Here is a 54,129-nt window from a genome sequence, read left to right as displayed (position 1 = left end):
GTCGGTCGGCGTCGGGTTCAGCTTCTGCTGCAGGAACATCGAGATGCCCAGCAGGATCGGCAGGATGCCGATGAACACCAGCGCCAGCGTCGTGCCTGCCTCGGGGGCTGCCCAGGGCAGCAAGCCGAAGAGGTTGAACAGCGAGGTGGGATCCGGCGCCGAGAGGTCTTGGAACGGGCCGAAGAAGGGCGCGTGCCGCAGCTCGAAGGCGACGAAGATCACCTTGTAGAGCGAGAAGAAGATCGGGATCTGCAGCAGGATCGGCAGGCAGCCCGAGGCCGGGTTGACCTTCTCGCGCTTGTAGAGCGCCATCATCTCCTGCTGAAGCTTCTGGCGGTCGTCGCCGGCCTTCTTCTTCATCTCCTCCATCTGCGGCTGCAGTTCCTTCATCTTCGCCATGGAGACGTAGGACTTGTAGGCCAGCGGGAAGAGCAGCGCCTTGAGGAAGATGGTCAGGGCGATGATCGACACGCCCATGTTGCCGATCCACTGGTGCAGGTGGTGCAGCAGCCAGAAGATGGGCTTGGTCAGGAAGAAGAACCAGCCCCAGTCGATGCTGTCGACGAAGCGGTCGACGCCCTGGTCCTGGTACTCGTTGATCACTTCCCAGACCTTGGCGCCCGAGAACATGCGGGTCGAGACCTCGGCGGTGGCGCCGGGGGCGATGGTCTGCGTCGGCAGAACGACCTCTGCCTGGTAGATGTCGCGGGCTTCGTTGTACTTGATCGCCTGGCGGTAGCTGGTGCCGCTGTCGGGGATCAGCACGGTTTCCCAGTAGTGCTCGGTGAAGCCGATCCAGCCGTTTTCCGACACCTGGTAGGTCTCGGCGCGGGTGCCGGCCTCGGCCGCGGGATCGAAATCGCGGATTTTCTTGTACTTGTTCTCGGCGAGCGTGCCGTCACTCATCGAGATGGCGCCCTCGTGCAGCACGAAGAAGTTCTTCAGGTCCGCCGGCTCGCCGTGGCGGGCGAGGATGCCGTAGGGGGCGGCGGAGACCTCGGCGCCCGAGGTGTTCTCGACCGACTGGGTGACGCGGAACATGAACTTCTCGTCGACCGAGAAGGTGCGGCGGAAGACCAGTCCGGCGGGGCTGTCCCAGCGCAGGGTGACCGGGCTGTCGACATCGAGGGTCTCGCCGCTCTCGACGGTCCACTCGGTGTTCGGGCCGGGCACGTCGGCGGCCTGCAGGCCATTGCCCGGAGCCCAGCCGTAGACGGCGTAATAGGGGTTCGCACCGCCCACGGGCTCGAGCAGCTGCACCACCGGCGAGCTCTCGTCATTGGTCTCGTGGTACTGGCTCAGCTTCAGATCGTCGATCCGGCCGCCGGTGAGGGCGATGGAGCCGATCAGGTTCGGCGCGGCGATCTCGACCCGCGCGGTGTCGAGCGTCGCCTCGGGGGCGGCGGTGCTGGCCGCGCCGGCCTCGGGCGCCTCGGTCGACGCGCTGGGGGCCGTGACGCCCGGCGCGGTCTCGAGCGTCTGCTCGGTGGTCTGGGCCGTCTCGTCCACCGTCGCTTCGGGCGGCGGGAAGAGGAGGAACCAGACGAGGATCACGACGAAGCTCAGCGCCGTGGCGATGAGCAGATTCTTGTTCTGATTGTCCATGCGAGAGACCGCCACCTGTCCTTGGAAAGTCAAAGCCGGGTTCAACAGGGCAGACCCCCAAAGGTCAAGCCGAATCATGCGTGGCAACGGGTTTGTCAGCGTTCCGGGGCTGTGAGCGTGGCGTTAGTACGGGGTGCGGCGGGGCCAGCGCGGGGGCTTGGTCCGACAAGACAGCGGATCTTTTCGGCGCGTGGCCACGGCGGCGCGCACGGATTTTCCGGACGGTGGCCCTGCCTGCGCGCAATCGGCATGGCCGGTGCCGGGCGTCTTTGCCGGGGCCGCATTGGCCGTGGCTGCCGGAAGAGTTGAGGTGGCCGGGGGCGGCGAAGCTTTCCCAGGGCCCCGCAGCTCAGCCGTTGCTGCGGCCCAGTTTCTGAGCCTCGGCGATGCGCAGCGCGTGGGCGCGCGCCCATTCGGCGAGTTGCGGGGCCGGCATCGGACGGGCGATGCCGAACCCCTGGGCGTGATCGCAGCCGAGCTGGGCCAGCAGGGCGTGTTCGCCGCCACTTTCCACCCCTTCGGCGACGGTTTCCAGCCCCAGCCGGTCCGCAAGGCCCAGGATGGCCGCCAGCATGCGGCGTTGGTCCTCGCTCCGGTCGATGCGGGTGACGAAACTGCGGTCGATCTTGAGCCGGTGCACGGTGACCCGGCGCAGCGCACCGATCGAGGCGTGGCCGGTGCCGAAGTCGTCGAGGTCGATGCGGCAGCCGAGCCGCGCCAGCGCCGAGATGTTGCGGGCGATGATCCCCTCGGGGCTTTCGGCGATCACCGTTTCGAGCACCTCCACGCCGAGGCGGCTAGCAGGCATGCCGAAGCGGTCGAGATCCCATTTCAGCCGGTCGACCAAGCGCGGGTTGCGCAGTTCCATTTCCGAGAAGTTGATGCTGACGCGGGGGATGTGCAGCCCTGCCTGATCCCAGTTGCGCAGGGCGGTGAGGCTGTGATGAAGCACCGCGTCGCCAAGCTGCTCCATGCGCCCGGCCTCTTGCAGGGCGCCGAGGAAGCGGGCGGGCGGCACCAGCCCCTGCTGTGGGTGCATCCAGCGCACGAGAGCCTCGACGCCGCTGATCTCGCCGGTCGAGGTGCAGAGCTGCGGCTGGTACCAGGGCTGGATCTGGCCCTTGGCAAGCGCGGTCTCGACCTCGGAGAGCAGGGCATTGCGCGCGCGGCGTTCGGCCCGCATCCCCTCGCTCCAGGGGCGGATCGCGGAGGGGGCGTTTTCGATGGCCTCGCGCAGCGCGGCCTGCGCGCAGTCGAGCATGTCCGCGCCATCCGATCCCGCGCGCAGCCGGGACGAGCCGCAGAACCCCACCGCGACCGAGAGGTAGTGCACGCCGGTATCGGTGGCGGCGGGCTCCTCGAGGCCGCGCTGCACCCGGTCGGCGAGGGCGAGAAGCGCCTCGAGATCGAGCCGGAGACCCGGGGCGATGAGCGCCATGAAGCGGGAATCGCCGATGCGCATCGCGCTGTCCTCGGGGCGCAGCAGCTCGCGCAGGCGGTGGAGGAAGAGCACGCGCAGGGTCTCGGCCACGTCTTCGCCCATGCGGCGGGAGATGGCGTCGAGCCCCTCGGCCTCGAGCAGCAGGCAGGCGGTGTGCATTTCCGCATCGCGGGCATGTTCAAAGCTCTGTTCGGCCAGGTCCTGCGCGGTGGCCATGCTGACGAGATCCTGCCCGCTGCGCGCCCTGCGGAGCGCTGCCGGGGAGTCGCTGGTGAGCAGCAGGCCGTAGATCAGCGGAATCGTCAGGGAAATCGCCAGCAGCACAAGCTCCCCCCCCAGCCAGAAGCCGGCGAGGGAAATCGCCGGGAGAAAGGCCAGCATGTGCGGCCCGAGCATCCAGCGCTCGAGCATCGCCCGCGCTCGCGCGGCCCTGCGTCGGAGAGGGCTGTATGGAGCTGGCTTCGGTGCGAGATTCGGCGGCATGGCCCGCCCCCTGCATCTTCAGAGACGGGGCCAGCCTAGCGCAAAGGCGTAAGGCGACGCTTAACGCAGGTCGGGAACCCCGTCGTCGGCGTCCGGCGCGCGCTTGCTCATGTCGCGCATCAGCCCGGCGAAGTCGAAGAGCTTGGGATCCATCATGTGCGACGGGCGGATGTTGGTCAGCGCCTTGAACATCACCTGCCGGCGTCCGGGGGAGTTTTTCTCCCAGCCGTCGAGGATCTGCTTCACCTGCTGGCGTTGCAGCCCGTCCTGCGAGCCGCAGAGGTCGCAGGGGATGATCGGGTAGTTCATCGAGCGGGCGAATTTCTCGCAATCGACCTCGGCCACATGGGCGAGGGGGCGGTAGACGAAGAGATCGCCCTCTTCGTTGACCAGCTTCGGCGGCATGGTCGCGAGGCGCCCGCCATGGAAGAGGTTCATGAAGAAGGTCTCGAGGATGTCGTCGCGGTGGTGGCCGAGCACGACTGCAGAACAGCCTTCCTCGCGGGCGATGCGATAGAGGTTGCCGCGGCGCAGGCGCGAGCAGAGCGCGCAGTAGGTGCGGCCCTGCGGGACCTTGTTCATGACGACCGAATAGGTGTCCTGGTACTCGATCCGGTGCGGTACGCCCATCTTCTCGAGGAACTCGGGCAGGACAGTCGCGGGAAAGCCCGGCTGGCCCTGGTCGAGGTTGCAGGCGAGAATCTCCACCGGCAGCAGGCCGCGCCACTTCAGCTCGTGCAGCACCGCCAGCAGCGTGTAGCTGTCCTTGCCGCCCGAGAGGCAGACCAGCCACTTCGGCAGGGCGCCATCCTCGCGGCGCTCGATCATGCCGTACTGTTCCACCGCCTCGCGGGTGTTCTGCACGATGCGCTTGCGCAGCTTCTTGAACTCGGTGCTCTTGGGGGCACCGTAGAACAGCGGGTGGATGTCGTCGGCGTCGTCGTCGAACATGGGCGGCCTCAATCGGGGACGTTGTCGATGCCGGACCCGCCGAGCGGGTGGCAGCGCAAGATGCGGCGGATCGTCAGGTAGGAGCCCTTGAGCGCCCCGTGCTTCTCCAGCGCCTCCAGCGCATAGGCGGAACAGGTCGGCTGGAAGCGGCAGCCATGGCCGACCCAGGGCGAGAAGATCAGGCGATAGGCGCGTACGGGCAGGGCGGCGATATGCGCGAGCGGGCTCACGACTGCGGTTTCCGGGGTTTCCGGGGCGAGTGGATCTGCCGGATCGCCTGCGCGAGGTCGCCCTGCAGCGCGGTGAATTCGCGCTCGGCGGTGGCGCCGGCGCGGCCGATCAGCACGTAGTCCCAGCCCGGCTTGCCCAGGTCCGGCAGGCCGAGGCGCGCGATCTCGCGCAGCCGGCGCTTGGCGCGGTTGCGGGCGACGGCATTGCCGACCTTCTTCGAGCAGGTGAAGCCGACGCGGATCAGGTCGGAGCCGTCATCGCGGTAGCGCGCCTGCAGCAGGAATGACGGCACCGGCTGTCGCCGGGCACGCGCCGCCGCGAGGAAATCGCTGCGCTTGCGCAGCACCTCGAGCATAGGGCTGTCCTTTGCCATCAGGGCATCGCCTTGGGCAGGTCTGAGGTCCGCATCCGCACGCACGCCAAGCGCAAAGGCCGCTTCGGTCTGTCCCGAAGCGGCCTTGGCCGGTGTCTTGTGCACACGCTCCGCCATCGGCAGAGCGCGCGGCTCAGGCGCTGAGCTTCTTGCGGCCGCGTGCGCGGCGCGCATTCAGAACCGCGCGGCCGGCTTTGGTGGCCATCCGGGCACGGAAGCCGTGGCGGCGCTTGCGAACGAGGTTCGAAGGCTGAAAGGTGCGTTTCATCGCGCTCTTCTCCGTCTGATCAGGCCTCCGGAGAGGCCGGTCTGTCTACATGGTCTCATTGCTGCCTGCGGCGTCCGCCCGGTGCGCCAGTGGATTGGCAGCAAGAGCTTACATCACAGACGGCCCTAAGCGGATTCGCCGGGCCGGGTCATTCGAGGCCCGTGCTATAGGCAGGAGTGGCCTCCGTGTCAAACCTCTAACCGGGCCCGCGGGGAAGATTTCCGGCGACGCTCGTGGGGGCCAGTATCACATGGCGCTGGCGCGGCGCAAAGCGGTGGCCCGGGCTGACCTTCGATCAAGGCCGCGTGATAGGGCTGTGCGCAGGCGATTCCGCGCGCCATTCTAGGAGGATGACGGATCAGGACCCCACTCCTTCGCCCGCACGTGCGCGGCTCTTGCGGCACCTGCCGCTGGCGCTGATCGCGCTGGTTGCTGTGATCGGCGCGGTCACGCTGCGCGACTACATCAGTTTCGACACGCTGCGCGAGAATCGGGTGGCGCTGTTGGATCTGCGCGACAGCCACTATGTGCTGATGGCCGGGGGATTCGTCGCGGCCTATGTCGCCATCGTCGCCTTCTCGCTGCCCGGGGCCGCCGTCGCTTCGGTGACCGGCGGCTTTCTCTTCGGCCTCGGGCCGGGGACCGCGCTGAATGTGCTGGCGGCCAGCATCGGTGCCGTAGCCATCTTTCTCGCGGCGCGGGCCGGGCTGGGCCAGGTGCTCTCGGCCAAGCTCGACGCCTCCGAGGGCAAGCTCCGCAGGCTCCGCGACGGGCTGCGGCAAAACGAGGTGAGCGTGCTGCTGCTGCTGCGACTGGTGCCCGCGGTGCCCTTCTTCGTGGCGAACCTGCTGCCCGCGCTGGTGGGCGTACGGCTCTGGAACTTTGCCTGGACGACCGCATTGGGCATCATACCGGGCGCGCTGGTCTTCACCTCGATCGGGGTGGGGGTCGGCTCGGTCTTCGACCGGGGCGAGACGCCGGACCTGAGCCTGCTCTGGGCGCCGCAGGTCATCGGCCCGCTGCTGGGGCTCGCCGCGCTGGCGGCGCTGCCGATCGCGCTGCGCGCCTGGCGCGGGCGAAAGGGTGTCTGAGATCAGGAGTGTGAGTACAATGGAAACCATCAAGACCGACCTTCTGATCATCGGGGCTGGCTCCGGCGGGCTCTCGGTCGCGGCGGGTGCCGTGCAGATGGGCGCCAGCGTGGTGCTGGTCGAGCGCGGCGAGATGGGCGGCGACTGCCTGAACTACGGCTGCGTGCCCTCCAAGGCGCTGATCGCCGCCGCCTCGCGGGCCCATGCGCCGGACGTCTCCGGTGCCTTCGGCGTCGATCTGGCCGGGGCAAGGGTCGACTGGCCCCGGGTGCGCGCCCATGTGCAGGAAACCATCGCCCGCATCGCCCCGGTGGATTCTCAGGAACGGTTCGAGGGGCTGGGTGTGCGGGTGATCCGTGCGCAGGCGCGTTTCGTCTCGGAACGCGAGGTGGAGGCGGGCAGCCACCGCATCCTTGCGCGTCGCATCGTGCTGGCCACGGGGTCGGCCCCCGCCGTGCCGCCGGTCGCGGGGCTGTCCGACGTGAGTTACCTGACCAACGAGACCCTCTGGGAGCTGCAGGAACTGCCCGCGCATCTGCTGATCCTCGGTGGCGGGCCGATCGGCATGGAGATGGCGCAGGCCTTCCGCCGCCTCGGGGCGCAGGTCACCGTGGTCGAGGGCGCGCGCGCCCTCGGGCGCGAGGACCCGGAAATGGCGGAGATCGTGCTCGACCATCTGCGCGGCGAGGGGGTGACCATTCTCGAGGGCGAGACCGTGACGGCGGCCAGCCAGCAGGGCAGCGCCATAGAGCTGCGGCTGGACAGCGGCAAAATCCTCACCGGCTCGCATTTGCTGGTGGCGGCGGGGCGGCGGGCGTATACCGAGGGGCTCGGGCTGGAGGCGGCCGGGATCGAGACCACGCAGACCGGGATCAAGGTGGACGCCGGTCTGCGCACGACGAATCGCAAGGTCTATGCCATCGGCGATGCCGCGGGCGGGCTGCAGTTCACGCATCTGGCAGGCTACCACGCGGGGATCGTGATCCGTTCGGCGCTCTTCGGCCTTCCGGTCAAGGCGTCGAGCCATCACATCCCCCGCGCCACCTACACGCGGCCCGAACTGGCGCATGTGGGGCTGACCGAGGTCGAGGCGCGGCAGCGCTACGGCGACCGGCTTGAGGTGCTGCGCGAGGCGCTGCAGCACAATGACCGCGCCATCGCCGAGCGCGAGACCGCCGGGCTGGCCAAGGTCATGGTGCACAAGGGGCGGCCCGTGGGGGCCACGATCGTCGGCGCGCAGGCCGGAGATCTCATCTCCACATGGGCGCTTGCGATCTCGGCAAAGATGAAGATCGGGCAGATCGCGGGCATGGTCGCGCCCTATCCGACGCTGGGGGAGCTTAACAAACGGGTTGCCGGATCCTATTTCACACCCAGATTGTTTGAAAACCGCACGGTCAAGGCTGTTACACGAACAGTTCAACGCCTGCTCCCCTGAAAGCTCAAGACCGCCCTATATGTTCAATTCGCTCTCAGGCCGCTTTCTGGTGCTCACGACCGTCTTCGTGATGCTGGCCGAAGTGCTGATCTTCGTGCCCTCGGTGGCGCGATTCCGGCAAGATTTCCTCAACGACCACCTCGAGCGCGCGCAGATCGCCTCGCTGGCGCTGCTTGCCGACGACGTGCTGGCACCCGAGCTCGAGGCCGAGCTGCTGGACAACGCCGGTGTCTACAACGTCGTGCTGCAGCGCGACGAACGGCGCGAACTGGCGCTGTCTTCGCCCATGCCGGGCTCGGTCGACGAATCCTACGACCTCCGAGAGGCCGGCCCGCTGATCCTGATGAAGGACGCGATGAAGCGGCTCATCGATCCCAATCCGCGGCTGATCCGGGTGCTGGGCTATCCCAAGGACGATGGCGGCGAGCTGATCGAGGTCACCATGGACAGCCTGCCGCTGCGTACCGCGATGATCGACTTCGGTCTCGGGGTGCTGCTGGTCTCGGCGCTGCTCTCGCTGATCACCGCCTTCCTGCTGTTCCTTGCGGTGCGGGTGCTGCTGGTGAAGCCGATCAAGGGCGTGGTCGGCCATATGCAGCGCTACGCCGAAGATCCCGAGGACGCGCGTCGGATCATCAAGCCCATCGCCGGCGTGCGCGAGATTCGTGAGGCCGAGGAGGCGCTGAAATCGCTCGAGACCCAGCTGTCGCAATCGCTGCGGCAGAAGGAGCGGCTGGCGCAGCTCGGCGGGGCGGTGGCGCGGGTCAGCCACGACCTGCGCAACATCCTCAGCTCGGCGCAGCTCTTTACCGACCGCATCGAAATGTCCGAGGATCCGACGGTGAAGCGCATGGCCCCCAAGCTGGTCAGCTCGATCACCCGCGCCGTGTCGCTCTGCGAGACCACGCTGGCCTTCGGCAAGGCCGAGGAGCCGGCGCCGCTGCTGACCCAGTTCAACCTCGCCGAGCTGGTCAACGAGGTGCTCGAGGCCGAGCGGCTGGCGATCGGCGAGCATGAGGTGAGCCTGTCCGAGGACATTCCCGCCTCGATGCAGATTCGCGGCGACCCCGAGCAGATCTACCGCGCCATCGCGAATCTCGTGCGCAACGCCCGGCAGGCGATCACCGGCTCGGGCGAGGAGGGCGAGATCGCCGTCTCGGCCCGCGCCGAAGAGGACGCCTGGATCATCGAGGTCACGGACACCGGCCCCGGTCTGCCGCCCAAGGCGCGCGAACACCTGTTCCAGCCGTTCCAGGGCGGCGCGCGGAAGGGCGGGGCGGGACTCGGTCTCGCCATCGTTGCCGAGCTGGTGCGGAATCACGGTGGGAAACTGCAGCTCATGCGCTCGGACGAGCACGGCACCTGCTTCGAAATTCGCCTTCCGACCGGTGACTTAGGGTAAGGTTGGAAGTTTTTTCGAAATCTCTCTTGCGCATCCTTCGAACAAACTCTAAACCCCGCCCTCACGGACCGATAGCTCAGCTGGATAGAGTACTTGACTACGAATCAAGGGGTCGGGGGTTCGAATCCTCCTCGGTCCGCCACTCCCCACCGGGGGACGGCAAAAAAGAAGGCCACCGCAGTGCGGTGGCCTTCTTTTTTTGTGCTTTCGCCCTCTGCGAAAGGCCGAGGAGTCAGCCGGAGTCTGCCTGTGTTTCAAGGCTTTGCGCGATCAGCTCGGGGGTTTCCGGCCAGTCGATAAAGGCTGGCAGCACGGGGCCGGCGAAACCCGCCTCGGCCAGAGCCTGCGGCACGTCCTCGAGCATGTGGCCCGCGTTGAGCGCGAATTGCGGCAGGCAGATTGCCTGGCCGAGCCCCCGGGCCGACTCGTTCAGGAAGGGCGGCTCTTCCACGTAGCCCGCGCGGGCCTCGGCGAATCCCATCTCGGCCTTCAGGGCGGCGGCAAAATCGCGGGCGCTTTCGGCACTGGTGCGGGACACGGCGCTGCCATGGGCCGCGACGAGCAAGGCGGTGTCTGCCGGCTGCCAGCCCTTGGCATCAAGTTCGCGCTGCAGCGCATGCGCGGCGCTGGTCACCAGGGCGGGTTCGGTGCCGAATGGTTCCAGCACCCGCAGGCCGGCCGGGTCGGCACGCTCGGCGAGCACCTTCTTGGTGAAATAGCCGCGCGCCATGAAATAGGGGTAGACCCAGGGCGTGCCCAGATCCGCCACTGCGGCATCGAACGCCCCCTCCTTGGCCAGCGTGGCGCCGCCGATGCGCCAGCCGGGCAGCAACGCCCCGACGCGCGCCGCGAGGTCCTTCAGGGCCGTTTCCTGCGGATCGGGGTCGGAGGGGCTGCCATGGGCGACGATGAGGGCGGATCGGGTCATGTTCTCAGGTCTCGATAGTCTGTGGTGCGGCGCAACCTAGCGCCGCAAGAGCGTCCGAAAACACTTGCAGGCTGCGTCGAAGGCGCAGGGGATCAGTCGCGGAAGGCTTCGGCAAGGGGATCGGGCAGGTCGAACTCCTGCAGCACCCGCGCGCGGCCCGCGGGCGACATCTTCAGCGCGGTCTTCTCGACGATGCGCTGCAGACCGTCGGCGTCGCGGCCCTCGGCGAAGGGCGAGAAGTACCACTTGAGGAAGGTGAAGCAGATCACGTCCTCCAGTGCCTGCACCTCGGCGTCGCGCTTGATTCCCTCCTTGCGCAGCAGCACGCCCACGCGCTCCTGCGCGGCGGCATCATAGCCCGCCTTTGCCATCATCCCGGCAAGCCGCGCGCCGTGGCGGCGGCCCTGCTCCTTGCGCCAGGCAAAATAGCCGGGGCGGTCCATGGGATAGGAATCGCGCGGCAGCAGCCAGCGCTCGACGTGCTGGCCGCGCGCGGCGATCTGCAGCACCTCGGAGGCCTCGGGGAAGAGCCGGGCCAGTTCCGAACTCATGCGCTCGCCGTAGAGCAGCGCGGCGGGCTGGCCCTCTTCGCGGTTGGGATCCTGGGCATTGGCGGAATCGATCTGCGACAGGACGTCGGCAAGCGCGCTCATGTCCGGGCTCCCTTGCGGGTATGGGGCTGGGGCATCGGGAAAATCTCCTGTCGGTCTGATGCGGGCAGCGTGGCACGGGCGGTGGCGCCGCGCAATCTCCGGTGCCGCGCTTTCGACCGCCTTTCTCCGGGCCGCCACGCCAGTGGGCGCCGCGGCGCGGCGGCAGAGTGACGCGCGGCGCGGCTGGGGCTTGCAACTTGCGGTCATCCCCTATCTCATTGAGCGAGAAACGGATTTTCTCGTGGAGCCGCCATGTCTTCCGCCCCCGAGCCGACGCGGACCCGGGCCGAGAGCCTGCTTGGCCCCGGCGCGCAGCGCCAGTTGCGCCAGTCCTCGCGCCTCTCTGCCCTCGCCGCCGCGCTCTGGTTGCCGCAGGCCGCCGCGCTCGCCTGGGGCATCGCCGGATGGGTCGAGGGGGCGCCGCTGTCGCGCACGCTCTCGATGGCGCTGGCTTTCGCGCTGCTCGGGCTGCTGCGCGGCTGGGGCGAGCGCCGTGCGGCCCGGCTCGCCTATCGCGCCGCGGACGAGACCTTGCACGCCCGCAGGCAGGCGCTGCTGGACCGCGAGTCGCTGCGCATGGGCGGCACTTCCTCGGCGGCGCTCGCCGCTCTGCTGACCGAGAAACTGGCGGCGCTGGGCCCGTGGATCACCCGCTTCCGCCCGGCCATGGCGCGGGCGCGGCTGCTGCCCGTCCTCTATCTTGCCGTGATCCTGCCGATCTCCTGGGCGGCGGGGCTGGTGCTGCTGGTGGCCGGGCCACTGATCCCGCTCTTCATGGCGCTGGTCGGCATGGCCGCGCAGGAGGCGAGCCGCAAGCAGATGGTCGAGGTCGGGGCGATGAACACGCTGCTGATCGACCGCATCTCGGCGCTGCCGGACCTGCTGCTTTTGAATGCTGCCGAAGCGTCGCGCGCCGAGTTCACGGCCCGCGCCGAGGGGCTGCGGGAGCGCACCATGGCAGTGCTGCGGGTGGCCTTCCTGTCCTCGACGGTGCTCGAGCTTTTCTCCGCGCTGGGGGTGGCCATGGTGGCGGTCTATGTCGGCTTCTCGCTGCTCGGAGAGATCACCATCGGCACCTGGGGCCTCTTCGGGCCGGGGCTGACGCTGTTCCAGGGTCTGTTCCTGCTGCTGCTGGCGCCGGACTTCTTCCAGCCGCTGCGCGACCTCGCCGCGGCCTGGCATGACAAGGCTGCGGCCGAGGCGGTGGCGGAGGACCTCGCCGCGATCGACGCGTCGGAGAGGGCGCCGGTGCTGGGGCAGGGGGCCGAAGTCGCGCCCTTGCCCGGCCCGGCCTCGGTGGCACTGGCCGGGGTGCAGGTCCTGCGCGGGTCGCAGCGCGTGGCGCTGCCGGATGTCCACGTGGCCCCGGGCGAGTCGTTGGCGCTGCGCGGGCCGAGCGGGGTGGGCAAATCCACCGCGTTCGACCTGATCGCCGGGCTGCTGGTGCCGGACCAGGGGCAGGTGCGGGTCGCGGGGCAGGTGCTGGACCACGACAATGCCGACGCCTGGCGTGCCCGCATCGCCTATGTCCCGCAGCAGGTGCATATCCCGGACATGACCCTTCGCGCTTTCCTGACCGGCGACCCGGCGGGCGATGTCCCGCCCGAGTCGCTGCGCCGCGCCCGGGCCGAGCGCATCGTCGCGGCGCTGCCGGAGGGACTGGAGACCGTGCTCGGCGAAAGCGGGGCAGGGGTCTCTGGCGGCGAGGCGCGGCGGCTGCTGCTGGCCCGCGCCCTGATCCGGGGCGCCGAGGTGATCCTCGCCGACGAGCCCACCGCCGATCTCGACATCACCACCGGCGCCGCGATCATCGAGGTGCTGCAGGGGCTCGCCGCGGAAGGGCGCACGGTGATCGTCGCCACTCATGACGCGGCGTTGGCCGGGGCCATGGGCCGCATCGTCGATCTGGAGGCCGCCCCATGCTGAAGCTCTGGCAGGTTCTGCGCCTGCTGTGGCGTGCGCATCCTTTTGCCATGTGGCGCGGTGCGCTGCTTGCGGTCCTCGTGCTGCTGATGGGGGCGGCGCTGCTCGGCCTCTCTGGCTGGTTCATCACCGCCACCGGCATGGCGGGCATCGCCGGGATCGGCATCGCCTTCGATGTCTTCCGCCCCAGCGCCGGGGTGCGCGGGCTGGCACTCGGCCGGGCGGCGGCGCGCTACGGGGAACGTCTGCTGACCCATGACGCCACGCTGCGCGCCCTTGCGGCGCTGCGGGTCACGCTGCTGCAGCGCCTCGAGCGCTTTCCCGTGGCCGACCTGCGGCGGGTGCGCGGTGCCTCGGCGCTGACCCGGATCACCGCCGACGTGGATGCGCTCGACGGGGTCGTTCTGCGGCTCGCCCTGCCGATCGCCGCGGCGCTGCTGACCCATGCGGCGGTTTTCCTCGGACTCTGGGCACTGACCTCGCATGCGGTCGCGCTCTCGGTCGCGGCGGGCTACCTGCTTGGCGGCGGCGTGATGCTCTGGCGGGTGGCGCGCGCCACCCTGGGCCCGTCAGCGCAGGCCGAGGCGGCCTCGCAGGACCTGCGCCGCCGCGCCATTGGCCTGTTCCGGGGCCGCCGCGAGGCGATCCTGCAGGGCGCGCTGCCGCGCTGGCGTGAGGGGCTGGACCGCTCCGAGGCCGAGGCCCGCGGCGCGATGGACCGGCTCGATCGCATAGACACCGGGGCAGGGCAGGGGCTCTCGGCGATCGTCACGCTGATCGCGGCGGGGGTCTTCGCGCTGGCCGGCTGGCTGGTGGCCGAGACAGACCTCGACCCGGCGCGCGCCGCCATCGGCATTTTCGTGGCGCTGGCGCTTGGCGAGACGCTGCTGCCGCTGCGCCGGGGCATGGCCGAGATCGGGCGCATGCGCGATGCCGCGAGCCGGGTCCTGGCCGAGCCGCCCGCGGCTGCCGCGGCGCCTCTCAGGGGCGCGTTCGAGTCGGAGCGCGAGACGACCGGCAAGGTGCTCGAGCTGCGCCACCTCTCGCTGGCCCGTCCCGGCTGGACGCGGCTGTTGCTGCACGACCTCTCGCTGTCGGTGACGCCGGGCGAGACGCTCGCCCTGCGCGGTGCCTCGGGACTCGGCAAATCAACGCTGCTGGACGTCATAGCCGGGCTGGAGCCGGTGACGGCGGGCGAGATCCTCCTGCTGGGCCGTCCTCTGGGCGCCTGGCCCGAGGGTGAGTTGCGCAAGGTGCTGACCCTCGTGCCGCAGCGTTCGGCGCTGGTGTCGGGCACGGTGCTGGAGAATCTCTCGCTGGCCCGGCCCGGGCTGACCGAGGCCGAGGCGATGGCAGCGTTGGAGGCGGTACACCTGGCGCAGACCGTCGCGGAGCGCGGCGGCCTGAGTTCACCTTTAGGTGAGGGTGGGGCTGGTCTGTCCGGTGGTCAGGCTCGCAGACTGGTGCTGGCGCGGGCGCTGCTGCGCCGCCCCAAGCTGCTTCTGCTGGACGAGCCGACCGAGGGGCTGGACCCCGAGACCGCAAGGCAAGTACTTGCAGGTGTGAGGAAATTTCTGCCGGACGCGGCGATCGTAACGGCGTCGCATCGTGCGGCGGAGCTGGAGGCTGCCGATCAGGTAATCGACCTCAAAAGCTATATCGCAGAATCATGATGAACTTGATGCAGATCAAACCGCTGTCACAATGGCCGGGTGTAGCAGGGCATCTGAAAGGTGTCGTTCGGTAAATAGTTCCGCCCACCTCGATTTTTACTTTGTGGGCCAAGGAGCTGGGATCACGCGCGTGATCGCGCGCTGCCGGGGCCACATGCACTGAGGAGTACTGACATGGAGCTCGATGTTGTCGAGCTGTCGCGTCTGCAATTTGCGATGACGGCGCTCTACCACTTCCTCTTCGTGCCGCTGACGCTGGGTCTGTCGATCCTCGTCGCGATCATGGAGACGGTCTACGTGATGACGGGGCGTCCGATCTGGCGACAGATGACGAAATTCTGGGGCACGCTGTTCGGAATCAACTTCGTTCTGGGCGTGGCCACGGGGATCACCATGGAATTCCAGTTCGGCATGAACTGGAGCTACTACAGCCACTACGTCGGCGACATCTTCGGCGCGCCGCTGGCGGTCGAGGGGCTGATGGCCTTCTTCCTCGAGGCGACCTTCGTCGGGCTGTTCTTCTTCGGCTGGGACAAGCTCTCGCGCGTGGCGCATTGCATCGTCGCCTGGCTGGTGGCGATCGGCTCGAACTTCTCGGCGCTGTGGATCCTCATCGCCAACGGCTGGATGGTCAATCCGGTCGGTGCCGAGTTCAACCCCGAGACCATGCGGATGGAGATGACCAACTTCTTCGACGTGGTCTTCAACGAGGTGGCGCAGGCAAAGTTCGTGCACACCGTCTCGGCGGGCTACATCACCGCCTCGATCTTCGTGCTCGGCGTCTCGGCCTGGTACATGCTGAAGGGCCGCCACGTCGAACTGGCGCGCCGGTCGATCTCGGTCGCCGCCTCCTTCGGCCTCGCGGCCTCGCTGTCGGTGGTCGTGCTGGGGGACGAGTCGGGCTACTCGGCCAGCCACACCCAGAAGATGAAGCTCGCCGCCATCGAGGCCATGTGGGAAACCGAACCGGCCCCCGCCCATTTCACCCTGATCGGCTTCCCCGACCAAGAGGCCCGCGAGACCCACTACGCGGTGCATATCCCCTGGGTCATGGGCCTGATCGGCACCCGCTCGCTGACCCAGGAAATCCCCGGGATCGCCGAACTGGTCGAGGAATCCGAGGCCCGCATCCGCTCCGGCATGCTTGCCTATGACGACCTGATGACCATCCGCGAACAGCGCGACGCCACGCCCGAGGCGGTGCGCGCGAGCTTCGAGGCACGCTCTTCCGACCTCGGCTACGCGATGCTGCTGAAACGCTACGTGGACGACCCGCGCGAGGCCACGGAAGAGCAGATCAAGATGGCCGCCGATGACACCGTGCCGGGCGTGGCGCCGCTGTTCTGGTCGTTCCGCATCATGGTCGGCCTCGGCTTCTCCTTCATCGCGCTCACCGGGCTGTTCTTCGTGCTCAGCAACTTCCGTCGCGGCGACTATCCGCGCTGGGCGCTGACGCTGGCCGTGGCCTGGATCCCGCTGCCCTGGATCGCCGCCGAGATGGGCTGGATCGTCGCCGAATACGGCCGCCAGCCCTGGACCGTGGACGGCATCCTGCCGACGGCGCTCTCGGCCTCGCACCTGAGCGTGGGCGACCTGCTGTTCACCCTCGCGGGCTTCGCGCTCTTCTACACCGTGCTCTTCATCGTCGAGATGGGTCTCATGCTGAAATACATCCGCAAGGGCCCGCAGGAGGATGTCGAGGAAACCGAAACATGGATGCAGCGGCACGAGCACCGGCTGCGCACCCATGACGGCAAGGGTCCCTTTGCCGATGTGCCTGCGGAGTAACCATCATGATTTTACATGATCTCATCAGCTTTGAAGTCCTCCGCCTGATCTGGTGGGTGCTGCTCGGCGTGCTGCTGATCGGCTTTGCCCTCACCGATGGCTTCGACATGGGCGTCGGCGCGCTGCTGCCCTTCGTCGGGCAGACCGATGTCGAGCGCCGCGTGGTGATCAACACCATCGGCCCGGTCTGGGAGGGCAACCAGGTCTGGTTCATCCTCGGCGGCGGCGCGATCTTCGCGGCCTGGCCACCGCTCTACGCGGTCAGCTTCTCGGGCTTCTACCTCGCGATGTTCGCCATCCTCGCGGCGCTGATCCTGCGCCCGGTGGGCTTCAAGTACCGCTCCAAGCGTGACAGCGCCAAGTGGCGGAGCAGCTGGGACTGGGCGCTTTTTGTCGGCGGCGCCGCCCCGGCGCTGCTCTTCGGCGTGGCGGTGGGCAACGTGCTGCTGGGCGTGCCCTTCCACCTGACCGAGGACCTGATGCCGATGTATGACGGCACCTTCTACGGCAAGTTCCTCGGGCTGCTGCGCCCCTTCGCGCTGCTTTGCGGGGTAGTGTCGCTGTCGATGCTGATCATGCACGGCGCGGCCTGGCTGTCGGTGAAGACCAAGGGCATGGTTGCCTTCCGCGCGCAGCGCATCGGCACCGTGGCCGGAATGATCGCCGCGGCGGGCTATGCTCTCGCAGGGCTCTGGCTGGCCTTCGGCATCGACGGCTTCCACATCACCTCGGAGATCGTCACCGACGGCCCCTCCAACCCGCTTTTCAAGGAGGTGCTGCACGAGGGCTCCTGGCTGATCGCCTATACCGAGCGCCCGTGGATCCTGATCGCGCCGATCCTCGGCTTCGTGGGAATTTTCATGGCGGTGCGCGGCCTGCGCGAGGGCTTCGAGGTCTCGACCTTCCTGTGGTCGAAGCTGGCGATCCTCGGGGTCATCTCCAGCGTCGGGCTGACGATGTTCCCCTTCATCCTGCCGTCGACCGTCGACCCGCGCAGCTCGCTCACCGTCTGGGACAGCTCGTCGTCGCATCTGACCCTGTTTGTCATGCTGGTCGCGACGGTGATCTTCCTGCCGATCATCCTCGCCTACACGGCCTGGGTCTACAAAGTGCTCTGGGGCAAGGTCACCGAAGACGATGTGAACCGCTCGCACAGCGCCTACTGAGAAAAGGAGAGAACAGATGTGGTATTTTGCCTGGATCCTCGGCCTTCCGCTGGCGGCGCTCTTCGCGGTGATGAACGCCATGTGGCTCGAGCTGCGCGACGATGCGCGCATGGTCTCCGAGGCCGAACGCGAAAGCTGAGCGCGCCGGATGCGTGTATCGAAGGGCGGCCCTGCGGGGCCGCCCTCCATCGTTTCAGCGCAGGCATGGGGTGAAAGGCGCCTTCCGACAGGCGGGCCCTCTTGCCGGCGTTTATTGCCTGTTGTCACATCCGGGTTACATTCCTTCCGTACGAGGCACGAGTTTCCCCAACAGGTATCCCCTTCATGCCCTCACTCGGTGAGCAAATCGCGGCCCTTCCCATGCAATGGGACAAGTCAGGAAAGCTTCGGGTGCTCATGGTCACGTCGCGCGACACCGGGCGCTGGGTCATGCCCAAGGGCTGGGAAATGGATGGCAAGAAGCCCTGGGCCGCCGCCGAGATCGAGGCGCTCGAGGAAGCCGGCGCCAAGGGGCACATCGGCAAGAAAGAGATCGGCATCTATCACTACCACAAGCAGCTCGACGACGATGCAGAGCTGCACTGCCGGGTGCGTGTCTATCCGATGATCGTCGACAAGCTCTCGCGCGACTGGAAAGAGCGCAAGGAACGCAAGCGCAAGTGGTTCACCCCCAAGGCCGCGGCCAAGCGGGTCGATGAGCCAGAGCTTTCGGATCTGCTGCTGACGCTCTGCGACGCGCCGCACAAGATTCCCCTCATCTCCGCCCTGCTGAGCTGACTGTCGTCTCCGCGACCATGCGGCATTCTAGCAACGCCAGCTTCGCGATCTTGCATGCCCTGGCACCTTGGCCTCTGGGGAATGTGGCGAAAATAAGATAGGCTGATCGCCAGAGCGCGGCCGCCGGAGATTTTACGAGAGCGGCCCGTTTCAGGCAGAGCAGTGCGATCCTCGACAAGAGCGGCTTGCGCGCGTCCTGGCGGGCGCGCTGGGGCCTCTTTCCAGCGACCCGGGACATGTGGTGCCGGGCGCTCCGATGTCTCACCTCTGCCGGTCTGTACCGCGGCGCGTTGCCGCGATCTGTGAACGAGTGATTGAGTAGAAAGGGGAGAGATGAGCGGATCGTCTTTCCGTCTGGGCTGCGGTCTTGCGCTGGTCGCGCTGCTGCCCGGGTGCATGCAGGGATATGACGGGGCAGGACCGGCGCCCGCCAGCATCGCGGGACCGCAGGGCATGGCGCTGCGGGCCGCCGAAGACAGCGCCCCGGTGATCGAGACATTGGCACGGCGACCCGGGGCGATCGTTCCCGGCACGCCCTATGCCGCCATCGCCCGCGCGGTGCTGGAGGGCGGCAGCTTCCGGGCGTCGTCGGAACTGCGCGTGGCGCGGCTGCGCGGCGAGGCGGAGGAGCTTGCTTGGCTGCCCGAGCTTGGGCCGGTGCTGTCGCTGGCCGCGCTTCAGCGCATGTCCGAAGGGGTCCGGGCCCGTCCCGAAGGTTTCGACACGCTGCGCAAGCAGGCCGAACGTGACCTTGCGCTGGCGGGGATCGACAGCGCCGCGCTCGCGCTGGCCGAAGAGGCCAATGTGCAGGTTTTCGAGGCGATCGGACAGCACCTGAGCATCGAGGAGGCCCGGGCCCGTGCGGCTCTGTTCGCGGAGGTCTACCCGGATTTCGCCGCGCTGGACTGGCCGATGCACCGGGCGGTGGCGGGGGGCACCGAATCCACGCAAAGGCTGCAGGCGCTGCGCGCGCAGGTGGCGCGGGTGCGCGCCGGGCGGGTGGAGGCCCTGGAGCAGGCCGAGCGCGCACGCGGGGAACTTGCGGCAATGGGCGACAGTCGGCTGGGCGGCGTCGAGGGACTCGGCACGCTGCGCGAGCTTGTCACCCCAGTGCCGCTGCCGGACCTGCAGGCGCGCGTCGCGCGCGCCGCACAGGAGGCGCAGGAACTCCGCGCCGCGCATGTGCTGCTCGACGGCCTCGACCTGCGGCGCTCGCCGGAGGAACTGGCTGCGCTCGAAGAGGTGGCGGGCTACGCGGGAGAGGGCAGTGATGCCGCGGGCTGGACGCAGGAGGTGGGCGCGCCTGTCCTCTCGACGGTGCTGCCGGGCGATTTCGAGCTTGGGGTGGCGGCGCAAGAGCGCGCGACCCTGCAGGCACGCCTGCGCGAGGCGCAGATCCAGCACGCATCCGCCGCGGCCGAGGCGCAGCAGGCAAGGCAATTGCAGCGCGCCGGGCAGATGACTGCCGGACGGTTGCTGGAGCCGCTTTCGGCTGCGCTCGACGCGCGGGAGGCTCAGATCACCCTGCAGTTCGCGCTGGCCCGTGCCGAACTGCGGCTGGCCTATCTGCGCGGCACGCTGGTTGCCGGCTCGGCTTTGTGACGCGCGCCGACGGCGGGGGCGTCAGCCCTCGCTGTCCATCCAGATCGTCACCGGCCCGTCGTTGAGCAGCGCCACCTTCATGTCGGCGCCGAACCGTCCCGTGGCGGTGGCGATGCCCTGCGCGTCCATGCGTCCGGCGAAATACTCGTAGAGCCGCTCGCCCTCCGCCGGGTCGGCGGCAGTGGAAAAGCCGGGGCGGTTGCCGCGCTGGGTGTCGGCGGCGAGGGTGAACTGGCTGACCACCAGCGCCGCGCCGCCGGTGTCGAGCACCGAGCGGTTCATCCGCCCGGCGTCGTCGCGGAAGATGCGCAGCTTGGCGATCTTCGCGGCGAGCTTGTCCGCCTGCGCCTCGGTGTCGCCCTGCATGGCGCAAATCAGGATCAGCAGCCCGGGGCCGATCTCTCCGACCACGGCACCTTCGACCGTCACGCTGGCTTCCGAGACGCGCTGGACCAACGCTCTCATGCGCCGACCTCCAACTCGTGCGTCCACGGTGGGTTGGCGCCGGCACGGCTAACGGTCACCGCCGCCGCCTGCGCGCCGAGCGCGACCGCGGGGCGCAGCGCCTCCATGCCGGTCTCGCGCAGCGCGGCGCGGCTCAGCAGCCCGGCCCGCTCCAGCCCCGCGAGGAGCCCGGCGTTGAACGTGTCGCCCGCACCGACGGTGTCCACCACCGTCGCGCGGGTCGCGGGCACCTCCATGCTGCCGCGCGCGGTGACTGCCAGCACCCCCTCGGCACCACGGGTCTCGAGCACCAGCGCCGTGCCGCCGTCGAGCAGCGCCTCGGGCGTGGTACCGAGCCAGTCCATGTCCTCGTCCGAGATCTTCACGATGTCCGCCCGCGCCAGCATCCCGGCGAGCCGGGCCCGGTAGCGCGCCTCGTCCTTGATGAAGCCGGGGCGGATGTTGGGGTCGACCATCACCACCCGCTCGCCCGCCTGCGCGCAAAGCGCGGCGAAGGTGTCGGCGCAGGGCTCCGACACGAGGCTGATGCCACCGAAGAACAGCGCGGTGGTGTCATCGCCGAGCCCGGGCAGGTCGGCTTCAGCCAGCATCCGGCCGGCGGTGTTCTCGTCGTAGAAGGCGTAGCGTGCCTGTCCGTCGACCAGCGTGACGAAAGCGAGGGTCGTGGGGCGGTCCGAGCGCGGGCAGGCGGAGAAGTCGACCTGCGAGGCCGCCAGCGCCTCGGCCAGGATCGTGCCGAAGAGATCGGTCGAGAGGCCGCCGAAATAGCCTGCCGGGGCGCCCAGCCGTCCGAGCGCGATGGCGGTGTTGAACACCGCGCCTCCGGCCACCGGGGCAAAGGCGGGCTCTCCGCCGGTGCTCGTCCGGGGCAGCATGTCGATCAGCGATTCACCGCAGCACAGGATCATCTCTCGCTCCCTGTTCCCTCGAGATGTGTTAGCGCTATACCTAGCCCGCCGGGCCGGGGTCGCTCAATAGCCAATGGGCACCGTGAAGCCGCCGCCGCCCTGCGACTGCGACAGCATGTAGCCGATCAGCGCCGCGGCGATGGTGCCGAGGATGATCGCCATGGCGATCTTCCAGGCCGACCAGGGGCGCTCGCCCTGCACCCTCCCGGTGGTGCCATTGACCACGAAGCGGTAGGTCTGGCCGCGGAACTTGTAGGCGGCCAGCCAGACAGGCAGCAGCACGTGCTTGAAGGTGACCTCCGAGACCTGCGTGTCCACCGAGGTGATCCGCTGCTGGTCGCCGCCGATGTCGAACTTGATGTCGCGGGTGATCTGACGGTCCATGATGTGCCGCGCCTCGACGAAGCCGGCGTCGAGATCGACCTGGTAGCCCTCGGCCCGGAACCCGGCGAGGAACTCCGGCCGGTAGGGCTCCAGCCGGCTCAGGTCCCAGGGCTCGAGCGCGTCGGTGAACCGCTTGGGCAGCGACTTCGAGGCCAGCACAAGCACGTCGTCGAAGAAGCGCGCGACCCGCCCGCGGACCGGGGTCCAGCGCACCTTGGGCACCTGCACCTGCTGGCGCTTGCCGTCGCGCACGACGGTATGGGTCTCGTAGTAGACGGTGCCGCGCGCGCCGCTGTAGGCGCTGCGGGTCTTGGCGTCGAAGGTCCAGTAGGGCACGTAGATGCCCTGCATCTTGCGGCCCTTGCGCGAATATTCCTTGAGCCCGTTCGGCGCGAACCAGAGCCGCCCGAGCCAGTCGTTCATCGCCTTGTGCGCGCTCTTCTCGTCGAGCGCGAAGGGCAGCACGCCCTTGGGCTTGATCTGGCGGTGGGTGCCGGTATCGGCGACCACCGGCGTGGCGCAGAAGGGGCATTCGGTGGCGTGGGTGTCGGGATCGAACTCGACCTCGGCGCCGCAATTGGGGCACTTGGTGACCCGCAGATCCTCCATCTCCTGCAGCGGAAGCAGGTTGTCCATGGCGGCGCGGAAATCGAGCTCGCGGATGTCGCTTTCCCAGGGACCGGCGGATTCGACCGGCTGGCTGTGGCCGCAATGATCGCAGACCAGGGCTTCGGCGGCCGGGTCGAAGCGATAGTCGGCGCCGCATTGCTCGCAGGGAAAACGGTGGGTTTCGTTCATGCCCGAAGATCCTCCAGATCCGCCTTTTTCCGGCAGGGCCACCCTAGGCGGAGAGGCCGGGAGAGGGAACCGCCTTCTGCCGCGGACAGCCGCGCGCCACACGACAAGTTCAGGCACGCGCTTTTGCATTCCCGGCGTCAGCGACTAGGCTGCGGGCAAACGTGGGGAACAAGAGGGCGACGCATGCGGGTCCGGATGAAACACGCGGTGATCGCGGTACTGGCGCTGGTCGCCGGAACCAGCGCGGGGCGGGCGGCGGATCTCGCCTGGCGGTTCGAGTGGCAGGGCAATGGCGGCTACGAGATGCGCGGGGCAATCGCCATCGACGCGGCTCTGGCCGAGCGCGACTACGTCTACGCCGAGGACGTCGAGTGCTTTGTCGTCGAGGGCTACCATGATGACGAACCCATCGGTCGCTGGGCGCTCGGCATGAAGACCGACGAGACCAGCTGGGCGCTGACCTTCCGGCCCAGGCAAAGCGAATTCGCGGTCTTCGGCCCGGAAAGCCCGATGCCGCAGGCCTGGAACATGAACGGCTTCGGCACCGACTGCGGGCGCGAGGGCTTCGGCTTCAACATCGGCAACGCCGCGCAGGATCTGTGCCTGAACGGCCGTCTGCTGACCGCCTCGCAGGTGACGCCCTCGCGGCCCTTCCCGGCGACGCGTGACGACGCGGTGAGTTTTCCGGCGGATGCCTGCCTTGCCCCGGCGCTGCTGGGGCAGGCGGATGCGGAGGCGCTGCGGCCCGCCTCCTACGTCCCGCTCATGCGCCCGGAGGCGGCGGCGGCAGGACGGTGAAGAGCTGCGCCAGCTCGGTGACGTCCTCGGCGCGCATCCAGCCGTCCTGTCCTTGCGTCCAGACGTAGCTGTCGCGGATGAGCTGGCCTTCGGTCGCCATGCGGCCCATGCGCGCCTTGGAGTAGGGTCCCTGCGTCTGGCCGTTCACCGCCACGTGCCAGACGTGTTCGACCGGCGGCGGGGGAGGCGGCGGCGCGGCGGCGGCGGTCTGCTGCGGGCGCGTGCCCCAAGGTCCGGCCTGCGCACCTGTCATGGCGCCGCCCATGGCCATGCCCATGCCAGCGCCGAAGCCGGTGCCCATGGCCTGACCGGCGGCGGAGCCCTCGGCCCCCAGCGCCTCGGCGGCCTGGAAGCGGGTGTAGGCGTCGAGATCGCCCACCACCCCCATCGATGTGCGCTTGTCGAGCGCCTTCTCCACCGCGTCGGGCAGCGAGATGTTCTCGATGTAGAGCTCGGGCAGGGTCAGCCCGTATTCGGCGATGGTCGACGAGATGCCTTCGGCCAGCATCTTGCCCAGCTCCTGCGTATTGGCGGCCATGTCGAGCACCGGGATTCCCGACGAGGCGATGAGCCGCGAGAACTCCTGCACGATGATGTTGCGGATCTGGAAGCTGATCTCGCCCGAGGTAAACTCGCCGTCGGTGCCGACGATCTCGACGAGGAATTTCGCCGGGTCCGAGACGCGCACAGAATAGGTGCCATAGGCGCGCAGCCGCACCGGGCCGAACTCGGGGTCGCGGCAGATGATCGGGTTCTTGGTGCCCCACTTCAGCCCGTTGAACCGCGTCGTGTTGACGAAATAGACCTCGGACTTGAAGGGCGAGCGGAAGCCGTGATCCCAGTGCTGCAGCGTGGTCATGATCGGCATGTTGTTGGTCTCGAGCATGTAGAGACCGGGGGTGAAGACATCGGCGATCTGGCCCTCGTGGACGAAGACCGCCGCCTGTCCCTCGCGCACTGTCAGCTTGGCGCCGTACTTGATCTCGTGGCCCTCGCGCTCGAAGCGCCAGACCATCGTGTCGCGGGTGTCATCCGTCCAGTGGATGACGTCGATGAACTGTCCCGAGAGGAAATCCAGAATACCCATGATCGTCTCCTGTGTTGGTCAGACCCTGTCGGCCCGCCTTCAGCTTGGCCCGAGGCCTCCGGTGAGCTGTGCGGCGAGGTCCGCCACGATGGGCCGCGCGGCGGCCGCGTCCATGCCGGGCTTGAGCTGGGGGTCGTAGAGGATTTTCAGAAGCATTTCGTCCATGCTGGTGAGCAAGGCGAATTCGTCGTCGTCGTTGAAGATCGAGGGCCGCGCCTGCGGGCTGTCGTTGCCGAGACCCAGACCCTGCGCGACTTCCTCGTGGACGCAGGAACGGCGCAGCAGATCGGGATGCTCGGAACGGATCACCGCGATTGCCTCGCCGTAGGCGTAGCCGTCCGGCTTGTCGGAAAAGGCGATGACGAGGCAGTGGATCTCGCGGGGGAGGTGGTCGAAGACCGCCAGCGCGGTGGGATTCACGTCCGGCACCAGTTGCTTGATCCGTGGGGCAATCGCCGCCCTGTCGTCGAGCGACATGAACAAAACGTGGAAGTTCGCGTTGCTCGGGGACATGGAAATGGGGTGGCCGGTGATCCGCCCGAGCCGGTCAACATACTGGGTCAGCATGTTGCGGTCGGTCACCCTCTGGTCCTCGGGGACATGCGTGCCGAACTCGACCGCGACGCGCACCGGCTTTTCCCATTTCTTCACCCGGCCGAGCTCCCCGCGCGAGGGCTTCAGCCCCTGGCCGCGGGCGTATTCCTCGGCGAGGGCGATCCGTTCGAAGTTGCGCGCCAGCATGGTGTCGGTGATCGGCGTGTCGGGGCCACCGCCATCGGTGCGCAGCAGACCCTGCGAGAGCAGGTCGGCCTGCACCCGCGAGTAGTAGACCTCGAGATCGTAGCTCGCGAGGGATTGGCGCGGCGCCGAGGCTTCCGCCGGCGGTTCGGGTTTCAGGCCCGACGGGCGGGACTGCGGCAGCACCCCGGTGCTGCGCGGAGCAAGGGCGGAACTGTCGCAGGCCGCGAGGCCCGCGCAAACCAAGATACCCAGTAAAAAGCGACCCCAGCTCCGCATATGGTTACGACCCCGCCGGAACCGAGGTGGCGGCGTTGTCGCCGGTGCCCGTGGCGCGGGACTTGGCCAAGGCAAGCGTGTCGCGCAGCTCCGCTTCCATGGTCTTGAGGTCCTCCTCGGCCTTGGCGCGGCGCGCCTTGCCCTCGTCGGCGATGCGCAGGCTGTCCTCGATGGTGGCGATCAGGTCGGCGTTGGCCTGTTTGACCGATTCGATGTCGAAGACGCCGCGTTCCATCTCGGTGCGGATGGCGGCATTGCTCTCGCGCAGGTTCTTGGCGTTCGAGGTGAGCAGCTCGTTGGTCAGGTCGTTGGCATCGCGGACTGCGGCGGCGGCCTCGGACGAGCGCTGGATTGTCACCGCCTGCGCCAGCTGCGTCTCCCAGAGCGGCACGGTGTTGACCAGCGTCGAGTTGATCTTGGTGACGAGGCTCTTGTCGTTCTCCTGCACCAGCCGGATCGAGGGCAGCGACTGCATGGTCACCTGCCGCGTCAGCTTCAGGTCGTGCACCCGGCGCTCGAGATCGTCGCGGGCGGCGCGCAGGTCGCGCAGCTCCTGCGCCTTCATCACCTTGTCCTCTTCGGAGGCGGCCTCGACGGCGGCCTCGCGGGCGGGGATGTCGTTGGCGTCCAGTTCCTCGATCTTCTTCTGCCCGGCGGCGATGTAGAGCGCCAGCTCGTCGTAGAAGGTCAGCGTCTTGTCGTAGAGCAGGTCGAGCGACTTGATGTCCTTGAGCAGCGTGTGCTCGTGCTTGAGCAGGTTGTCGGTGATGCCGTCGATCTGGCCCTGCACCTGCTCGTAGCGGGCGGTGAACTTGGCGAAGGGCGCGGCCTTGCCGATCAGCTTCTCCCACCAGCTCCGCTTGCGGCGCACATCCAGTTCCGAGACCGAGAACCCGCGGATTGTGGTGACGATATCGCGCAGGCTGTCGCCCGCCGGGCCGACGTCCTTGTTGCGCACGTCGGCAAGCATCGCCTGGCTGATCTCCTGCAGCTCGGCCTGGGCGGCGGAGCCGAAGGAGACGATCGACTGGGTGTCCTCCATGTCGATCTCGTCCATGCGCGCGCGGATCTCCTCGGTCACTGCGGGGGAGGCGGCTTCGAAGCTCTCGACCTCGTCCGCGGGCTTAGGGTCGGGCAGGATCACAGCATTCACCTCTTCCACCAGCGCCAGCTCCTGCTGGGCCTTGGTTCTCACATTCTCGGACATCGGACTTCCTCCGTGACTGTCTCTCATTCGGGCTCTGTCAGTCGCACGCCTTCGCGCTGCAACCTGTCGCGCAGCACGTCGATCTCGACGGTGAGATCGGCATTGTTGTCGAGCAGGAGCTTCTGGTTCTTCTGGCCGAAACTCTCTTCGAGGTCGGTCAGCAGCATCATGAAATCGGATTTCGCGCCGCGGTCCTGCGTGCGGCTGTAGATGTCGGCGAATTTCACCGCCGCATCGCGCGCGCCCATCAGGTAGACGCCGAGGTACTTGCGCGCGGCGGTCAGGTCGCGCGGGTCTTCCTCGACGGTGCGGATCAGATCCTTGGCCTTGGCATGGAAGCGCTGCACGCGGGCCTCGACCTGGCGATCCCCGGCCCGGCGTACCGCGTCCTCCATGGCGTTGAGGTAGCTTTCGGCCTCGTCCACCACCTTGGCGACACGGTCCTGCTGGAAGGTGTCGACCCCCTCCATGCCCTTGTGCTTCATCGGGTCGATGCCGAAGGCGCCGATGTGCAGCGCAAAGGCCGAAAGGCCGTAGAGCACCGGGGCGACCATGCCGGGGTCGGACTTGAAGGCGGCCAGCCCGACGCCGACACCGGCGCAGACCGCGGCGAAAAACTTGCGCGGGATGGCGGGGCGACGGGCGATCTTGCGCTCGTCATAGGCCGCCTGCGCCCGCAGGCCGTCGCGCAGCAGCCAGGCGCCGAGCAGCAGAACGCCGGCGCCGGCCAGCCCGACCGCCAGCCCAGCGGCGCCGGAGGTCAGCGAGGTCGCTGCGAGGACGATGGGCGGAGCAAAGAGCACGTTCGAGCGCGCCCCTACAGGGTCCACGCGTGCGCCGTGGTAGAGCGGGCGCTCGTCTTGGCCGCTGCCATCACTGGAAGACCCGTCGGGGCTGTACTTGCCGCCATAGCGCTGTGCCAAGTCAGAGCCCTCCCAGCCAGCCGGAAGTGACTCCGAAGAGAAGCACGATCAGCAGCACATAGGCCACTTTGCGCAAGCCCTTGTCGGTCATGATGATCCCCGCAAGCTCTCTCGGTTCAACAAGAACCTAAGCGCTTCGCGGGGCACTTGCTAGGGGGGAGTTCCGGTGCGGAAGCCTCAGGCGACCTGCTTGTCCGCCATCCGGTTCCACAGGAGGTCGGCCTCGACGTCATAGGCATCGCGGCCCTGCTCGGCCCCGGCCTTGCGCAGCCGGTCCTCGAAGGCCTCGCCGAGGGCGGTGACCCGGGCGATGTAGCGGCGCCGGGCCTTGGGCCGGGCGTCGCTGTCCCAGGCTTCGATCAGCCGCGCGTTTTCCTTGCCGAGAAGATCGAGGAAGCGCGCCACGGGCTTGCGCAGACGGCGTGCAGCAAGCGGATCCTGAGAGATCGCGTGCATCAGCCCCATCACCCCGTTCTGCAGCGCCTCGGCGCGGCGGCTGAGTTCGGCATCGCCAAGTGCTGCGACATCGGCGACGGCGGCGCTGATCGCGGCGTCGATCCGGCCCAGCGTCTCCTGGGTGCGCAACTGGCGCAGCTCTTCTTCGGGCGCGCCCTCCTTGTCGGTGAGCGGATCTCTGCCGAAGGCCGCGATGCTCAGGCCGAAGCCCAGCACGCCGAGGCCAAAGGGGATCGCCAGCGAGACGAAATGATGCCCCGCGAGAATCATCACCAGCAGACCGAGCAGGCCCGAGCCGACCAGCTTGCGCGGCAGGCGGGGGGCCTTGGCGCTGTCGCGGGCCTCATAGGCCTCGGCGATGGCGACGCCGCGATAGATCATCCGCAGGGCAAGGCCGAAGATTGCCAGCATCAGCACGGCGGTAAAGGCCGTGGCGGGCGGGCCCTGGAACAGCAGCAGGAGCAGCGGAAAGGCCGCGAGCAAGAGGATGCCGATGCCGGATTCGAGCAGGCTGGAGGCGGGAGGCTGCCTGCGAGAAGATCGTGTCGTTCCCATGGTCTGTTCCAGTAGCGGTGGCCGGAGGGCCTGAAGAATGGCGGCGGCCCCGGGGTCGGAGCACGGACGGGGCGGGCGGCGGCTCAGAGGTATCCCAGCAAGAAGATCAGCAGCCAGAGCACGGCAAAGGCGAGCTTTGCGCGCAGCGTGCCGCTGGCGCGGGCACGGGAGGTGGCGCTGGCCAGCGCGTTGTAGGTGTCGGTTGCGACGACGCGGATATGTCCGAGGACAAGAACCGAGGTCGCAAGGAGGATGGTCAAGGCAAGTAGCGTGCTCATGGGGCCAGAAATGTCGAGCAATCCGGGCGAAATGAGGGCGCCTTCCGGCCCAATCCGTGAAAACTTCTTGAGCGTTAATGACCCGTTAAGTCAGGGACTGCCGCATCGGGGGTCTGCCCCGCGCAGAGCCTTGTTTTCAGGGCCTTTACGACCGTTTGCGCGGCGGTGGGCCGCGCCTTTGCCGGCTCGGTACGGGCTTGTCGGGCTTCGCGCCGTCGAGCCCGAGCTGGTCGCGCACCACCTTGGGGCGCAGCTCCTGCACCTCGCCCTCTTTCAACTCGCCGAGCTGGAACGGCCCGTAGGAGACGCGGATCAGCCGGTTCACCGTCAGGCCGATGTCGGCCATGGCGCGGCGAATCTCGCGGTTCTTGCCCTCGCGCAGCCCGACGGTCAGCCAGGCGTTGGCGCCCTGCTGGCGATCGAGGGTGACCTCCATCGGCTGGAACTTCTGGCCGTCCACCATGATGCCCGCGCGCAGCGGCTTCAGCATGTCCTCGGTGGGCGATCCGTTGACCCGCACGCGGTACTTGCGCAGCCAGCCGGTCGAGGGCAGCTCGAGCTTGCGCTTGATGCCTCCGTCGTTGGTCAGCAGCAGCAGCCCCTCGGAGTTGAGGTCGAGTCGGCCGATGCTCATCACCCGCGGCAGCTCCTCGGGCAGCTTGTCGAAGATCGTCTCGCGGCCCTTCTCGTCGCTGGTGGTGGTCACCAGTCCGACGGGCTTGTGATAGAGCCAGATGCGCGGCGCCTCGGGCGGGGCCAGCGGCACGCCGTCGACGGTGATCCGGTCCTTCGCGGTGACGTTGAGCGCCGGGCTCTCCAGCACCTTGCCGTTCACCGAGATGCGGCCTTCCTCGATCATCTTTTCCGCCTCGCGGCGGCTGGCGACTCCGGCACGGGCGAGCACCTTGGCGATGCGCCCGTCCTCGGTGGCGATCGGCGTGCCCGTGGGGCGCGGCTCGGGGGCGGGCTTGGCGCCGCGGGGGCCCGATTTTGCGCCGGGCTTGCCGCCCATCTTGCCACCTGCCTTGAAGCCGCCGCGGGGCGCGCTGGAGTAATCCGTCTCGTCGTGGACGATGCCGCGGCCCCTGGGTTTTCCGGCGGGTTTGGCAGCAGGCTTGCCGCCAGGTTTGCCGAAGGGCCTGCCTTCGGGCTTCGCACCGCGCTCCGCCCCTGCGACAGCCACCTTCGGCCCGGGTTTGAAACCGGACTTGGACCCGGGTTTGAAACCGGCTTTGGGGCCAGACTTCGGACCCGTGCTGGCACGGGACTTGGGGCCGGAGGGTTTGGCGGGGCGCGACGGGGGTTTGCTCATGAATTTGCCATACTGCATCGGCGGGGCCGGGGGAAGCCGACTCGCCAAGCGCCGCGCTTCGCGCTAAGCCCGCGGGATGAAATTTCGCTCTCACATGGATCAGGCGCTGGCCGAGGCGCGCGCCGCCGCCGCCCGCGGCGAGGTGCCGGTGGGCGCCGTCATCGTCTCGCCTTCGGGCGAGGTGATCGCTTCGGCGGGCAACCGCACGCGCGAGCTGAACGACCCCACCGCCCACGCCGAGGTGCTGGCCCTGCGCGCCGCCTGCGCCGCGCTCGGCTCCGAGCGGCTGCCGGAGCATGATCTCTACGTGACGCTGGAACCCTGCCCGATGTGCGCCGCGGCAATCTCCTTCGCCCGCATCCGGCGGCTGTACTACGGCGCGTCGGACCCGAAGTCCGGCGGCGTGGCGCAGGGGGCGCGAATCTATGCCCACCCGCAATGCCACCATGTGCCCGAAGTCTACGACGGGCTCGCGGCGCCCGAGGCCGAGTCGCTGCTCAAGGACTTCTTCGCCGCGCGCAGGGAGGCGTGACATGGCCCGTGTGATCCTCCTCAATAAGCCATTCAACGTGCTCTCGCAGTTCACCGACAAGGGCACCGAGGGCAGCCCGCGCGAGACGCTTTCAAACTACGTGAAAGTACCGGGGGTCTACCCCGCGGGGCGGCTTGACCGCGACAGCGAGGGGCTGCTGGTGCTGACCGATGACGGCAAGCTGCAGGCGCGCATTTCGAGCCCGAAGTTCAAGCAGCCCAAGACCTACCTCGTGCAGGTCGAGGGCAGCCCGACCGAGGCGCAGCTTGCGCAGCTCCGCAAGGGTGTCGAACTGAAAGACGGCATGACCCGCCCGGCGCAGGCGCGGCTGATCCCCGAGCCCGAGCTCTGGCCGCGCAACCCGCCGGTCCGCTATCGCAAGTCCGTGCCGGATGCCTGGATCGAACTGAAGATCACCGAGGGTCGCAACCGCCAAGTGCGGCGGATGACGGCGCATGTGGGTCTGCCCTGCCTGCGGCTGGTGCGCTGGGCGGTGGGGGCGTGGTCGCTCGACGGCATCCCGCCGGGCGAATGGCGTGACATCTGAGGGGCTGGCGCGCGCCGCGTGGCGCGCTACTCTAGCCCCCATGTGCGGACGTTTCGCGGTCACCCTTCCCGACGATGCCATGGCCAAGATCTTCGAGGCCATGCCCGGCAACGATTTGCCGCATGTCCCCAACTACAACGTCTGCCCGACCAACGACGTGCATGTGATCCGCTCCGAGGACGGCACACGCCTGCTGGTGTCGATGCGCTGGGGGTTCATTCCGCAGTGGTACAAGGCCCCCAATGACGGCCCGCTGCTGATCAACGCCCGCGCCGAGACCATCGCCGAGAAACCCGCCTTCCGTGCCGCCTGCCGCGAACGCCGCTGCCTGATCCCTGCGAGCGGTTTCTACGAATGGACCAAGACCGAGGAGGGCAAGCGCCTGCCGTGGTACATCGCCCCGGCAGAGGGCGAGGTGCTGGCCATGGCCGGGATCTGGCAGGACTGGGAGCGAGAGGGAGAGGCCTATCGCACCTGCGCCATTGTCACCACCGGCGCCAGCGGCGAGATGGCGAAGGTGCATCACCGCATGCCGGTGATCCTGCAGCAGAAGGACTGGGGGCTGTGGCTGGGCGAGGAAGGCCGCGGCGCGGCCCCGCTGATGAAGGCCGCGCCGGAAGGATCGCTTCGGCTGCACAGGGTCGACCCGAGGGTCAACTCCAACCGCGCCGAGGGGCCGGAGCTGATCGAGCCGCTGATCGAGCCGATCTGAGCGGGGTCAATAGTTGTTCTCGAGTTCCAGCGGGGCGGGGTTCACGTAGTCGATGAGCCCGGCCGCGGTGCTCTCGGTGTTGTAGGTGTCGCCGAAGGCGCCCTGCATGCCGTCGGTCACCTCCAGGGCGTAGCTCTCGCCGGGCTCCAGCACGCCGCTGTCCCAGGTTGCGTCGATGGCCGTGGCCGACATGGGGACCGTCGAGTCGTTCACGAAGGTCACCACGTCACCGACCGTGACATAGACCTCTTGGGGGAAATAGCCGAGCCCCATCAGCTTCACTTCCTGCTCGGCGGCAGCGAGCGGCGCGGCGGTGCCGGCCACGAGAAAAAGGGTCATTCCGAACTTGCGCAACATGTCAGGTACCTCGCGCGGCCTAAAAACCGAGAAAACCGGGGCGCATGCCGCCCCACCGGCCAAAGCGGTACTGCCGGACTGGGGCGAAAATGGGCCGCTTGAGGGCAAAAACCGTGGCAGGGCAGGGGGTTTAGGTCTCGCCGGCATGGCGCAGTTCGACCTGCACCACGTCGGTGCGCCCGCTTGCGAAGGTGGCGGCGCAGGCGTCGAGGTAGAACTGCCAGCTGCGCAGGAAGGTCTCGCCGTATCCGAGCGTCTCGATCCGCTTGCGCTGGCGCAGCAACCCGTCGCACCAGATGCGGCAGGTGCGCGCGTAATCCTGGCCGAAGGCGAAGCTCTCGCGCAGCACCAGCCCGGCCTTCTGCGCTTCGCGGGCCAGCACCGCGTTGCACGGCAGCATGCCGCCCGGGAAGGTGTGCTGGCGGATGAAGTCCGTGCGCTTGCGGTAGAGCGAAAACTCCGCGTCCTGCACGGTGATCGCCTGCAGCACGGCGCGCCCGCCCTCGGCCAGCCGGTTCTTGAGGGTGGCGAAATAGACCGGCCAGTAGCGCTCGCCCACCGCCTCGATCATCTCGATCGACACGATGTTGGCAAAGCGCCCCTGCACGGCGCGATAGTCCTGAAGCCGGATCTCGGCGCGTCCGTCGAGGCGGGCATCGGCGTAGCCTTTCTGGCTCGGCGAGAGGGTGATCCCGGTGACGCTCCGCCCCTGTTCCGCCGCGCGCTCGGCAAAACCGCCCCAGCCGCAGCCGATCTCCAGCACCGAGGGCGCTTCACTCAGCCGCGACAGGATGCGGTCGTACTTGCGGTCCTGCGCATGGGGCAGGGCGTCATCGCTCTCGCCCTCGGCAAAGAGCGCAGAGGAATAGGTCATGCCCGGGTCGAGCCAGAGTTGGTAGAACTCGTTGCCGACGTCGTAGTGCGCGCGGATGTTGCGGGACGACCCCTTGAGGCTGTTGGCGCGCAGCACCCGGTCGATTAACTGAAATTTCAGGCGGGCGAGCGGGCCGGGGGTCACGTAGTGCTCGACCGCGTCGAGGTTGTCGAGCGCCAGGCGGATCAGCCGTTCCGGACTCGAGCTGTGCCAGAGGCCCGCGACATAGGTCTCGCCGAGCGCCACCTCGCCGCGCGCCGCAAGCGCGGGCAGCATCGCCCAGTCGAGGATGTGCATTTCTGCCTCGGGCCCGCTGTCGCCGAAGCGATGGCGGGTGCCCTCGGGGGTGATCAATGTAAGCTGGCCCGTCTCGATCCGCTCCAGCGTCGACAGGAAGCGGCGTTTCATCAGGGTCGTCACGGGCAGGATCATCGGCTGACCTCGTTTTCGGGCGGAGTGGGCAGCTTGCGATAGCCAGCCCCCTTGAGTTTCAGGCGGAGCGCATTCCAATAGATGAGCACAATCACGCGCATCGCGCCACCGGGGCGTTTCAGGGCAGCGCCCAGCAGGCGCATCGACGAAGCCGGTGCAAAATCGCCGTGCATCGTGGCGATCAGCCCCTCCGTGCCGTCGATCTGGTGGATCGCGATGGCCGTCCCGGCGGTGCTGATGGCAAAGCGGAACCGGTAGGTGCCCTGCACGTCCTGGAAGGGCGAGACATGGAAGACCTTGGTCGCGGTCAGCTCGTCCCCGGGCGCGATTGGGGTGAAGCCGGGGTGATGGCACAGGTAGCTGTGGCGCTGGCCGAAGGTGTTGTTCACCTCGGCGATCACCGCCAGCAGCCTGTCGCCGCGCAGGGCCAGCCAGAACGACACGGGGCTGAACCAGTAGCCGAGAAAGCGCGGCTGGGTCATCAGCGCCACCGAGATCTCATCGAGCCCGGCATTCGCGAAGACCCGACGCGCCCATTTCGCGCCCTCGCCGGCGCCGCGCGGGCCGCCGTGGTCGCGATCGTGCAGCGCGGTGAGGTTGAAGCGGTTGCGCGAGAAGAAGGCGCGGGGCCGCGCGCGCTCGGGATCGAGCAGCAGGTAGTCCACGCGGTAGGCGAAGGCATGCCGGATACCTCCGCGCCGCGCGTGGGTGACGCGGGCGGGAAGGTGCAGCATCTCGCCGCCTTCGAGCGTGTCCGAGAGACTGGCGTTCATGCGGCCACCGGGGTGGGCAGCATTTTCCGCGCAACGCGAACGGCGCTGGCAAAGCCGTCCTCATGGAAACCATTGCGCAGCCATGCCCCGGCGTACCAGCTGCGGTTCATCCCCTGCAGCGCGGCGATCTTTCCCTGCGCCTCTAGCGCGCCGAGATCGAAGACCGGGTGGCGGAAGGTGTTCTGGTCGTAGATCAGCTCTTCCGGGATCTCGCGTTGCGGATTGAGCGTCACGAACATCGGATCGCTGTCGGGAATGCCCTGCAGCCGGTTCATCCAGTAGGTCACACCGACGGGCAGGTCGGCAGGCGTTCCGGGTTCGGTGCGGAACACCCAGGAACTCCAGCAGCGGCGGCGGTTCGGCATAAGGCGGGTGTCACGGTGCAGAACGGCGTGGTTGTTCTGGAACTTCACCGCGCCCAGAGCACGGCGTTCGGCGGCGCTGGGCGCGGCAAGCAGCGACAAAGCGACATCGGCATGGCAGGCGAAGATCACCTGGTCATAGGTCTCGGGCGCCTCGCCGTCGGTCATCACCTGCACGTGGCGCTCATCCCGTGTCACCTGGCGCACCGGTGTGCCGGGCCGCAGTGAGACCTGCCGCGCCTCGAGCGCTGCGGTGAGGCGCGAGACGTAGCTCTGGCTGCCCCTCGACACGGTCCACCACTGGTGCTGGCCGCCGGCCGAGAGCAGGGCGTGATTGCGCAGGAAGCGCACCAGTGCCTGCGCCGGGAAGTCGCCGATCTTCGCCGAGGGGGTGGACCAGATGGCGCCGCAGATCGGGTAAAGATAGCGCTCGCGAAAAGCGGTTCCGAGCCCCAGCACGTCCAGCAACTCGCCGATCGAGGCGTTGGGACGCGCCGCAGCCGTCGCTTCCACCTGACCGTTGAACCGCAGGATGTCGCGGATCATCGCGTAGAAGCCGGGCCGCGCGAGGTTGCTGCGCTGGCCGAAGAGCGCATTACCCGAACGCAGCGCATACTCCAGCCGACCGCCGTCGAGCGAGACGCCGAAGCTCATGTCGCTGCGCTGCACCGGCACGTCGAGGTCGCGGAACAGGGCGGTCAGATGCGGGTAGTTGGCGTAGTTGAAGACGATGAAGCCGGTGTCCACCGGTTGGTCGCCGTAGCGCCCGGCGACGACCGTGCGGGCGTGGCCGCCAAGCCGCGGCGCGGCCTCGTAAAGCGTGACGCGGCAGCGCTGCGACAGGAGCCATGCGCTGGCGAGACCCGAGATGCCGCCGCCGATCACGGCGACGCGCTGGGGAACTCCGAAAGACAGGTCTAGGGCCACGCAAACCTCCGCCGCGAAAAACTGGACATATGATTGTTACGCATGTGGATTCGAAATGGATCACCAAGGCGTTGAGGCGAGGGGGAATTTTTTTCGGATGCGCCGGGCACGTGTACCGGTCGTCGGGCGCGCACCTCCCCGCGCGCGGGCAGGCAACTGTCATCGCCGCGCATTGCTCGGAGGACGCAGGGCTTTGGCTGGCAAAAAGCGCGCGCCTCGGGCAGAGGGGCGCCATCCCATCGGCCCGCCTTGGCATGGCGCTCTCCATGCATTTTGCAGGCGTAGTGCTTGCGCCCGCAAAAAAATTCATACCTCGGGTGATCCTTTTCGCCTTGGCCGCCGTAACCCCTACATGTCTCTTGATGGCCGCCTCACCACGCCCGAAGCGTTCGATGCTTTCCAGCCGGAAGGCCCGAGACCTGCTAACTTGGTGATACGACGCAAGAGCAAGGAGACCCGTGTGACGCCCGCCCAAAGAACCGAACAGACGCAATGGCTGCTTGCCGTGCGCGACCGCAGGGACCGCGAGGCCTTTGGTCGGCTGTTTGATTTCTTCGCGCCCCGGCTGAAGGCGATGCTGATCCGCAGCGGGTTGCGCGACGGCAGTGCCGAGGACGTGGTGCAGGACGTGATGATCTCGGTCTGGAACAAGGCGGCGCAATTCGACCCGCACCGGGCCGAGGCCTCGGCCTGGATCTACCGGATCGCGCGCAACCGCCAGATCGACCTCTACCGGCGCAAGCCGCTGCCCGAGCCGGAACTGATGCAGGAGCCCGAGAGTTCCGAGCCCGACGCGCCGCAGATCCTCGCCATGGAGCAGGAGGCGGCGCAGTTGCGCGAAGCGCTGCAGAAGCTGAGGCCCGAACAGATCGAGGCGCTGCGTCACGCCTACATGGACGAAATGCCCCACAGCGAGATCAGCCGGATCACCGGCCTGCCGCTGGGCACGATCAAATCCCGTATCCGCCTCGGGCTCGACCGCCTGCGGCGCGACCTGACCGACCTGAGATCCCAATGAGCAAGATCACCCATCATATCCCCGAGGAGATGCTTCGCGCCTATGCCGCAGGCACGCTGCCGCAGCCCTTTGCGGTTGTGATCGCGGCGCATGTGTCGCTCTGCGATGCCTGCCGCGCCGCGGTCGAGACCGAGGCGGCCCTGGGCGGCGCCCTGCTGTCCAGCATGGCTCCCGCGGCCGTCTCCTCCGGCGCAAAGGACCGTCTCTTCGCAGCGCTCGACAGCGCGCCGCCACCCCCTCCGCAGCAGCGTGGGTCGGGCATCTTTCCCGCCCCCGTCATGGAGGCGCTGAAAGGCCAGCCGCCGCGCTGGAAAATGCTGGGCGGCGGCATCCGCCAGCAGATCCTCAGCGCCGATGCCGAGGGCTCGCTTCGCCTGCTCTACATCCCGCGCGGTCGCGCCGTACCCGAGCACACCCACGGCGGGCTCGAGCTGACGCTGGTGCTGCAGGGCAGCTTCTCGGACTGTGAGGGGCGGTTCGGCGCCGGGGATGTCGAGGTGGCTTCAGACGATGTCGACCACCAGCCCATGGCGGGTGACGAGGGGCCCTGCATCTGCCTTGCCGCCACCGACGCGCCGCTGCGGTTCCGCGCGATGATTCCGCGCCTGCTGCAGCCGCTGTTCCGCATCTGACCATGAGTTTCGACGGCAAACGCATCTGGCTGATCGGCGCCAGCTCGGGCATCGGCGCGGCGCTGGCGAAGGAGCTGGCCGGGCAGGGCGCGCATCTGGTGCTCTCTGCTCGCAACGAGGAGGCGCTGCAGGCGCTCGCCGCAGAGTGTGGCGGTGCCGAGGTGGTGCCGCTCGATCTTGCGCGTGCCGAGAGTCTCGGCGCCGCTTCCGAGCGGGTCGCCGAGGGCGGCAAGCTCGATGCGCTCGTCTGCACCGCGGCGCTCTACGATCCTGCGCGGGTGGTGGACCTCGATCCGGAGAAGACCGCAGCGCTGGTGCAGGTGAACGTGACCGGCACGCTGCTGGTGGCGCAATGCGCTCCGAAGGTGCTGCGCGAGGGCGGGCAGCTTGCGCTCTTCGGCTCGGTGGCGGGCTATGTGGGTCTGCCGAAGGGGCAGGCCTATTCCGCGACCAAGGCGGCGATCATCAACCTCGCCGAGACGTTGCGGGTTGAGCTTGCGCCAAGGGTCGACGTTCGGCTGGTCTGCCCCGGATTCGTGCGCACGCGGCTGACCGACAAGAACGATTTCAAGATGCCCGCGATGATCGAGCCGGAACAAGCGGCGCGCGACATCGCCAAGGGCATGAGCGGGCGCAGCTTCGAGATCCATTTCCCGAAGCGGTTCACCTTTGCGCTGAAGATGCTTCGGCTGTTGCCCTACCCGGTCGCGCTGCGCCTCACGGCGCGGCTTGCGGGCTGAGCTCCTCACCCCCGGACCTGTCGCGGGGGGAGGGGGGCTCACGCGAGGCGGGTCAGGAACGTCGTCAGCTCGCTCTCGGAAAGATCGCCAGAACCGCCGCAACCCCTGCCCAGGCGGACACACCGGTCAGCACCGCGCCCCAGAGACAGTCGGCGATCACCTGCTCCCAGCTCCAGTCGGCCAGCGTGGCGAAATTGGTCATCTCGTAGGTGCCGTAGCACATCAGCCCGAGCAGCGCGCCCATCCACAGCGCCTGCAGCGCCGCGCCCTCGCGCAGCGCCGGCAGCGAGACGAAGACAAGCACCCCGACCACATAGGCAAGGTAGAATCCTGCCGCCGGTCCGAGCCGCAGCGGCTCTGCCAGCAGGTGCCCCACGTGGCGCTCGAAGACCGGGCGGATGAGGTATTTCAGCCCGAGCATGTCGAGGCCGAGGAATATGGCAGCCGTGATGCCGTAGAGGAGGAGGGTCTGCATGGGAGGTCCTTTGGTACCTTACCTCGGGGTTACGCCGGGGCGCGCGGATTGGATCACCGGAAAAACGCGGCGGCATCCTGCAAAAGCCGCGCGGGGGCGGTTGACCGGGCCGACCGGTTGCAATATCTCTCCCGCCACTACGCGGGCGTTGTGTAGTGGTAAGACCTTAGCCTTCCAAGCTAATGACGCGGGTTCGATTCCCGCCGCCCGCTCCAAACTCCCCCGACATCGTTGCCCGATACCGTCGTTTGCAGATCCCTGCGCCTCGGCAGCCGCAATGCGCGCGCGGCTGTGACACGCCGCGCCTTGACGCAGGCCGCGCGGGCCCGCAATACCGTCCTGAAGACAAAGGAGCGGGAATGGCCCACGGAAACCCGGCTGCCGCCGTGCAGGACGATCGCGAGAAATCCCGGAAACTCGGCTCACTGGGCGCCCTCTGGCCCTTCATGAAGCCCTATCGCGGGCTGATGATCGCCGCGATCCTCGCGCTGATCGCCACCGCCACCGTCTCGCTGACCCTGCCGTTGGCGGTGCGCCGGGTGGTGGACAACTTCGGCACGCAGGACGGGGCGCTTCTGGACCGCTACTTCATGGCGGCGCTCGGCATTGCCGCGCTGCTGGCGCTCGGCACCGCCGCCCGCTACGCGCTGGTCACCCGGCTCGGCGAGCGCGTGGTGGCCGATATCCGCAAGGCGGTCTTCGACCGGGTGATCGGCCTGTCCCCCGCGTTCTACGAAAACGTCATGACCGGCGAGGTGCTCAGCCGGATCACCACCGACACCACGCTGATCCTCTCGGTGATCGGCTCGTCGGTGTCGATCGCGCTGCGCAACCTGCTGCTCTTCGCGGGCGGGCTGACGCTGATGCTCTTCACCTCGGCCAAGCTCACCGGAATGGTGCTGCTGATCGTGCCGGTGGTGATCGTGCCGATCCTCACGCTCGGGCGCCGCCTGCGCAAGCTGAGCCGCGAGAACCAGGACTGGATCGCCGTCTCTTCGGGCAATGCCGCCGAGGCGCTCTCCGCCGTGCAGACGGTGCAGAGCTACACCCACGAGGCGATCAGCCGCGAGGGCTTTGCCGAAGTCACCGAGAAGAGCTTCGACGCGGCCCGCCGCCGGGTGAAGACCCGCGCGCTGATGACGGCGATCGTCATCTTCCTCGTCTTTACCGGTATCGTCGGCGTGCTCTGGGCCGGGGCGGTGGACGTGCGCGCGGGGCAGATGAGCGCCGGGGCGCTGGTGCAATTCGTCATCTACTCGGTGATGGTCGCCGGGGCCGTGGCGGCGCTGTCGGAGATCTTCGGCGAGCTGCAGCGTGCCGCGGGCGCCACCGAGCGGCTCGTCGAGCTGCTGCAGGCCGAGGACACGGTGACCGATCCCGCGCAGCCGCTGCCGGTGCCCGGCACCGTGCGCGGCGAGATCACCTTCGACAAGGTCGATTTCACCTATCCCGCTCGGCCCGGCGTCAAGGCGCTCGACGGCATCGAGTTGAACATCCGGCCGGGCGAGACCGTCGCCCTCGTCGGCCCCTCGGGCGCGGGCAAGACCACCATCGTGCAGCTGATCCAGCGTTTCTACGACCCCGACGCGGGGCGGGTGCTGCTCGACGGGGTGCCGCTTGACCGGATGAGCCGCAACGGCTTCCGCCGGCACATCGCGCTGGTGCCGCAGGACCCGGTGATCTTCGCCGCCTCGGCGCGCGACAACATCCGCTTCGGGCGGCCCGGTGCCAGCGATGCCGAGGTCGAGGCCGCCGCCCGTGCCGCCGCCGCGCATGACTTCCTGAGCGCGCTGCCCGAGGGCTACGATACCTTCCTCGGCGAGCGCGGCGTGATGCTCTCGGGTGGGCAGAAGCAGCGCGTGGCCATCGCCCGCGCCATCCTGCGCGATGCGCCGGTGCTGCTGCTCGACGAGGCGACCTCGGCGCTCGATGCCGAGAGCGAGCGCGCGGTGCAGCAGGCGGTCGACACGCTGGCCGAGGGCCGCACGACGATCATCGTCGCGCATAGGCTTGCCACGGTGAAGAAGGCCGACCGCATCGTCGTCATGGAGCATGGGCGCATCGTGGCGCAGGGCGGGCATGACGCGCTGGTTGCCGAGGGCGGGCTCTATGCCCGGCTGGCGCGGCTGCAGTTCACCGACGGCCTCGCCGCCGAGTAGGCGCGTCCTCGTGGCTCGGGTCCATCCGGGCTTTGCGCCGCTGGGCCGACGTGCTATGGGCGCAGCCCTTGCGGGAGGCGCACTTGCCTCCCACACTCGAGATCGGTGTCACCGCGTCGCCGCGGTGACGTCATGCGTGGAGGAGCGCATTGGCAATGCAATTCGTGACAGTGGAAGATCGCGCCGCGATCGAGGCTGAGAAACCTTGGTCCGAGCGGGGGCTGCCCGAGAGCCTGCACGCCTGCCTCGCGCAGACCGCCGCGCGCTTCGGGGATCGACCGGCGGTGAGCTTCCAGTTGCTCTCCGGGGCGAAGGATCCGGCCGAGACGTTGAGCTGGTCGCAGTTGGAAAGCCGCGTCAACCAGGCCGCCAACCTCTTTCGCAGCCTCGGCGTGCAGGAGGGCGACGTCGTCGCGATGGTGCTGCCCAATTGCACCGAGGCGCTGCTTACCGTTCTCGGCGCGGCCACCGCGGGCACCGTCGCCCCGATCAACCCGTTGCTCGAGCCCGAGCAAATCGCGGCGCTGCTGCGCGAGACCGGCGCGCGGGTCGTGGTAACGCTGAAGTCCTTCCCCAAGACCGACATCGCGCAGAAGCTGGCCGAGGCCTGCCGCCATGCGCCGCGGGTGGTCACGGTGCTCGAGGTCGATCTCAACCGCTACCTCACCCCGCCGAAGCGGTGGCTGGTGCCGCTGCTGCGCCCCAAGCTGCCGCGTACCCACCACGCCGACATCAAGTGCTTCAACGCCGAGCTGACGCGTCAGCCGACCGGGCTGACCTTCACCCCGTCGACCGAGGACCGCGCCGCCGCCTATTTCCACACCGGCGGCACCACCGGCATGCCCAAGGTCGCGCAGCACCGGGTGTCGGGGATGCTCTACAACGGCTGGCTCGGCTCGCGCCTGCTGTTCCGCGAGACCGACAACGTCATGTGCCCGCTGCCGCTGTTCCACGTCTTCGCCACCGAGGTGGTGATCATGTCGGCGATCGCCTCGGGCGCGCATGTGGTGCTGCCGACCCCGGCGGGCTACCGCGGCGACGGGGTCTTCGACAATTTCTGGAAGCTCTGCGAGCGCTGGAAGATCAGCTTCATGATCACCGTGCCCACCGCGGTCTCGGCGCTGATGCAGCGCAGGGTGGACGCCGATATCTCGACCATGCGCTACGCCTTCTCGGGCTCGGCGCCGATGCCGACGGAGCTGTTCAAGCGCTTCGAGGAGGTCGCGGGCCTGTCGATCTGCGAAGGCTACGGGCTGACCGAGGCGACCTGCCTCGTGTCGGTGAACCCGCCCGACGGGGTGAAGAAGATCGGCTCGGTGGGCTTTCCGCTGCCCTACACCGAGGTGAAGATTGTCCGGCAGACCGACGCGGGCCCGCAGGAATGTCCGACCGACGAGATCGGCGAGATCTGCGTGTCGAACCCCGGCGTGACACCGGGTGCCACCTACACCGACGCCGAGCGCAACCGGAACCTCTACGTCGAGGGCCGCTTCCTGCGCACCGGCGATTTGGGCCGGCTCGATGCGGACGGCTACCTGTGGATCACCGGCCGGGCCAAGGACGTGATCATCCGCGGCGGTCACAATATCGACCCGGGCGAAATCGAGGACGCGCTGATGACCCATCCGGCGGTGGCCGTGGCGGCGGCGATCGGACAGCCCGACTCGCATGCCGGCGAGCTGCCCTGCGCCTATGTCGAGCTGGTCGCGGGGGCGATGGTCACCGAAGAAGAGCTCCTGTCCCACGCACGGGTGCACATCCACGAACGGGCGGCCTGGCCGAAACACCTCGAAATCCTGTCCGAGATTCCGAAAACGGGAATCGGCAAGGTATTCAAGCCCGACCTGCGAAAAAGGGCGATCGCGCGGGTCTACGACGCGGCGCTGGAGGCCGGGGGGCTGACGGCGCGCGTCGATGGGGTGATCGACGACCGGCGGCGCGGGCTGGTTGCGCAGCTGCGGCGCAGCGCCGACGACGACAGGGCAATCGCGCGCTGCCTCGGGGCGTACACGCGGCCCTGGGAATGGCGCGACGCGGAGAGCTGAGTCAGCAGGGCCCCTTGGCGCAGAAGATCTCGTAGAGCAGGCCGATCACCCGCGCGGTGTCCTCGGTGGCGAGGCTGTAGTAGATCGTCTTGCCGTCGCGACGCGTGTTCACGAGGCCCTCTTCGCGCAGGCGTGCCAGCATCTGGCTCACCGCCGCCTGGCGCATGCCGAGCAGCCCTTCGAGCTCGCCCACGGACTTCTCGCCCGAGCCGAGGTGGCACAGGATCATCAGGCGCCCTTCGTGGGCCAGTGTCTTCAGAAAGCCGGCGGCATTGCGCGCGTTCTCGGCCATTTCCTCGGGCGGGGGGGTGAGTGTCGTGTCCTTCACCATCGGTGCCTCTGCAAAAGTATGTTTCGAAATATAGGGTGCGTGCCGCGGAAAACGAGTTGCTCGCCGCGGCGAAGCGTGGCTAGGGACGATGTCTTGCGTCTCGATGGCTGATCGCTGGTAGCGCAACCCTCAGTGGAATGACAAGGGCTCGCCAGATATTCCCCCTTATTTTTATGAGGGTAGCCCTGTTTCTTGGCGATTCGTCGCAATCGACAGGGCGCTGCCGGTGGCCAGCAGGAGCTGCGGCAGGGCAAGCAATTCGACGTAGCGTCGCGACGTCTCGGTCCCGGGGGTGGCGGCCAGCGAGCTCTTCAGCGCCTGCACATGTGCGGCCAGCGCCGCGAGAGTCGCCCTGTCCGGCGCGCGATTCCGCAGCACGCAGACGAGCCGGGTCGCCCACTCCGCCAGCGCGGTGAGGGCGCTCCGCTCCGGGCCCCAGCCCCGGTCGCCCAGGTTCAGCGCGGCCGCCAACGCCGGGCGCAGTACGTCGGCGCTCTCGCCGCCATAGCTCACGCAGAGCAGGGCCTCGCGCAGCGCCGGAAGCTCCGCCTTGAGAACGGCCAGATCGTCGCCCGCAGGAAGAGCATCTATGCCGGCCTCGAGCTGGGTCAGCACCTGCCGCAGGCGCAGCGCCAGCGCGCAATCCTGCAGGTCGCCCGGCAGGGCGCCTTGGCCGAGGTACTGGGCGTAGTCCGGCGCCTGCATCAGCGTCTCGAATGCGCGCAGCAGGGGCGGCACCACGCTGCCGGCCTTGGTCGTATCCTGCGCCAGCGCGCCGGGGTCGATCTGTAGCTCGAGCGAGGCGCGGTGGATGGCCTTGGCGGCGGTCTCGGGGATCAGCCCGGCCTCGCCCTGCACCTTGGCCAGCGTGCCCGCGACGATCATGATCGCCCGGACCTCGGCGCTGTCGGAGAACAGCTTGGCGAGATCCCCGGCGGGGAAGAGGCGGTGCAGGTGGGCGCTGTCGAAAGGCGTGGCGGACATGGGTCAGCTCCGGGCGATACGGTCCAGAAGGGCGGCGAGGCCCTCGGGGTCGGACAGGAAAGGCGAATGCGCGCTGCTCATGTCGTAGACCTCGTCGCTTGGCAAGACCGACGCCATGGCACGCTGGTGGTCGGGCGGCACCGCCATGTCCTGCGAACACAGGATGTAGCTGCGCGGCACCTGCTCGACCCGGCCCGAAAGCGAGACGCGGTCCTTCTGGGTCGCGATCGGCTGCGGCGTGAGATGGCGCGCGGCGCGGTCCACCAGCGCGTCGGGGCAGTCGTGGTAGAACTTTTCGCGGATCATCGCGGGGTCGAAATGGAAGGTCGCGCCACCTTCGTCACGCCGGATCGCCTCGTTCAGCGGCTGCTCGGGCCAGGCGCGGCTGAGGCTGGTGACGCTGTCACCATCGCTGGGCAGGAAGGCGCAGAGGTAGACAAGCCGGGCGAACTTCTCGGGGCGCAGGTCGGCGGCCTGGGTCGCGGGCACGCCGGACATGGAATGGGCGACGACGATGGTCGGCGCGTCGAGCGCGCCCAGGATGGCATCGACGTAGTGCTGCAGCGTGACCTGATCGCGCGGCGTGGTATCTGCGCCATGGCCGGGCAGGTCTATGGCGCGGGCGGCGTGGCCGCGCTCTTCCAGCGCCGCGATCACGTCGCGCCAGCACCAGGCCCCGTGCGAAGCGCCGTGGATCAGCAGGAAATGTGCCATCAGATGTGCCCCTGTCCCCTGAGGAAGTCCGTGAGGATCTGCCCGTATTCGGCGGGCTTCTCGACGAAGGGAAGATGCCCGGCACCGCGGATCAGCGCGAATTGCGAGCCGAGCACGAGCTCGGTCGTCTCGCGCACCATGTCGGGCGGGGTGGAGCCGTCGTCGCTGGCGGCGATGCCGAGCAGCGGCAGGCGCAGGCCCGAGGTGGGGGTGATGAAATCGGTCCCGGCGATGGCGGCGGCGCAGCCCATGTAGCCCTTTGCGGGCGTTCGGGTGAGCATGTTGCGCCAGGGCTTGATCGCCTCGGAGGCGCGGAACTTGCGGGTGAACCAGCGCTCCAGCACCGCATCCGCGATGGCCTCGACGCCGCCCTTCTCGACCTCGGCGATGCGAGCCTCCCAGATCTGCCGGGTGCCGATTTTGGCGGCGGTGTTCGACAGCACCGCGGCGCGTACGAGGTCGTGGCGCTTGGCCGACAGCCCCTGCGCCACCATGCCGCCGATCGACAGGCCGACGAAGACCGCATCTCGGAACCCCGTGTGCTCCATCAGCCGTTCGGCGTCGCGCACCAGAGCGCCCATGGAATAGGGCGGCTCGGGGCAGTCCGACAGACCATGGCCGCGCATGTCGTAGCGCAGGATCCGCAGCCCCCCGGGGAGGTGCGGCAGCAGCCCGTCCCAGAGCCGGAAGTCGGTGCCCAGCGAGTTGGCCAGCACCAGCGGCGCGCCCTCCTCGGGGCCGTCGATGCGGTAGTGAAGTCGGACATCGCCGAGATCGGCCATGAGCATGGCGGGGGCCTCCCTTGAACTTGCGGCGGACCCTAGCGGGCGGCGCGGCGAGAGAAAAGGCGATCGGGCGCCACGGCCCATGCTCCGCCCATGCGCATCGCGCGGCGCCAGTGCAGATTGACACCCGCGCCCGCCGCCTGCTAGCAGGCGCGCCTTGATGACATACGAAGAGGCGCGGGGACACCAATGGCACGCAAGAAGGGTCGCGACATTTCCGGCTGGCTGATCGTCGACAAACCGGCGGGCATGACCTCGACCTCGGTGGTCAACAAGGTCCGCTGGGCGCTGGCGGCGAAGAAGGCGGGCCACGCGGGCACGCTCGACCCCGAGGCGACCGGCGTTCTGGCCGTGGCGCTCGGCGAGGCGACCAAGACCGTGCCCTACATCACCGACGCGATGAAGGCCTACCGCTTCGTGGTGCGCCTGGGGCAGGCGACCAACACCGACGATGCCGAGGGCGAGATCCTGCGCGAGAGCACCGAGCGCCCTTCCGACGACGTGATCAAGGAAGCGCTGCATCAGTTCGTCGGCGACATCCAGCAGGTGCCGCCGCAGTTCTCGGCGGTGAAGGTCGATGGCGAGCGCGCCTACAAGCGGGCGCGGGACGGCGAGGAGATGGAGCTGTCCGCCCGTCCGCTCTTCGTGGAATCGCTGATCATGCTCGAGCGGCTCGACGCCGATCATGTCGAACTGGAGATGGTCTGCGGCAAGGGCGGCTATGTGCGCTCGATCGCCCGCGACCTCGGCGAGGCGCTCGGCTGCCACGGCCACGTGCTGCGCCTGCGCCGGGTCTGGTCCGGGCCCTTCGAGGCCTCGGACGGGATCGGCGTCGAGGAGATCGACGCGCTGGCCAAGACGCCCGAGCTGGATGAAAAGCTGCTGCCGTTGCAGGTGGGCCTTGCCGATCTGCCCGAGCTGCGCTGCACCCCCGAGGGCGCGGCGCGTCTGCGCAACGGCAACCCCGGCATGGTCATCCCTGGCGAGGCCGAATACGGCGACGAGGCCTGGGCGTCGTTCCAGGGCAAGCCGATCGCCGTGGGCATCTTCAAGGCCGGTGAGCTGCACCCGAACCGGGTGTTCAACCTCGACTGAGGCTCAGCCCAGCATCTTCAGCCAGCGCCGCAGCGCATCCAGCGACTCGGGTTCGTCGAGGAAGGGCACATGGCCGCGGCCGGGGATCTCGGCGGCGATCATATCCGGTCGGCGACGCTGCATCTCGGCGAAGGTTTCGGCGGTCAGCAGTGTCGAGCCATCGCCGCGCAGGGCGCAGAGCGGCAGGCCCTTGAAGGCATCGAAAAGCGGCCAGAGGTCCGGCGCGGGCTGCGCGCCTGCTTCGAGCACCGCGTCGCGCAGCCGCGGGTCGTATTGGATCTGCAGCCCTTCCGGCGTCGCGCGGTAGAACTTCGTCACCTCCTCCATCCAGCGCCCCGGCGGCACGTCCCTGAAGGCGGTCATCCCCATGGCCATTTGCTCGGCGGCCTCGTCGTAGGTCTTCCACGCCGGGTTGCGGCCGATGTAATCCTTGATGACCGCGAGCCCTGCGTCGCCGATCTCGGGGCCGATGTCGTTGAGCGCGACGCCGCGCAGCCGCTCCTTGACCGTCGCCGCCAGCACCATGGCGATCAGCCCGCCGCGCGAGGTGCCGAGCACCGCCACCTGCTTCAGCCCGAGGTGGTCCATCAATTCCACCGCATCGCGGCCCTCGATCGGGATGGTGTAGCTGGCGTGGTCGGTCCAGTCGGACTGCCCGCGCCCGCGGTAGTCCATGCGGATCATCCGGACTTTCGCCGGGTCGAGATGCGGCGCCAGATAGTCGAAGTCGCGCCCGTCGCGGGTCAGCCCGGCGAGGCAAAGCAGCGGGATGCCGTGGCCCTCGTCGGTGTAGTGGATCTTCAGGCCGTCGGATGTGGTGAACTCGGGCATCACAGAAGCTCCGGGATTGTGGTCAGGTCAGGCAGCACGTGCTGCGGCTGGCCGGGCAGGCAGTCCATGGGCTCGTCGGCGCGGTTGACCCAGGCGGTGACGAAGCCGTAAGCCGCCGCGCTGCCCGCGTCCCAGCCGTTGGAGGAAACGAACAGCACCTCGCCCGGTTCCGTGCCGAAGCGCTGGCCGACGAGATCGTAGACCGCGCGGGCGGGTTTGAAGACCCCCACGTCCTCGACCGAGAGGACGGCGTCGAGATAGCTTTCGAGCCCGGCGCTGGAGACGGCGCCGTCCAGCATGTCGGGGCTGCCGTTGGACAGGATCGCGCAGGCGAGGCCGCGGGCCTTCAGCGTGGCAAGCAGTTTCGGCACCTCGGGGTAGGGTGAAAGCTCCCAGTAGAGGCCGAGCAGGGTCTCGCGCAGGTCGGGATCGCTCAGTCCATGGTGCTCCATGGCCCAGTCGAGCCCGTCCTGTGTCACCTGCCAGAAGCTGCAGTGATCGCCGGTCACTGCGCGCAGCCAGCTGTATTCGAGCTGCTTGCGCCGCCAGTCGGCGGAAAGCGCGGGCCAGACCTCGGCCAGCGCCGCCTGTCCCGGCGCCTCGGCGGCGCGGCGGGCGGCGGCGGAGACGTCGAAGAGCGTGCCGTAGGCGTCGAAGACGCAGGTGGTGATCCTGGCGGTTTGCGTCATGGTTTGCGTCATGGGGCGTGCGGTCCTCCTCGCGATCCGGCGCAGGGTGGCACGGGCAGGGGCCTGTCGGAAGGGTGAATTTGCCGGGGGTTGGAAGGGGGCCAGACTGCGCCCGGGGCCTGTCCGGACATCCTCTTTGCAATCCCGGGGCAGGATGCTTAGGTTGGAGGGGAGAGCAAACGAGCACCCGCCGCGACAGGTGGCCTCGTCCCATCCACAGAACTTTCCCAAACAGATCGGAGACACCCCATGACGCAGGTCAAGACCGGCGACACCGTGCGTATTCATTACACCGGCACTCTGAACGACGGCACCACCTTCGATTCCAGCGCGGGTCGCGACCCGCTGGAGTTCCAGGTCGGCTCGGGCCAGATCATCCCCGGCCTCGACAAGGCGATGCCCGGCATGACCGTCGGCGAGAAGAAGACCGTCGAGGTCTCCTCCGAGGAAGCCTATGGCCCGGTCCACGCCGAGGCGCGCCAGGCCGTGCCGCGCGCCGACATTCCCGACAACATCCCGCTCGACCTGGGCACCCCGCTGCAGATGCAGACGCCGACCGGCCAGGTGGTGCAGGTGACCGTGGTCGAGGTGACCGACACCGAGGTCACGCTCGACGCCAACCACCCGCTCGCGGGCAAGGATCTGACCTTTGCCATCGAGCTGGTCGAGATCGCCTGATCTGGGCTGATCGCCCGGGGCTGCGGCCCTGTTGAAATTGAGAACGGCGCGGGGGTGTCCCGCGCCGTTTTGCTGTTCGGGTGGCGGAGCGCGCCGGGTGGGTGCCGGCCCAAGGGAACGGCGTCGTCCATCGGGCGTGAACCGTCCCGCCTCGATGGACCACCGCGCGCCCGGCGGCCCTTGGCCTTGTGCCGGGCGGGCTCCCGTCCTCAGCCCAGCGTCAGGATGGTCTGGCCGGTGGTCTTGCGGGCCTCGAGCGCGCGGTGCGCCTCGGCGACGTCTTCCAGCGGGAAACGCTGGTCGATGCGGATCTTCACCGCGCCGGAGGCGACCTTGCCCATCAGCATCGCCGCCATCTCCTGGCAGGCGGCCGGATCGGCGATATGGGCAAAGAGCGTAGGCCGGGTGACCTTTAGCGAGCCTTTCTGTGCAAGGATGCCGAGGTTGAAGGCCTCGACCGGGCCGGAGGCATTGCCGAAGGAAATCATCATCCCCAGTGGTTTCAGGCAGTCGAGCGAGCCCATGAAGGTCGAGGCGCCGATCGAGTCCATCACCACGTCGACACCCTTGCCATCGGTCAGCTCGCGGGTGCGCTTGGTGAAATCCTCGGTGTTGTAGTTGATGCAGGCATCGGCGCCATGGTCGAGCGCCAATTGGCACTTCTCGTCCGAGCCGGCGGTGCCGATCAGCCGGATGCCCTCGGATTTCGCCCATTGGCAGGCGATGAGCCCGACGCCCCCCGCGGCGGCGTGGAACAGAACCGTGTCGCCCTTTTTGAGCGGCGTCGTGCGGTGGAAGAGATACTGGACGGTCAGCCCCTTCAGCATCATCGCCGCACCATCTTCGAACGAGATCTCGTCCGGCAGCTTGCAGACCTGCGCGGCGGGCATCACCCGCGCCTCGGTATAGGCGCCCGGAGGGGTGGAGGCATAGGCGGCGCGGTCGCCGGGGGCGAGATGGGTGACGCCTTCGCCGACCGCCTCGATCACCCCGGCGGCCTCCATGCCGAGCGCATGCGGCAGCTCCAGCGGGTAGAGCCCCGAGCGCTGGTAGCAGTCGATGAAGTTGAGGCCGCAGGCCTTGTGGCGGATGAGGATCTCGCCCGGGCCGGGCGTGCCCAACGGCCAGTCGACCAGCTTGAGCGCCTCGGGGCCTCCGTTTTCCTCGATGATGACGGTGCGGGCTGTCTCGGCCATGGTCGTGTCCTCCTGTCTGACGTTTGCGCCAGACCCTGCGACGCGGCGCCGGCGGGGGCAAGGGGGCACGTTTGCCGCCCGATGGGCGCATCTCGCCGAGGTGATGCACCGCGAGCGGGTTTCGTGCTAGACTTGCGTCATACGCGCGACCGATCCGTCTGGCTTTCGGCGCGTGCCATGGCCGGACCCGCGATTGGCGCTGCGCGCGACGCCAAGGGAGGAGACTCATGGCACACACACCTCATACGATCGGCAACCCGCTGAGCTGGGCGGCACAGCAGCTCTCGGCGGCGGGTTCGCATGTCTCGGCCGCGACGCGCGAGCTCGGGACGGACCACGCCCACACCCCGCGCCGGGTGCGGACGATGGAGATGTCGGACATCTCCGACTCGCTGCGCGCGGGCTGGGAGGACTTCAAGGCCTGCCGCAGCGACGTGCTGTTCATCGTGCTCATCTACCCCGTGATGGGGTTGCTGCTGATGGGCATGGCGTTTCACCAGGCGCTGCTGCCGCTGCTGTTCCCCATGGCCGCGGGCTTTGCCATCGTCGGGCCAATGGCCGCGGTCGGGCTCTACGAGATGAGCCGGAGGCGCGAGATGGGTCTCGAGGCGAGCTGGCGCGATGCCTTCGCGGTGCTGAGTTCCCCGGCGTTCGGGGCGATGCTGGTGATGGGGCTCTACCTCATCGCGCTGTTCTGCGCGTGGATGCTGACGGCGCATTTCATCCACCTGGTGACCATGGGGCCGGCCACGCATCAAAGCATGGGGGCGTTCCTCGACCAGGTGTTCAACACCGCGGGCGGTTGGTGGATGATCGTGCTGGGCTGCGGCGTGGGCTTTGTCTTCGCGCTTGTGGCGCTGGCGGTCTCGGTGGTTTCGTTCCAGCTGCTGCTGCACCGGCACGTCGGCGCGCCGGTGGCGGTGATGACCTCGGTGCATGTGCTGCAGAAGAACCCGAAGGTCGTGCTTTGCTGGGGCGCGGTCATCGCGGTGCTGCTGGTGCTGGGCTCGCTGCCGCTGCTGCTGGGGCTGATGGTGGTGCTGCCGCTGCTCGGCCACGCAAGCTGGCACTTCTACCGCCGCGCGGTTGCGTAAGAGCTCATCGGGCGGGAGGCTGACCCGCCCGGAACGAGGCGGAGCCGCCGGGAGGGCGCCCCGCCCGCCGTGACGGGCAGGCGACCTCCGGGCGTGCGTTGTGCTTCGATTAGCTGACCTTCAGGACGATCTTGCCGACGTGGGTCGAGCCTTCCATGCGCGCGTGCGCCTCGGCGGCCTGATCCAGCGCGAAGTCCGAGTCCATGACCGGCGCGACGCGGCCCGCCTCGAGCAGCGGCCAGACCTGCGCGCGCAGGGCCTGCGCGATGCGCGCCTTGGCCAGATCGCTCTGCGGCCGCAGGGTCGAGCCGGTGATCGTCAGCCGGCGCATCATCACCTGCGCGAAGTTCAGCTCCGCCTTGGGGCCCTGCAGGAAGGCGATCTGCACCAGCCGTCCCTCGTCGGCCAGCGCCTTGACGTTGCGCGGGATGTAGTCGCCCCCGACCATGTCGAGGATCAGGTTCGCCCCGCCAAGCCCGCGCATGACCTCGACGAAATCCTCCTCGCGGTAGTTGATCGCCCGCTCGGCGCCGAGCTCTTCGCAGGCGGCGCATTTGTCCGCCGAGCCGGCGGTGGCGAAGACCCGCGCGCCAAAGGCGCTGGCGAGCTGGATCGCGGTGGTGCCGATGCCCGAGGAGCCGCCATGCACCAGGAAGCGCTCACCCGCCTGCAGCCCGCCGCGCTGGAAGACGTTGCTCCAGACGGTGAAGAAGGTCTCGGGCAGGCAGGCCGCCTCGCGCAGGCCCATGTCCTGCGGCACGGGCAGGCAATGGGCGGCGGGGGTGGCGACGTAGTCGGCATAGCCGCCGCCGGGCAGCAGGGCGCAGACCTGATCGCCCACGGCAGGCCAGATGACGCCGGGGCCGGTGGCGATGACCTCGCCGGAGCATTCGAGCCCGGGCAGGTCCGAAGCGCCGGGGGGCGGCGCGTAGCTGCCGGCGCGCTGCAGAGCGTCGGGGCGGTTCACCCCGGCGTAGGCCACGCGGATCACCACCTGGCCGTGGCTGGCTTCGGGAACGGGGCGCTCGGTCAGGCGCAGCACCTCGGGGCCGCCGGGCTGCGAGATCTCGACGGCGCGCATGGTCTTGGTCATTGGTGGTCCTGTCTTGCTGTCGTGCTGGGAGGGCAGGGGGCTCAGCGCGGCGCGGTCCAGCCGCCCGGCAGCCCGTGGCGCGGGCTTTTCGGGGCGCGCAGCTTGCCGAGCACCTTCTCGGGGCCCGCCGCCAGCACCTTGCCCAGCACCGGGGTGCCGCGCATCTTCGCCTTGGTCTTCTCGAAGCGCATGACGTCCTCGATCCGCCGGTCGAGGAATTCCCAGGTGGCCTGATTGTCGGGCGAATCGTCGCCCAGCCAGAACAGCACGGTCGAGGAATAGACGGCGCTCAGCGTGGCGCGCTTGGTGTACCAGTTGAAATCGCGCGAGGTGTCCCCCAGCTCTGTCCAGATGCGGTCGGCGGTGCCCCAGATCAGCTTGGCGCCGTCGGGGGCGTACATCGGCAGCGCAAAGAGCGCTGTTCCGCGGCGCACCGCCTCGCGGTCGTCCACGGCCTCGATCCGGGTGCGGACGGCCAGTGCCACGCGATCGCGGAAGCGCATCTCGGACTGGTCTATCTCTTTGAGACGCGCGGCCATCGTCTCGTCGCCGCGCCGATGGAAGGCGATCGCCATTTCCACCGCGCCGCGCGGATAGAGCCCGCGGGCCACCACCGGGTCGATCCCGGAATCACTTGCCGCCGCGCGGAAGGTCGTCTCGGACCAACCGTCGAAGGCGACATGGTTCAGCGCCGCATCCAGCAGGCGCCCGGCAATTTCTTCACTCATGGGGCCTCTCCTTCGACTCAATGGGTAGGAGTCTAGACAAGATTGGCAACCCTTGCTATAGACCGGGCTCCTGCAATTTCCTTGCAACTCAAAACTAGAAAGGTGGTGAAAACCACATGCAGGTTAGTGTTCGCGACAACAACGTCGATCAGGCGCTCCGCGCCCTGAAGAAGAAGCTGCAGCGCGAAGGCGTGTTCCGTGAAATGAAGCTTCGGCAGCATTTCGAGAAACCGTCCGAGAAGAAGGCTCGCGAGAAAGCCGAGGCTGTCCGCCGTGCCCGCAAGCTGGCGCGCAAGAAGGCTCAGCGCGAAGGTCTCCTCTGAGTTTACGCTCGTGAGATCATTCTCGTGAGGTCAGGCAGCTGACCTTCCGACACGAAGAAGTTGACGACCCCCGGGGCTCTGCCTTTCGGGGGTTTGTCGTTTCTGGGGGGTGCGCACCCTGCAGGCGCTTCGATGGCTGCAAAAAGAAAACCCCGGGTGCGGAGCCCGGGGTTTTCTTTTGTCAGTGCTGTGCGGGGATGCTGCTCAGCTCGGCCCGATCATGAAGCAGGTCACCTGGCGGGCCTGAAGGCGGCGGCAGGCGAGGTCTGCCGTCTCGCGCGAGAGCCCCATGAAGTTCGCGTCGAAGCCGCCCGAGCGGTCGACCACCTTGCGCAGCGAGCCGTCCAGCGTAGCGGTTTCCATCAGCGCGGTCTTCAGCAGCACCTTCTCGGCGGCGTAGCGGCTCGGGTAGCGGCCGACGTTGATCCCCCAGTGGCGTCCGCCCGAGGTGGAGACGCGGGTGACCACCTCCTGCGCGGCGGGTTCCGCCGCCGCGACGGCGACTGCCGCCGGTTCTGCCACCACTTCGGTCGCCACCGCGGCGGCCGGCGCCGGCGCGCTGACCAGAGCCATGGCCTGCGGGCGGCGCACGGGCTTGATCGAGGCATCGGGGGCGATGCCGGTGTCACCCTCGGCGACCACCATGGCTTCGGCGACGTCCGCGATGTTGATGGGGTCGGGCGTGACGGCGACGGCAGGGGCCACGGCGGCGACCTGCACGGTTTCCAGCACGCTGGTGATGTCATCCTCGACACCCGCCACCAGCGGCGCCACGTCGGAGCTGCTTACCCCGGGGCGGATCTGCGGGCGCAGGCTCTTGGTCACGGCGGCCGCCGCCACCCTGATCGACTTGCCGCGCAGGCCGGAATCATCGGCATCCGCGCCGGCGACCATCATGTCGCTGCCGCCGACGCGGCCCATGTAGGGCGGCTTGGCGGGGCGGCGCAGGGCGACATTGGTCGCGGCGCGCTTGAAGCCGAGGTTGAGCAGTTCGGCACTCTTGGCATTGCGGGCGGCGGTGG

General features: G+C 68.4%; 56 protein-coding genes and 2 tRNA genes (2 of these 58 running past the window's edge). 25 read left to right on the top strand and 33 right to left on the bottom strand.

Annotation, left to right across the window (positions count from 1 at the left end; genetic code table 11):
* From yidC to rpmH, 6 genes are all read right to left on the bottom strand, one after another.
* Positions 1-1,605, bottom strand: the 5' portion of a protein-coding gene (yidC, locus tag LC039_RS06250; protein WP_226622305.1) for a membrane protein insertase YidC. 222 nt of this gene lie to the left of the window's left edge; the window shows 1,605 of its 1,827 coding nt (coding positions 1-1,605); the start codon lies at positions 1,603-1,605; its stop codon lies off the left edge, out of view.
* A 349-nt stretch (positions 1,606-1,954) separates the two neighbouring features.
* Positions 1,955-3,457: a GGDEF domain-containing phosphodiesterase gene (locus tag LC039_RS06245; RefSeq protein ID WP_226622303.1), complete on the bottom strand. Its 1,503-nt coding sequence runs from the start codon at positions 3,455-3,457 to the stop codon at positions 1,955-1,957.
* Positions 3,458-3,589: 132 nt separating this feature from the next.
* The gene (ttcA, locus tag LC039_RS06240; protein ID WP_226622302.1) at positions 3,590-4,480 is read right to left on the bottom strand and encodes a tRNA 2-thiocytidine(32) synthetase TtcA; all 891 of its coding nucleotides are present in this window, start codon (positions 4,478-4,480) and stop codon (positions 3,590-3,592) included.
* A gap of 8 nt (positions 4,481-4,488) precedes the next feature.
* Positions 4,489-4,710 (bottom strand): membrane protein insertion efficiency factor YidD, encoded by a 222-nt coding sequence (gene yidD / locus LC039_RS06235; protein WP_226622296.1) that lies wholly within the window; start codon positions 4,708-4,710, stop codon positions 4,489-4,491.
* Positions 4,707-5,084: a ribonuclease P protein component gene (gene rnpA, locus LC039_RS06230; protein ID WP_226622295.1), complete on the bottom strand. Its 378-nt coding sequence runs from the start codon at positions 5,082-5,084 to the stop codon at positions 4,707-4,709. Before rnpA ends, yidD begins: the two co-directional genes overlap by 4 nt.
* Before the next feature lie 133 nt (positions 5,085-5,217).
* The gene (gene rpmH, locus LC039_RS06225) at positions 5,218-5,352 is read right to left on the bottom strand and encodes a 50S ribosomal protein L34 (protein ID WP_226622293.1); all 135 of its coding nucleotides are present in this window, start codon (positions 5,350-5,352) and stop codon (positions 5,218-5,220) included.
* Positions 5,353-5,702: 350 nt separating this feature from the next.
* Here rpmH and LC039_RS06220 point away from each other — a divergent pair, with 350 nt between their 5' ends.
* From LC039_RS06220 to LC039_RS06205, 4 genes are all read left to right on the top strand, one after another.
* Entirely contained in the window at positions 5,703-6,443 is a 741-nt protein-coding gene (locus tag LC039_RS06220) for a TVP38/TMEM64 family protein (protein WP_226622287.1), read from the top strand.
* Positions 6,444-6,462: 19 nt separating this feature from the next.
* The gene (locus LC039_RS06215) at positions 6,463-7,881 is read left to right on the top strand and encodes a dihydrolipoyl dehydrogenase family protein (RefSeq protein ID WP_226622281.1); all 1,419 of its coding nucleotides are present in this window, start codon (positions 6,463-6,465) and stop codon (positions 7,879-7,881) included.
* A 19-nt stretch (positions 7,882-7,900) separates the two neighbouring features.
* Positions 7,901-9,283 (top strand): sensor histidine kinase, encoded by a 1,383-nt coding sequence (locus LC039_RS06210; RefSeq protein ID WP_226622280.1) that lies wholly within the window; start codon positions 7,901-7,903, stop codon positions 9,281-9,283.
* Between the two features lie 65 nt (positions 9,284-9,348).
* Positions 9,349-9,425 (top strand) — tRNA-Arg (locus tag LC039_RS06205).
* Between the two features lie 90 nt (positions 9,426-9,515).
* Here LC039_RS06205 and LC039_RS06200 read toward each other — a convergent pair.
* Both LC039_RS06200 and LC039_RS06195 read right to left on the bottom strand, forming a co-directional pair.
* Positions 9,516-10,211, bottom strand: coding sequence for a CbiX/SirB N-terminal domain-containing protein (locus LC039_RS06200; protein ID WP_226622278.1), 696 nt, complete (start codon positions 10,209-10,211; stop codon positions 9,516-9,518).
* 92 nt (positions 10,212-10,303) lie between these two features.
* Complete coding sequence (locus LC039_RS06195) at positions 10,304-10,864, bottom strand: DUF4202 domain-containing protein (protein ID WP_226622276.1); 561 nt, start codon at positions 10,862-10,864, stop codon at positions 10,304-10,306.
* Positions 10,865-11,116: 252 nt separating this feature from the next.
* Here LC039_RS06195 and cydD point away from each other — a divergent pair, with 252 nt between their 5' ends.
* The 7 genes from cydD (at position 11,117) to LC039_RS06160 (ending at position 19,793) form a co-directional block, all read left to right on the top strand.
* Positions 11,117-12,790: a thiol reductant ABC exporter subunit CydD gene (cydD, locus tag LC039_RS06190; RefSeq protein ID WP_226622274.1), complete on the top strand. Its 1,674-nt coding sequence runs from the start codon at positions 11,117-11,119 to the stop codon at positions 12,788-12,790.
* Positions 12,784-14,460 carry an amino acid ABC transporter ATP-binding/permease protein gene (locus LC039_RS06185; RefSeq protein WP_226622267.1) on the top strand — a complete coding sequence of 559 codons (1,677 nt, stop codon included), beginning with the start codon at positions 12,784-12,786 and terminating at the stop codon, positions 14,458-14,460. Before cydD ends, LC039_RS06185 begins: the two co-directional genes overlap by 7 nt.
* Positions 14,461-14,634: 174 nt before the next feature.
* Complete coding sequence (locus LC039_RS06180; RefSeq protein WP_226622266.1) at positions 14,635-16,248, top strand: cytochrome ubiquinol oxidase subunit I; 1,614 nt, start codon at positions 14,635-14,637, stop codon at positions 16,246-16,248.
* 5 nt (positions 16,249-16,253) lie between these two features.
* Positions 16,254-17,414 (top strand): cytochrome d ubiquinol oxidase subunit II, encoded by a 1,161-nt coding sequence (gene cydB, locus LC039_RS06175; RefSeq protein ID WP_226622264.1) that lies wholly within the window; start codon positions 16,254-16,256, stop codon positions 17,412-17,414.
* Positions 17,415-17,430: 16 nt separating this feature from the next.
* Positions 17,431-17,553 carry a cytochrome bd-I oxidase subunit CydX gene (cydX, locus tag LC039_RS06170; protein ID WP_226622262.1) on the top strand — a complete coding sequence of 41 codons (123 nt, stop codon included), beginning with the start codon at positions 17,431-17,433 and terminating at the stop codon, positions 17,551-17,553.
* 185 nt (positions 17,554-17,738) lie between these two features.
* A complete protein-coding gene (locus LC039_RS06165) occupies positions 17,739-18,191 on the top strand; it encodes an NUDIX hydrolase (RefSeq protein WP_226622256.1) in 453 nt (150 codons plus the stop codon).
* Between the two features lie 333 nt (positions 18,192-18,524).
* Complete coding sequence (locus LC039_RS06160) at positions 18,525-19,793, top strand: hypothetical protein (protein ID WP_226622254.1); 1,269 nt, start codon at positions 18,525-18,527, stop codon at positions 19,791-19,793.
* A gap of 21 nt (positions 19,794-19,814) precedes the next feature.
* Here LC039_RS06160 and dtd read toward each other — a convergent pair whose 3' ends face one another.
* From dtd to LC039_RS06145, 3 genes are all read right to left on the bottom strand, one after another.
* Complete coding sequence (gene dtd, locus LC039_RS06155; RefSeq protein ID WP_226622252.1) at positions 19,815-20,258, bottom strand: D-aminoacyl-tRNA deacylase; 444 nt, start codon at positions 20,256-20,258, stop codon at positions 19,815-19,817.
* A complete protein-coding gene (locus LC039_RS06150) occupies positions 20,255-21,166 on the bottom strand; it encodes a carbohydrate kinase family protein (RefSeq protein ID WP_226622237.1) in 912 nt (303 codons plus the stop codon). Before LC039_RS06150 ends, dtd begins: the two co-directional genes overlap by 4 nt.
* 63 nt (positions 21,167-21,229) lie before the next feature.
* Positions 21,230-22,348 (bottom strand): TFIIB-type zinc finger domain-containing protein, encoded by a 1,119-nt coding sequence (locus tag LC039_RS06145; protein WP_226622236.1) that lies wholly within the window; start codon positions 22,346-22,348, stop codon positions 21,230-21,232.
* Positions 22,349-22,531: 183 nt separating this feature from the next.
* Here LC039_RS06145 and LC039_RS06140 point away from each other — a divergent pair, with 183 nt between their 5' ends.
* Positions 22,532-23,146: a hypothetical protein gene (locus tag LC039_RS06140; protein ID WP_226622234.1), complete on the top strand. Its 615-nt coding sequence runs from the start codon at positions 22,532-22,534 to the stop codon at positions 23,144-23,146.
* Here LC039_RS06140 and LC039_RS06135 read toward each other — a convergent pair.
* From LC039_RS06135 to LC039_RS06105, 7 genes are all read right to left on the bottom strand, one after another.
* A complete protein-coding gene (locus LC039_RS06135) occupies positions 23,112-24,233 on the bottom strand; it encodes an SPFH domain-containing protein (protein WP_226622233.1) in 1,122 nt (373 codons plus the stop codon). The two genes, LC039_RS06140 and LC039_RS06135, sit on opposite strands and share 35 nt — an antisense overlap.
* A 39-nt stretch (positions 24,234-24,272) precedes the next feature.
* A complete protein-coding gene (locus LC039_RS06130; RefSeq protein ID WP_226622231.1) occupies positions 24,273-25,250 on the bottom strand; it encodes a DUF2927 domain-containing protein in 978 nt (325 codons plus the stop codon).
* Between the two features lie 4 nt (positions 25,251-25,254).
* Positions 25,255-26,457, bottom strand: a complete 1,203-nt coding sequence (locus LC039_RS06125; RefSeq protein WP_226622230.1) for a toxic anion resistance protein — start codon at positions 26,455-26,457, stop codon at positions 25,255-25,257.
* A 23-nt stretch (positions 26,458-26,480) separates the two neighbouring features.
* Positions 26,481-27,380 carry a 5-bromo-4-chloroindolyl phosphate hydrolysis family protein gene (locus LC039_RS06120; protein ID WP_226622228.1) on the bottom strand — a complete coding sequence of 300 codons (900 nt, stop codon included), beginning with the start codon at positions 27,378-27,380 and terminating at the stop codon, positions 26,481-26,483.
* 177 nt (positions 27,381-27,557) lie between these two features.
* The gene (locus LC039_RS06115; protein WP_226622227.1) at positions 27,558-28,391 is read right to left on the bottom strand and encodes a hypothetical protein; all 834 of its coding nucleotides are present in this window, start codon (positions 28,389-28,391) and stop codon (positions 27,558-27,560) included.
* Between the two features lie 83 nt (positions 28,392-28,474).
* Positions 28,475-28,669: a hypothetical protein gene (locus LC039_RS06110; RefSeq protein ID WP_226622225.1), complete on the bottom strand. Its 195-nt coding sequence runs from the start codon at positions 28,667-28,669 to the stop codon at positions 28,475-28,477.
* A 145-nt stretch (positions 28,670-28,814) separates the two neighbouring features.
* Positions 28,815-29,981 carry a pseudouridine synthase gene (locus tag LC039_RS06105; RefSeq protein WP_413463812.1) on the bottom strand — a complete coding sequence of 389 codons (1,167 nt, stop codon included), beginning with the start codon at positions 29,979-29,981 and terminating at the stop codon, positions 28,815-28,817.
* Positions 29,982-30,057: 76 nt separating this feature from the next.
* Between LC039_RS06105 and LC039_RS06100 the strand changes: the two genes are divergently transcribed.
* From LC039_RS06100 to LC039_RS06090, 3 genes are read left to right on the top strand one after another with little or no spacing between them, the layout of a single operon-like run.
* A complete protein-coding gene (locus LC039_RS06100; protein ID WP_226622223.1) occupies positions 30,058-30,513 on the top strand; it encodes a nucleoside deaminase in 456 nt (151 codons plus the stop codon).
* 1 nt (position 30,514) lies between these two features.
* Positions 30,515-31,060, top strand: a complete 546-nt coding sequence (locus LC039_RS06095) for a pseudouridine synthase (protein ID WP_226622222.1) — start codon at positions 30,515-30,517, stop codon at positions 31,058-31,060.
* A gap of 40 nt (positions 31,061-31,100) precedes the next feature.
* Positions 31,101-31,772: an SOS response-associated peptidase gene (locus LC039_RS06090; protein ID WP_226622220.1), complete on the top strand. Its 672-nt coding sequence runs from the start codon at positions 31,101-31,103 to the stop codon at positions 31,770-31,772.
* Positions 31,773-31,778: 6 nt separating this feature from the next.
* Here the strand turns inward: LC039_RS06090 and LC039_RS06085 are convergent, their stop codons facing one another.
* The 4 genes from LC039_RS06085 to LC039_RS06070 form a co-directional block, all read right to left on the bottom strand.
* The gene (locus LC039_RS06085; RefSeq protein ID WP_226622219.1) at positions 31,779-32,111 is read right to left on the bottom strand and encodes a hypothetical protein; all 333 of its coding nucleotides are present in this window, start codon (positions 32,109-32,111) and stop codon (positions 31,779-31,781) included.
* A gap of 148 nt (positions 32,112-32,259) precedes the next feature.
* Entirely contained in the window at positions 32,260-33,432 is a 1,173-nt protein-coding gene (locus tag LC039_RS06080) for a class I SAM-dependent methyltransferase (RefSeq protein WP_226622397.1), read from the bottom strand.
* Positions 33,432-34,208: a DUF1365 domain-containing protein gene (locus LC039_RS06075; RefSeq protein WP_226622217.1), complete on the bottom strand. Its 777-nt coding sequence runs from the start codon at positions 34,206-34,208 to the stop codon at positions 33,432-33,434. Before LC039_RS06075 ends, LC039_RS06080 begins: the two co-directional genes overlap by 1 nt.
* Complete coding sequence (locus LC039_RS06070) at positions 34,205-35,497, bottom strand: NAD(P)/FAD-dependent oxidoreductase (protein ID WP_226622215.1); 1,293 nt, start codon at positions 35,495-35,497, stop codon at positions 34,205-34,207. Before LC039_RS06070 ends, LC039_RS06075 begins: the two co-directional genes overlap by 4 nt.
* A 460-nt stretch (positions 35,498-35,957) precedes the next feature.
* Between LC039_RS06070 and LC039_RS06065 the strand changes: the two genes are divergently transcribed.
* From LC039_RS06065 to LC039_RS06055, 3 genes are read left to right on the top strand one after another with little or no spacing between them, the layout of a single operon-like run.
* Complete coding sequence (locus LC039_RS06065; protein ID WP_226622213.1) at positions 35,958-36,515, top strand: sigma-70 family RNA polymerase sigma factor; 558 nt, start codon at positions 35,958-35,960, stop codon at positions 36,513-36,515.
* Positions 36,512-37,147, top strand: coding sequence for a ChrR family anti-sigma-E factor (locus LC039_RS06060; RefSeq protein WP_226622211.1), 636 nt, complete (start codon positions 36,512-36,514; stop codon positions 37,145-37,147). The genes LC039_RS06065 and LC039_RS06060 overlap by 4 nt, the downstream gene beginning before the upstream one ends.
* Positions 37,148-37,149: 2 nt before the next feature.
* A complete protein-coding gene (locus LC039_RS06055; RefSeq protein WP_226622209.1) occupies positions 37,150-37,887 on the top strand; it encodes an SDR family NAD(P)-dependent oxidoreductase in 738 nt (245 codons plus the stop codon).
* 64 nt (positions 37,888-37,951) lie between these two features.
* Here the strand turns inward: LC039_RS06055 and LC039_RS06050 are convergent, their stop codons facing one another.
* A complete protein-coding gene (locus LC039_RS06050) occupies positions 37,952-38,362 on the bottom strand; it encodes a DUF2177 family protein (RefSeq protein WP_226622207.1) in 411 nt (136 codons plus the stop codon).
* A 141-nt stretch (positions 38,363-38,503) separates the two neighbouring features.
* On the opposite strand from LC039_RS06050, the gene LC039_RS06045 reads away from it, so the two are divergent.
* From LC039_RS06045 to LC039_RS06035, 3 genes are all read left to right on the top strand, one after another.
* A tRNA-Gly gene (locus tag LC039_RS06045) sits at positions 38,504-38,577 on the top strand.
* Positions 38,578-38,721: 144 nt separating this feature from the next.
* Complete coding sequence (locus tag LC039_RS06040; protein ID WP_226622205.1) at positions 38,722-40,521, top strand: ABC transporter transmembrane domain-containing protein; 1,800 nt, start codon at positions 38,722-38,724, stop codon at positions 40,519-40,521.
* Positions 40,522-40,676: 155 nt separating this feature from the next.
* Positions 40,677-42,566 (top strand): acyl-CoA synthetase, encoded by a 1,890-nt coding sequence (locus tag LC039_RS06035; protein WP_226622203.1) that lies wholly within the window; start codon positions 40,677-40,679, stop codon positions 42,564-42,566.
* Between the two features lies 1 nt (position 42,567).
* On the opposite strand, the gene LC039_RS06030 is transcribed toward LC039_RS06035, so the two are convergent.
* From LC039_RS06030 to pcaD, 4 genes are all read right to left on the bottom strand, one after another.
* The gene (locus LC039_RS06030; RefSeq protein WP_226622201.1) at positions 42,568-42,897 is read right to left on the bottom strand and encodes an ArsR/SmtB family transcription factor; all 330 of its coding nucleotides are present in this window, start codon (positions 42,895-42,897) and stop codon (positions 42,568-42,570) included.
* 171 nt (positions 42,898-43,068) lie between these two features.
* Positions 43,069-43,881 (bottom strand): hypothetical protein, encoded by an 813-nt coding sequence (locus LC039_RS06025; RefSeq protein WP_226622199.1) that lies wholly within the window; start codon positions 43,879-43,881, stop codon positions 43,069-43,071.
* Positions 43,882-43,884: 3 nt separating this feature from the next.
* A complete protein-coding gene (locus LC039_RS06020; RefSeq protein ID WP_226622197.1) occupies positions 43,885-44,595 on the bottom strand; it encodes an alpha/beta fold hydrolase in 711 nt (236 codons plus the stop codon).
* On the bottom strand, positions 44,595-45,383 hold the full coding sequence (pcaD, locus tag LC039_RS06015) for a 3-oxoadipate enol-lactonase (RefSeq protein ID WP_226622196.1): 789 nt from the start codon (positions 45,381-45,383) through the stop codon (positions 44,595-44,597). The genes LC039_RS06020 and pcaD overlap by 1 nt, the downstream gene beginning before the upstream one ends.
* A gap of 186 nt (positions 45,384-45,569) precedes the next feature.
* On the opposite strand from pcaD, the gene truB reads away from it, so the two are divergent.
* Positions 45,570-46,475 carry a tRNA pseudouridine(55) synthase TruB gene (gene truB, locus LC039_RS06010; protein WP_226622188.1) on the top strand — a complete coding sequence of 302 codons (906 nt, stop codon included), beginning with the start codon at positions 45,570-45,572 and terminating at the stop codon, positions 46,473-46,475.
* A 3-nt stretch (positions 46,476-46,478) separates the two neighbouring features.
* Here truB and LC039_RS06005 read toward each other — a convergent pair whose 3' ends face one another.
* On the bottom strand, positions 46,479-47,306 hold the full coding sequence (locus tag LC039_RS06005) for an alpha/beta fold hydrolase (RefSeq protein WP_226622186.1): 828 nt from the start codon (positions 47,304-47,306) through the stop codon (positions 46,479-46,481).
* Complete coding sequence (locus LC039_RS06000; RefSeq protein ID WP_226622185.1) at positions 47,306-47,995, bottom strand: haloacid dehalogenase type II; 690 nt, start codon at positions 47,993-47,995, stop codon at positions 47,306-47,308. The genes LC039_RS06005 and LC039_RS06000 overlap by 1 nt, the downstream gene beginning before the upstream one ends.
* Positions 47,996-48,244: 249 nt before the next feature.
* Between LC039_RS06000 and LC039_RS05995 the strand changes: the two genes are divergently transcribed.
* Complete coding sequence (locus tag LC039_RS05995; protein ID WP_095883930.1) at positions 48,245-48,673, top strand: FKBP-type peptidyl-prolyl cis-trans isomerase; 429 nt, start codon at positions 48,245-48,247, stop codon at positions 48,671-48,673.
* A gap of 209 nt (positions 48,674-48,882) precedes the next feature.
* On the opposite strand, the gene LC039_RS05990 is transcribed toward LC039_RS05995, so the two are convergent.
* A complete protein-coding gene (locus LC039_RS05990; RefSeq protein ID WP_226622183.1) occupies positions 48,883-49,869 on the bottom strand; it encodes a quinone oxidoreductase family protein in 987 nt (328 codons plus the stop codon).
* A gap of 227 nt (positions 49,870-50,096) precedes the next feature.
* Between LC039_RS05990 and LC039_RS05985 the strand changes: the two genes are divergently transcribed.
* A complete protein-coding gene (locus LC039_RS05985; protein ID WP_226622181.1) occupies positions 50,097-50,963 on the top strand; it encodes a DUF2189 domain-containing protein in 867 nt (288 codons plus the stop codon).
* 109 nt (positions 50,964-51,072) lie between these two features.
* Here LC039_RS05985 and LC039_RS05980 read toward each other — a convergent pair whose 3' ends face one another.
* Together LC039_RS05980 and LC039_RS05975 are read right to left on the bottom strand one after the other, a co-directional pair.
* On the bottom strand, positions 51,073-52,056 hold the full coding sequence (locus LC039_RS05980; RefSeq protein ID WP_226622179.1) for an NAD(P)H-quinone oxidoreductase: 984 nt from the start codon (positions 52,054-52,056) through the stop codon (positions 51,073-51,075).
* A 41-nt stretch (positions 52,057-52,097) separates the two neighbouring features.
* Positions 52,098-52,784 carry a COQ9 family protein gene (locus tag LC039_RS05975; protein WP_226622177.1) on the bottom strand — a complete coding sequence of 229 codons (687 nt, stop codon included), beginning with the start codon at positions 52,782-52,784 and terminating at the stop codon, positions 52,098-52,100.
* Positions 52,785-52,900: 116 nt separating this feature from the next.
* On the opposite strand from LC039_RS05975, the gene rpsU reads away from it, so the two are divergent.
* Positions 52,901-53,107 (top strand): 30S ribosomal protein S21, encoded by a 207-nt coding sequence (gene rpsU, locus LC039_RS05970; protein WP_008885097.1) that lies wholly within the window; start codon positions 52,901-52,903, stop codon positions 53,105-53,107.
* A gap of 204 nt (positions 53,108-53,311) precedes the next feature.
* On the opposite strand, the gene LC039_RS05965 is transcribed toward rpsU, so the two are convergent.
* On the bottom strand, positions 53,312-54,129 hold the 3' portion of the coding sequence (locus LC039_RS05965) for a D-alanyl-D-alanine carboxypeptidase family protein (protein WP_226622175.1). The gene runs 748 nt beyond the window's last position; 818 of the gene's 1,566 nt are visible here — the last part of the coding sequence; its start codon lies beyond the right edge, outside the window — the gene reads right to left on this strand; it ends in the stop codon at positions 53,312-53,314.

Origin of the sequence: Alloyangia pacifica, from assembly GCF_020524285.1 — a bacterium.
In the GTDB taxonomy this organism is placed as follows: Bacteria; Pseudomonadota; Alphaproteobacteria; order Rhodobacterales; family Rhodobacteraceae; genus Salipiger; species Salipiger pacificus_B.
Note: the sequence above shows the minus strand (reverse complement) of the source record. Positions and strands in the feature narration are given on the sequence as shown.

What these genes read in the sequence shown, in the direction of transcription:
- LC039_RS06245 (WP_226622303.1), bottom strand. Translation starts at nt 3,457, where the DNA reads ATGCTCGAGCGCTGGATGCTCGGGCCGCACATGCTGGCCTTTCTCCCG.
- ttcA (WP_226622302.1), bottom strand. Translation starts at nt 4,480, where the DNA reads ATGTTCGACGACGACGCCGACGACATCCACCCGCTGTTCTACGGTGCC.
- rnpA (WP_226622295.1), bottom strand. Translation starts at nt 5,084, where the DNA reads ATGGCAAAGGACAGCCCTATGCTCGAGGTGCTGCGCAAGCGCAGCGAT.
- rpmH (WP_226622293.1), bottom strand. Translation starts at nt 5,352, where the DNA reads ATGAAACGCACCTTTCAGCCTTCGAACCTCGTTCGCAAGCGCCGCCAC.
- LC039_RS06220 (WP_226622287.1), top strand. Translation starts at nt 5,703, where the DNA reads ATGACGGATCAGGACCCCACTCCTTCGCCCGCACGTGCGCGGCTCTTG.
- LC039_RS06215 (WP_226622281.1), top strand. Translation starts at nt 6,463, where the DNA reads ATGGAAACCATCAAGACCGACCTTCTGATCATCGGGGCTGGCTCCGGC.
- LC039_RS06210 (WP_226622280.1), top strand. Translation starts at nt 7,901, where the DNA reads ATGTTCAATTCGCTCTCAGGCCGCTTTCTGGTGCTCACGACCGTCTTC.
- LC039_RS06200 (WP_226622278.1), bottom strand. Translation starts at nt 10,211, where the DNA reads ATGACCCGATCCGCCCTCATCGTCGCCCATGGCAGCCCCTCCGACCCC.
- LC039_RS06195 (WP_226622276.1), bottom strand. Translation starts at nt 10,864, where the DNA reads ATGAGCGCGCTTGCCGACGTCCTGTCGCAGATCGATTCCGCCAATGCC.
- cydD (WP_226622274.1), top strand. Translation starts at nt 11,117, where the DNA reads ATGTCTTCCGCCCCCGAGCCGACGCGGACCCGGGCCGAGAGCCTGCTT.
- LC039_RS06185 (WP_226622267.1), top strand. Translation starts at nt 12,784, where the DNA reads ATGCTGAAGCTCTGGCAGGTTCTGCGCCTGCTGTGGCGTGCGCATCCT.
- LC039_RS06180 (WP_226622266.1), top strand. Translation starts at nt 14,635, where the DNA reads ATGGAGCTCGATGTTGTCGAGCTGTCGCGTCTGCAATTTGCGATGACG.
- cydB (WP_226622264.1), top strand. Translation starts at nt 16,254, where the DNA reads ATGATTTTACATGATCTCATCAGCTTTGAAGTCCTCCGCCTGATCTGG.
- cydX (WP_226622262.1), top strand. Translation starts at nt 17,431, where the DNA reads ATGTGGTATTTTGCCTGGATCCTCGGCCTTCCGCTGGCGGCGCTCTTC.
- LC039_RS06165 (WP_226622256.1), top strand. Translation starts at nt 17,739, where the DNA reads ATGCCCTCACTCGGTGAGCAAATCGCGGCCCTTCCCATGCAATGGGAC.
- LC039_RS06160 (WP_226622254.1), top strand. Translation starts at nt 18,525, where the DNA reads ATGAGCGGATCGTCTTTCCGTCTGGGCTGCGGTCTTGCGCTGGTCGCG.
- dtd (WP_226622252.1), bottom strand. Translation starts at nt 20,258, where the DNA reads ATGAGAGCGTTGGTCCAGCGCGTCTCGGAAGCCAGCGTGACGGTCGAA.
- LC039_RS06150 (WP_226622237.1), bottom strand. Translation starts at nt 21,166, where the DNA reads ATGATCCTGTGCTGCGGTGAATCGCTGATCGACATGCTGCCCCGGACG.
- LC039_RS06145 (WP_226622236.1), bottom strand. Translation starts at nt 22,348, where the DNA reads ATGAACGAAACCCACCGTTTTCCCTGCGAGCAATGCGGCGCCGACTAT.
- LC039_RS06140 (WP_226622234.1), top strand. Translation starts at nt 22,532, where the DNA reads ATGCGGGTCCGGATGAAACACGCGGTGATCGCGGTACTGGCGCTGGTC.
- LC039_RS06135 (WP_226622233.1), bottom strand. Translation starts at nt 24,233, where the DNA reads ATGGGTATTCTGGATTTCCTCTCGGGACAGTTCATCGACGTCATCCAC.
- LC039_RS06130 (WP_226622231.1), bottom strand. Translation starts at nt 25,250, where the DNA reads ATGCGGAGCTGGGGTCGCTTTTTACTGGGTATCTTGGTTTGCGCGGGC.
- LC039_RS06125 (WP_226622230.1), bottom strand. Translation starts at nt 26,457, where the DNA reads ATGTCCGAGAATGTGAGAACCAAGGCCCAGCAGGAGCTGGCGCTGGTG.
- LC039_RS06115 (WP_226622227.1), bottom strand. Translation starts at nt 28,391, where the DNA reads ATGGGAACGACACGATCTTCTCGCAGGCAGCCTCCCGCCTCCAGCCTG.
- LC039_RS06110 (WP_226622225.1), bottom strand. Translation starts at nt 28,669, where the DNA reads ATGAGCACGCTACTTGCCTTGACCATCCTCCTTGCGACCTCGGTTCTT.
- LC039_RS06105 (WP_413463812.1), bottom strand. Translation starts at nt 29,981, where the DNA reads ATGAGCAAACCCCCGTCGCGCCCCGCCAAACCCTCCGGCCCCAAGTCC.
- LC039_RS06100 (WP_226622223.1), top strand. Translation starts at nt 30,058, where the DNA reads ATGAAATTTCGCTCTCACATGGATCAGGCGCTGGCCGAGGCGCGCGCC.
- LC039_RS06095 (WP_226622222.1), top strand. Translation starts at nt 30,515, where the DNA reads ATGGCCCGTGTGATCCTCCTCAATAAGCCATTCAACGTGCTCTCGCAG.
- LC039_RS06090 (WP_226622220.1), top strand. Translation starts at nt 31,101, where the DNA reads ATGTGCGGACGTTTCGCGGTCACCCTTCCCGACGATGCCATGGCCAAG.
- LC039_RS06085 (WP_226622219.1), bottom strand. Translation starts at nt 32,111, where the DNA reads ATGACCCTTTTTCTCGTGGCCGGCACCGCCGCGCCGCTCGCTGCCGCC.
- LC039_RS06075 (WP_226622217.1), bottom strand. Translation starts at nt 34,208, where the DNA reads ATGAACGCCAGTCTCTCGGACACGCTCGAAGGCGGCGAGATGCTGCAC.
- LC039_RS06060 (WP_226622211.1), top strand. Translation starts at nt 36,512, where the DNA reads ATGAGCAAGATCACCCATCATATCCCCGAGGAGATGCTTCGCGCCTAT.
- LC039_RS06055 (WP_226622209.1), top strand. Translation starts at nt 37,150, where the DNA reads ATGAGTTTCGACGGCAAACGCATCTGGCTGATCGGCGCCAGCTCGGGC.
- LC039_RS06050 (WP_226622207.1), bottom strand. Translation starts at nt 38,362, where the DNA reads ATGCAGACCCTCCTCCTCTACGGCATCACGGCTGCCATATTCCTCGGC.
- LC039_RS06040 (WP_226622205.1), top strand. Translation starts at nt 38,722, where the DNA reads ATGGCCCACGGAAACCCGGCTGCCGCCGTGCAGGACGATCGCGAGAAA.
- LC039_RS06035 (WP_226622203.1), top strand. Translation starts at nt 40,677, where the DNA reads ATGCAATTCGTGACAGTGGAAGATCGCGCCGCGATCGAGGCTGAGAAA.
- LC039_RS06030 (WP_226622201.1), bottom strand. Translation starts at nt 42,897, where the DNA reads ATGGTGAAGGACACGACACTCACCCCCCCGCCCGAGGAAATGGCCGAG.
- LC039_RS06025 (WP_226622199.1), bottom strand. Translation starts at nt 43,881, where the DNA reads ATGTCCGCCACGCCTTTCGACAGCGCCCACCTGCACCGCCTCTTCCCC.
- LC039_RS06020 (WP_226622197.1), bottom strand. Translation starts at nt 44,595, where the DNA reads ATGGCACATTTCCTGCTGATCCACGGCGCTTCGCACGGGGCCTGGTGC.
- pcaD (WP_226622196.1), bottom strand. Translation starts at nt 45,383, where the DNA reads ATGCTCATGGCCGATCTCGGCGATGTCCGACTTCACTACCGCATCGAC.
- truB (WP_226622188.1), top strand. Translation starts at nt 45,570, where the DNA reads ATGGCACGCAAGAAGGGTCGCGACATTTCCGGCTGGCTGATCGTCGAC.
- LC039_RS06005 (WP_226622186.1), bottom strand. Translation starts at nt 47,306, where the DNA reads ATGCCCGAGTTCACCACATCCGACGGCCTGAAGATCCACTACACCGAC.
- LC039_RS06000 (WP_226622185.1), bottom strand. Translation starts at nt 47,995, where the DNA reads ATGACGCAAACCGCCAGGATCACCACCTGCGTCTTCGACGCCTACGGC.
- LC039_RS05995 (WP_095883930.1), top strand. Translation starts at nt 48,245, where the DNA reads ATGACGCAGGTCAAGACCGGCGACACCGTGCGTATTCATTACACCGGC.
- LC039_RS05990 (WP_226622183.1), bottom strand. Translation starts at nt 49,869, where the DNA reads ATGGCCGAGACAGCCCGCACCGTCATCATCGAGGAAAACGGAGGCCCC.
- LC039_RS05985 (WP_226622181.1), top strand. Translation starts at nt 50,097, where the DNA reads ATGGCACACACACCTCATACGATCGGCAACCCGCTGAGCTGGGCGGCA.
- LC039_RS05980 (WP_226622179.1), bottom strand. Translation starts at nt 52,056, where the DNA reads ATGACCAAGACCATGCGCGCCGTCGAGATCTCGCAGCCCGGCGGCCCC.
- LC039_RS05975 (WP_226622177.1), bottom strand. Translation starts at nt 52,784, where the DNA reads ATGAGTGAAGAAATTGCCGGGCGCCTGCTGGATGCGGCGCTGAACCAT.
- rpsU (WP_008885097.1), top strand. Translation starts at nt 52,901, where the DNA reads ATGCAGGTTAGTGTTCGCGACAACAACGTCGATCAGGCGCTCCGCGCC.